Here is a 55,254-nt window from a genome sequence, read left to right as displayed (position 1 = left end):
GGCCTTCTGCGCGAACAGCGCGCCGACTTGCGCACCCGTCACTGATCCGATCAGCAGCAGCACCGCCAGCACGATATCGACCGCACGCGTGGTCAGTGCGTGCATCATCGTGGTCGCCATGGTCACGAACAGGATCTGGAACAGCGATGTGCCGACCACCACGCCCGCCCCCATGCCGAGGATGTAGAGCATCGCGGGCACCAGGATGAAGCCGCCACCGATCCCCATCAGCATCGTCAGGATACCGGTGAAAATGCCCAGCAGCAGCGGCGCCAGCGGCGAGATGTAGAGCCCGGAGCGATAAAACCGCCAGCGCAGCGGCAGGCTGGCGACCAGCGGATGGTGCCTCCGCTTGCGTGCGGGCAGCGGCTTGCCGCTCCGCTCGGCCCGCAGCGCGCTCAGGCTTTCGTGCGCCATCAGCCCGCCAATCCCGCCGAGCAAGAGCACGTAGAGGATGTTGATCACCGTATCGATCTGGCCGAGCGCCTGCAGCAGGCGGAACAGCAGTGCGCCCAGCCCCGTGCCGATCACGCCGCCCGCCACCAGCACGCCGCCCATCTGGTAGTCGATCCCGTTGCGCCGGGCATGGGCAAATGCGCCCGAAACGCTGGCGCCGGTCACCTGGCTTGCGGCCGAAGCGGCTGCCACCGTGGGCGGCACGCCATAGAATATCAGGAGCGGTGTCGTCAGAAACCCGCCGCCCACGCCGAACATGCCCGAAAGCAGCCCCGTCAGCCCGCCCAGCAGGACGATGATGAGGCCATTGACCGATAGATTCGCGATGGGGAGGTAGACATCCATCCTGCCGGGGAGGCTAGCCGCTCCGCTCACGCTTGGGAACGCTTGGTACCGTCTTTTTCCCGATCAGAATCCCGCAGCCACCGTCAGCGCCGGGCCCGATCCCGGTTCGGCCCGGCCAGCGACGCGAAAACGCCAATCGACCCCGACTCTTACCCCGATCCGCCGCGCCGGAGGTCCCACCATGCCCCTGAGCTCGATCCGCGGCCCCACATCGAGCCGGACAGCGCCGCGCTGCCCGCCGCTCCACAAGCCGCCGCCCGCGCTCATTTGCGTGCCGCGTAGCGGACGGGCCACGGGGCGCTGGAACGTTGTGGCCAGGTCATAGAACAGCGTCGCATCGCGCCCGCCGGCCCATCCGCCCTGCGCATATGCATCGGCCTCCACGCCAAACGGCAGCTGCAGCGGCGCCAGTTCGGTCACCGCCATGACGACCGGGCGCGACCGGTTGCTACCACCCTGCTCCTGCAGCCGCCATTCGCCCAGCAGCGCAACCGGCAGGCGCGGCACGGGCCGAACCATCAGGCCCAGCGCCACTTCCTTCTGCTGCACGCTCGCACTCAGCGCGGAGGAGAACCGCATGTAGGCCTGGGGCCGCAGCCGGTTTGCCGGGGCAAACCCGAAGCGCAGAACTGCGCCTGCCTGGCTGCCGCCATAAGCTGCGGCACCAGCCGCCAACGCAGGCGCCTGATCTCCGCGCAGCAGCAGCCAGCCATCGGCAGACCAGCGCGGCACCCGCGGCCGCGCGGTTTCGCTCGGTGCGCCGTCTGCTTGCCTCGGTTCGACACCCGGCAGTGCCGGATAGAACATGCGCGGCCCCTCAAGCTCCTCGCTTGCCTCGGTCAGCGCCTCGGGAACTGCACCGAACCCGTGCGGCGTCCGGGTCAGACGCCTTACGTTCCGGCTCTGCCGCCGCGGGACGAAATCGGCCATGGCCACTGCCTGAGGCTGCAACTCCGCCGGATCCGCGCCAGGGACCAGCGCCGGCAGCGCGCAAAGCGCAGCAAGACCTTCGTCTTGACGGTCCGATCCAGCCGGTTCCTGCCGCTCCGGCGCCCTTGCAGCGCTGCGCTGCGGCGCGGACAGTCGGACCATGCGCACCGGATCGGGGGCAGGAGCGCTCTCCAGCGCAATGAACGTGGCCCGCACGGCGATCCACATGGTCAGGATCATCGCCAGCGCAACCACAGGCTGGCCGCGCCGAGCCTTCGTCCCGCGCACCGCCGTGCTACGGAGCGGCTGCATGCCCGAAGCCCGGCTCAGCGGACCGCAACAAGCGCGGGATGGTTCAGGTGTACCGTGTGATCCCATTTCACGCGGCCGCTGTAGAGCGATGCAAGGTAGGCGAGGATCGCGCGCCGCCCGGCCATGATCGCAATCACATTGGCAAGCGGCATGCGCAGCACCGCCATGATCCCCTCGCCCAGCGAGTATTCATGCGCCGTGAACGCCGCGCGCAGCAGGCAGCGCCAGGCGAGCCCGGCGAAATTGGCTACCAGCAGCGCCTTGAGCAGCGGATCGAGCGGCTGCGGTTGGTAGGCCCCGAACTGCGCGGCAATGAACAGCAACGGCGAGATGATCAGCAGCAGATAGGCCGCCGCCAGCACAATTGCGGTCAGCGGCGCGCGCCGGTCCCGCAGCCGCATCCACAGCTCGAGCGGGCGCGCATTCCAGCCCAGCCGGTCCCACCCCTGAAAGGCGATGCCATGCATCCACCGCGTCTTCTGGCGCACCGACGGGCCGAGCCCCGCCGGAAAGAATTCGCGCGTCGCAACGAGTTCTCCGCTGGCATCGCGCATGCGCAGGAACTTCGTCGCTCCTCCGATCTCGCCGACAAGGAGCCCGCATTCGTAGTCCTCGGTCAGGCATTCGGCGGCAAAGGGTTCGCTTGCCCCGCGCCGGGCCGCGATCGCTTCCAGCGCGGCCCGGCTGAATGCGCAGCCGACCCCCGCCGAGGGCAGGCCGACCCCGAGCCAATCGCGCACGACCATGGCCTTGCCGTGCGATTCGGCAAATTCGTCGCAGTAATGGCCGGCAATCCAGCGCGAACCCTCCTGCGGTTCGGGCCGCACCGGCAGTTGCACGAAGTCCGCGCTGTCGAGCCCGCGATCGAGCAGGGCGAGCGCCGCAGGGTGAACCATATCCTCTGCATCGTGAAGGATCACGCTGCGCGCCCGGAAACCGCCGCGCGCCTCGTCTTCGACCAGCGCGTCATAGAGCCGGTTGAGGCAATCGGCCTTGGTCGTGGGCCCGGCGCAACCGTGCACCACGATGCGCAGCCGGGGATCGCGCGCCGCCGCCACCATTGCCTTCAGCGTCTCGGGATCATTCTGGTAGCACCCCGCGTAGATTCGCAGGTCCGCATGCGGCCACACTTGCAGCGTATGCCTCAGCATCGCGCCGACCACCGAGGATTCCTGCCACGCCGGGACCAGCACCGCGGCGACGCCGCGCAAGGGGGCGTTGCAGTCTGCCGGTGCATTACCCGTATGGACTCTTCCCGTCAGCCGGAGCCACAGCCAGAGTAGGTCGATCCCCAGTTCATCGAGAGAGCCCACCGCGAACCAGATCGCAGCGAAAAGAAGAAGTTCGTGCTCAGCGCGGCCGAGCCACTCCAATGCCGAGTAGAACGGCGTCATTGCCTTGCCCTCGCGCCGAAAGAGGCACTATTCCCCGAGAACGGAATTACGCTCGATTATTTAGCGTGGCAACGACACCAGACTGAAGGATTGGTTCGAAAATGGCGGGAAACCAAGGGACTGGCGGCCTCCTGAGCAAGCTTGCGGCAAGCGAGGCCGCGCCCGGCCTGGTGCTGATGGCCTGTGCCGCCGCGGCGCTGGCGCTGGCCAATTCACCGCTTGCCCACACCTGGCACGATCTCTTCCTCCACGCTCTCCCGTGGAGCCCCGTCCCGCGCCTCGTGAACCTCCACGAATGGATCAACGACGGCTTGATGGCCGTTTTCTTCCTGGTTGTCGGGCTTGAAATCAAACGTGAATTCGTGATGGGCGCGCTGGCCGATGCGGCACGCAGGCGCCTCCCCGTCATCGCCGCGGTGGCGGGCATGGCGGTGCCCGCGCTCGTCTATCTCGGCGTCACGAACGCCAACCCGGAGCTGCACGGCGGCTGGGCCATTCCCGCCGCGACCGATATTGCATTTGCGCTGGGCGTGCTTGCCCTGCTCGGCAGCCGCGTGCCCCCTTCGGTGCGCTTGTTCCTGCTGACTGTGGCAGTGGTCGATGACATCGGGGCGATCGCAGTCATTGCACTTTTCTATACAGCGTCGCTCGAACTGGGCTGGCTGGCGCTGGCAATCGCCCTGTTCGCGGCCATGGCCGCGCTTAACCGATTCGGTGTACGGGCGCTGCCACCCTATCTGCTTCTCGCGGCGGCCTTGTGGTTCGCGGTATTGCATTCCGGCATCCATGCGACGGTCGCCGGGGTGCTCGCCGCGTTCACCATCCCGGTCGCTCTGGATCGGCACGGGAACAGCCCGCTGCTCCGGCTCGAACATGCCCTCGTCGGCTTGAGCGGCTTCGTCATCGTGCCGTTGTTCGGGCTCGCCAACGCGGGGGTGGAGTTCGGCTCGGGCGATCTGCTCGCGCCGCTGCCACTGGGGATCGCGCTGGGGCTGTTCGCTGGCAAGCAGATCGGCGTGCTGCTCGCTGTGCTGGGCTGCGAACGCCTCGGCATCGCCAGCCGCCCGGCGGGCGCAGGCATCCTGCATCTGTGGGGCATGGCGCTGCTCTGCGGCATCGGCTTCACCATGAGCCTGTTCATCGGCGGGCTCGCCTTCGCCAGTGCGCCGCATCTCGTCGAGGAAGCCAAGCTCGGCGTGCTTGGTGGTTCGCTCATATCAGCTCTGGCCGGTGCGGCGCTGCTGCTTCTTGCCCCGCGCGCCCCTGCGGACTGATCGACCGCAGCGATCACCCAGACCCGAAATCTGCGTGAAACTTCAATGCGAAATAGGTGTACTGGTGCAGCAACCCAGACTCGCACCGAAAGGACCAAAGCCATGCCCGGTGACAACGCCTCGAAGGCCCTGATCGATACGCTCAACGGCCTCCTTGCCGATTACTTCGCGCTCTATCTCAAGACCAAGAACTACCACTGGCACGTCAAGGGCCCGCAGTTCCACGATCTGCACCTGCTGTTCGATGCCCAGGCGACAGAGCTCTTTGCGCTCACCGACGTGATCGCCGAACGCGTGCGCAAGAACGGCGGCGCCACGCTCACCTCGATCGGCGCGATTGCCGGCCGCACCGCGATTTCCGACGATGATCGCAGCGGGCTCGATGCCATGGCCATGGTCGCCGCGCTGCGCGACGATAACGCCGCTCTGGTCGAGCGGATCCGCGCCGCCAAGGCCGCCGCCACCGAGGCGGGCGACAACGCCACCGAAGGCATGTCCGACGATTGGACCGACCAGGCCCAGCAGCGCGTGTGGTTCCTCAGTTCGATCCTCGGCTGATCTTGGCCCGCACCCTTCGTGCTATCCCGCCTGCCACCTCCGCTGCACCGCGCCCTGCTGCGGATCGCCCAGCCGATTCGTCTGCGTGTCTGGGGCCTGATGCGGCGGGAGGTGCGCGGCTGCAATGTGCTCGCGTTTGATCGCGCGGGGCGGCTGCTGCTGGTCCGCCACAGCTATCACCAGCGGGACCGCTGGCTGCTCCCGGGCGGCGGCCTTGCGCGCGGCGAGGAGCCCGCCGCCACTGCGGCGCGCGAACTGCTCGAGGAGACCGGCTGCGCGCTGGAAGGCGGTGTGTGGATCGGCGCCGACGTCCGCAAGATGGCGGGAGGCTGGCTCAACCGGGTCGAACTGGTCGCCGGGCAGACCACTGGCCAGCCCCGCGCCGACGGGCGTGAAATCGCCGAAGCCGGCTGGTTCGCGCTCGATGCCCTGCCGCCCGGCACCGGCGCGGTTGTCCATGTCGCGCTTGGCATCTGGCGGCAGTGGCGCGCCTCAGAAGGGTAAGCTGCCTTGCCCCGCCGCGTTGGCGCCCACCGGCTCCGGCGCGCTTCCCTCGCCCTCCAGCGCCGAGAGTGTCAGGCCCATCAGCCGCACCGGCTGCGGCAGCGGCAGGACATTGTCGAGCAGGGCGCGCGCCGCTGCGGCAAATGTCTGCTCGTCTGCCACCGGTCCCGGCAGCGATTTTGCCCGCGTGATCGTGCGAAAGCCGGTGTCCTTGAGCTTCAGCGTCACCGTCCGCCCCTTTGCTCCGCTCCGCTCGATCCGCTCCCACACGATGGTGATGATCCGCTCCAGCGCCTCGCGCAGCGCAGGCCCGCTGCCGATGTCGCGCTCGAAAGTTCGCTCGCCGCCCACCGATTTGCGCGGCCGGTCGGCGCGCACGCGGCGCAAGTCGATGCCGCGCGCGGCCCGGTAGAGATAGTCTGCCTGGCTCCCGAAGTGCTGGCGCAGGAACGCCAGATCGTGGCGCGCAAGATCGGCCCCCGTCTCGATCCCCAGCGCAGCCATCTTCTCCGCCCCGCGCGGCCCAACGCCGTGGAAGCGCTTCACCGGCAGCCTGGCCACGAACGCCGCCCCCTCGCCGGGCCGGATCACGCAGAGCCCGTCGGGCTTGTTCTGGTCGCTCGCGATCTTGGCGAGGAACTTGTTGTAGGAAACGCCCGCGCTCGCCGTCAGCCCGGTCTCGGCGCGGATGCGCGCGCGGATCAGCTCGGCAATCCGCGTCGCCGAACCGATCCCGCGCAAGTCGTCGGTCACGTCGAGGTAGGCCTCGTCCAGCGAAAGCGGCTCCACATGCGGGGTGTGGTGCAGGAAGATCGCGCGGATCTGCCGCGAAACGGCCTTGTAGACTTCGAAGCGCGGCGGGCAGAAAATGAGGTCCGGACAGAGCCGCGCTGCGCGCACCGATGGCATCGCCGAGCGCACGCCGAAAACCCGCGCCTCATAGCTCGCCGCAGCCACGACCCCGCGCGCGGAGGAGCCGCCCACCGCGACGGGCTTGCCGCGCAATGCCGGATTGTCGCGCTGTTCCACGCTTGCGAAGAAGGCATCCATGTCGATATGAATGACCTTGCGCAGACCGGTGCCGGTCTCCTCTTCGTCCAGATCGGGGGGCAACGTGGCGGACATGCCGGGCACCCTACCCCTTTTCGCAGTGCAGCATAAAGCACTGGGAACAATTCCCTGACCTGCCTATAGGCTCCCGGCATGACCAGCCTCTCCTCCGCATCGCCCCGCAGACCCGGCTCCGCCCGGATGGGCCCGCGCGAGTTCGTGGTGCTCATGGCCATGTCGATGGCGCTCCAGGCGCTCGCCATCGATGCCATGCTGCCCGCGCTGGCCGGCATTGCGAAGGAGCTTGCGGTCACCGATCCCAATCGCCGCCAGCTCATCGTGGGCGTATTCCTGATCTCGAGCGGGCTTGGCGCGCTGCTCCCCGGCTCGCTGGCGGACCGCTATGGCCGGCGCCCGGTCCTCCTCGGCAGCCTCGCGATCTATATCGCGCTGTCGCTTGGCTGTGCGCTCGCCACGAATTTCAATGCCCTGCTCGCCTTGCGCGCCGCGCAGGCGGTAGGCAGCGCCGGGCTCACGGTGCTTCCCAGCGCGATCATCCGCGATCGCCATGGCGGCGATGCCATGGCGCGGCAGATGTCGACGATCACCGTGATCTTCATGCTCGTGCCGATGGTCGCGCCCAGCATCGGCCTTGCCGTGCTGATGGTGGCAGGCTGGCGCTGGATCTTCGCGCTGCTTGCCGCGATGGGCGTCATCGTCGGCTTGTGGGTCTGGCTGCGGCTCGAGGAAACGCTCGATCCCGAAAACCGCCAGCCGATCCAGCCCCGGGCGATCGCGACCAACATGGTCACCGCCGCTTCAGACCGCGCCTCGTTCGGCTATGTCATCGGCGGCGGCCTGATCCTCAGCGCGCTGTTCGGCTATGTGAACTGCGCGCAGCAGCTGGTGGGCGAACACTTCGGCGCAGGCTCATGGTTTCCGCTGATCTTCGGCGCAACCGCGCTGTGCATGGCATTCGCCAGCTTCTTCAACTCGCGTATCGTCGAACGCTTCGGCGCGCGCCGCGTCAGCCACGCAGCGGTGCTGATCTCGATCACCCTGAGCGTCGTCCAGGTCTTGCTCGCCAGCCGCGCGCACGAATCGCTGATCGAGTTCATGCCGGTGATCGCGCTCAACATCTGCATGGTGGGCTTCATCGGCGCGAACTTCAGCTCGATTGCGCTCCAGCCTTTCGCGCACATGGCCGGTGCCGCCAGTTCGGTGCAGGCGTTCCTGCGCATGGTGATCGGCTCCGGCCTCGGCATCGTGTTCGGCCTTGCCTATGATGGCACCGCGCGCCCGCTGGCGCTCGCGTTCCTCGCCTGCGGGCTGGGCGCGCTCGTGCTGGTCCTGTGGAGCGAGCACGGCCGCCTGTTCCGCCGCGTCAATCCGCGCGGCACCCTGCGCGAAGTGCCGTTACCCGATACTCACTGCTGAAAGCAGCGAGAGCCCGGCGTATACGCGCAAGGCCTCGGCCGCCGGTTCGGGCCGGCCGAAGTGGTACCCCTGCATCAGATGAATGCCGAGCGCGCGGGCGGCATTCGCCTGCGCCTCGCTTTCAACGCCTTCGATCGAGCAGCCGATGCCCAGCTGCCAGGCCAGCGCGACGATCATGCCGGTGACCGCCCGCGCCCCCGGGTCGCTCGAAAGCGCACCGACCAGCTGGCGATCGAGCTTGATCCGGTCGAGTGGCAGGTCTCGCAATTGCGAGAGGCTTGACCAGCCGGCGCCGAAATCATCGAGCGCGATGCGGAAGCCCTTCTCGCGCAAGGCAATCAGCTGCGCCGCCGCGCGCTTCGGATCGATCTGCAGCGCCCGCTCGGTCACCTCGAGCATGACCGAGGACGGGCTCGCACCCGCATCCGCGACAATCGCGGCAATCGTTTCGGCAAGCCCCTCGCGCACCACGTCGCGCGCGGCGAGGTTGATGGAAACCTCAAGGCCGGTCTCCCACGGGCGGCATTCGGCCAGCGTCCGCGCGAGCACCAGCCGCGTCAGTTCGCCCGTACGGCCCGTCGCATCGGCAATCGCCAGAAACTCACCCGGCGCCTGCCACTCGATCCCGTCCGGCGACCAGCGCGCCAGCGCTTCCATCCCCACCACGCGGCCATCGCGGCAATCGAAGATCGGCTGGTAGAGCAGCCGCAGCCGATCCTCGAGCGCGCAGTCGTTGAACTGGCGCATCACCGCGATGCGCCGCTGGAGCGCCACTTCGTCGTCCGGCCCGAACGCCACGATCGCCCCGTCGCCCAGTTCCTTGGCCTTGTAGAGCGCCGCATCCGCCCGTTCGAGGCAGGTCGATGCCGTGCTGCCCTCCGCGCGGAACAGACCGATCGAACCAAACAGCCGCAAGGTGGCGCCGTTGAACGGAATCGGCTCGCGAATGGCCTGGGACAGGACCTTGGCTGCCACCATCACCTCATCGGCATTGAAGGCCCCGTCGAACAGGATGGCAAATTCGTCACCGCCGAGCCGGCCATGCGCCGTCACTTCCTCGCTCGCGCCGATGCGCTGGTTCACCACGCTCAGCACGTGATCGCCTGCCGCGTGGCCATACGTATCGTTGACGTGCTTGAAACCGTCGAGATCGAACAGCGCGAGCCAGGGCCGGACGGCCTGCGCCGGCGCGGCGAGATAATCTTCGAGGCAGGCGAGAATCGCCCGGCGGTTGCGCCCGCCAGTCAGGTGATCAACGGTCGCCTGCCGGTAGTGCGCGCTCGCCAGCTCCGCGGTCTGCCGCTCCCGGCGCACGAGCAACTGGCGCGATAGCTCCAGCCGCACGAAGTCGCGGTGCTGGATCTGTGTCATCGCAAGCAGGATCACGGTGATGAACACCTGCGCGGCCGCGATGGCCCTCGCATCGGGATGCCCCGTGGCCAGCAGGAACAAGCTCCACGGCAGCGTGAAGGCCACGCCAAAGCGCAGCGCCGTCTGCGGCGAATTGGCCATGCCGAGAATCGCCGAGAACATCGTCACCGCGATCACGAAGTGCAGCAGTTCGCGCTGGCCCGAATCGCCATAGGGATAAAGCCCGAGCGACCACGATACGAAGACCAGTGCCGCCCATCCGCCAAGCCGCTGCATGCCCATCAGATCGGTGCGCAGCTGCTCCACCGGCCGCAGCGCGACCTTGTCCGGCATCCAGTGGAAGGCGCGCTGCGCGGCAACGATGCTCATGACCGGAGCCAGCGCCACAAGCGCCAGCGGCGCGGTGCCGAGGAAACAGCCCGCAACCAGCAGCGTGTTGAAGATCACCACCAGGTAGAGCAGCGGCGCGCGGTGCGAGACGCTCAGCGCATAGGCTTCGGTAAAGGCATCGCCCGGTCTTTGCTGCCAATGACGCCCATAGCGCCGCATACCGCGGACATAGCCACGTAGCCTGCGCCGTGCGCTTGTTTGCGCACTGGGAGTGGGACCACCAATCGTCATCGCGTCGGTTTACGACGGTGACAGTTAACGCCTTCTCAAGCTCCGGCTCCAAATATCAACGATATTGGAGCACTTTAACACCCGGAACGGATCAAACCGGGAAGGCTGCGCCACTAACCTGCCGAGCCCGAAAGCGCGGCAACGAGCGCCTTGACCTTCTTCTGCCGCCACTGCGGCAAGGGCGCCACCAACCAGTACGAGCGGCGGCAGCGATCGGGGGACCCAAGCGGCACGACCCGGCCCGCCGCGATCGCGCTTTCGGCCAGCATCAGCGGCACACGCGCCTTGCCCAGCCCGGCCGCTGCCGCGCTGATCGCAGTACCGCCATCGCCCACCGAAAACTGGGTTTCGCGTGTCGCACCTTCCGAATCGACGCCCTCGGGTGTCGGATCGCCCGGCCAGGCGATCCACGGCGCATCTTCATCGGCCCCCGGTGCAGCCACGACCTGCATCAGCGGCTCGCCCAATGCGATCCCCTCCAGATCGCCGGGCCCTTCCGACCAGCGCACCGCAAGGTTCAGGTTAGCCTCTGTAAAATCGAGATCCCCGTCGCTGCCGACAAGTGCGAAACGCAGGCCCGGATTGGCGAGGCGAAACGCCGCCAGCCGCGGCGAAAGCCACGCCGCGAAGAAATCGCGCGGGCAGGCAACGGTGTAGACATGGCTCGATTGCCCGGCCTGCATCGCCTGCACGCCTTCCTCGAAGCGCAGAAACCCCTCGCGGATCGCATCGAGCCCCGCCGACGCCTCGTCGGTCAAGACCAGGCCCTTGGTGGTGCGGCGAAACAGCACCACGCCGAGCAGATCCTCGAGCGCGCGAATCTGCTGGCCGACCGCTGCGGGCGTGACCGCCAGTTCATCCGCGGCGCGGGTGAAGGAAAGGTGCCGGGCCGCCGCGTCAAGCACGCGCAGGCCGTTGAGCGGCAGATGGGTCCGCTTCATGCTGGGTGCCGCAGTATCAGTTGGCCGTCGCGGGTGCGGCGAGCGGGAAGAACGGAATCGCCACGTCAACCAGCGAGCCATCGGCGCGCTGCATGGTGTAGTGGCCTTCCATGCTGCCGTGCGGCGTGCCGAGCGGGCAGCCCGAGACATAGTCATGCGCACAGCCGGGGGCGAGCAGCGGCTGTTCACCCACCACGCCCTCACCATCGACGAAGTTGATCATCCCCCGTCCATCGGTAATCCGCCAGTGCCGCGTCAGCAGGCGTATCGGTTGGTTTGAGCCGTTTTCGATTCGGATGTGATAGACCCAGAACCATTTGCCGGCATCGATGCGCGACTGTTCGGGCAGGAAATTGACAGCGACACGCACTGTCACTCCCTCCGTCACGGCAGCATGCTGGAAGAGCTGTTTCATGCCCTGCAAGCTAACCCAGATTGCCGACGGTTCCAACGGTGGATTCGTCCATTGACCCGCTTGCCGCAACCTTTGGCAACCTCCACACGGGATATCGCCATGCTGATACGGGCTCCCGCCATTCTCTGCGCATCGCGTGCCCACGGCGAGCATGGCGCGGTGGTGCGCCTGCTCACGGCCGATCACGGCCTCATTGCCGGCTATGTCGCCGGCGCGCGCGGGCGGACGCTGCGGCCCGTGCTCATTCCCGGCAACCTCGTCGCCGCCGAACTCACCGCCCGCACCGCCACCCAGCTCCCTTCGGCAAAGCTCGAACTCATCGCCAGCCGCGGCCCCTGGCTCAGCGAGCCGCTGGCCAGCGCGGGGATCGGCTGGGTCACCACGCTCACCGCGCGGGCCCTGCCCGAAGGCCAGCCCTTCCCCGGCATTCATGGCGCCCTCGAAGCGGTGCTCGATGCGATCTGCCACGCCCCATCGGCGCGCGGCTGGGCCCGCGCGGTGGCCGCCTACGAGGCGCTGCTGCTGCAGGAGATCGGCTACGGTCACACGCAGCCTCCCCCGCCAGACGAACCGTGGGAGAGCCTGCTCGCCCGGCTCGACCGGCTGGGCCTTTCGCTGGCGAAGCACCTGCTTGCCGATCCGCGCCGCGATGGTATGGCGGCCCGCGCTATCCTGATCGAGCGATTCAAGCGGATCGATGGCGCCGCGCTTTAAGTTTTCTTCCGAGGATGACCTGATGAAGATTGCAGTTCTGCCGGGTGACGGCATCGGCCCTGAAGTCACGCGCGAGGCGCTGCGGGTTCTCGATGCACTGGGTCTCGGCATCGAACGCGAAGAGGCCCTCGTCGGCGGCGCGGCCTATCACGCCACCGGTCATCCGCTCCCGCCCGAAACCCTGGCGCTCGCCGAAGCCTCTGACGGCGTGCTGTTCGGCGCGGTCGGCGATCCCACCTGCGATGCGCTGGAGCGCCATCTGCGCCCCGAGCAGGCGATCCTCGGCCTGCGCAAGGCGCTGACCCTGTTCGCCAACTTGCGCCCCGCCAAGGTCTTCGCCGGCCTCGAAGGCCATTCCGCGCTGCGCCCGGAAGTCGCCGGCGCCATCGACCTCCTCATCGTGCGCGAACTCAATGGCGACGTCTATTTCGGCGAAAAAGGCTTCCGCACCACCGCCAGCGGCGAACGCGAAGGGTGGGACATGATGTCCTATTCGGAAAGCGAAGTGCGCCGCATCGCCCATGTCGCCTTCCGCGCGGCGCAAGGGCGCGCCAAGGACGGGCAAAAGGGCCGCCTCTGCTCGGTCGACAAGGCCAACGTCCTCGAAACCTCGCAGCTCTGGCGCGATGTGGTGATCGAAGTCGCCGCCGAATACCCCGACGTCGCGCTCGAACACATGTATGTCGACAACGCCTCGATGCAGCTGGTCAAGAGCCCCGGCCAGTTCGACGTTGTCGTCACCGGCAATCTCTTCGGCGATATTCTCTCCGATCAGGCCAGCATGTGCGTCGGCTCGATTGGCCTGCTTGCTTCGGCCTCGCTCGGTGCGCGCCAGACGCAGTACGGCACGTTCGGCCTCTATGAACCGATCCACGGCTCCGCCCCGGATATCGCCGGCAAGGGCCTGGCCAATCCCATCGCCACGATTCTCTCGCTCGCCATGCTGCTGCGCCATTCGCTGAGCATGGCCGAGGCGGCAGACCGCATCGAAGCCGCCGTTGCGCGCACGCTGGCAGACGGCATTCTCGGCCGCGATCTCGGCGGGACGGCGGGCACGACGGAAATTGGTGACGCGGTCCTCGCAAGACTGTAAGCGCGCCGGTCATGCTGCAACTTGCTGTCATCCTTCCCACGTTCAACGAGCGAAAGAACATCGCACCCATGGTTGAGCGGCTTGATGCCGCGCTGGCGGGTCTGGCCTGGGAAGCCATCTTCGTCGACGACAACAGCCCCGATGGCACTGCGGAGGAAGCCCGCCGCATCGGCCGCGATGATCCGCGCGTGCGCGTGATCGAACGCATCGGCCGCCGCGGCCTTGCCTCTGCCGCGATCGAGGGCATGTGCGCCACCGCCGCGCCGATTGTCGCGGTGATGGATGCTGATCACCAGCACGATCCCGCGCTGCTTCCCGGCATGTATCAGGCGGTCGAGAGCGGCGACTACGACGTCGCCTACGCCTCGCGCTTCGCCGAAGGCGCCAGCACCGAGGCATGGGGCAGGCCTGACCGGGTCAAGGCCTCCGGCCTCGCCAATCGCATCGCCCGCCGCGTCACGGGTGTGCAGCTCTCCGATCCGATGAGCGGCTTCTTCATGCTCCGCGCCGATACGCTGCGCGCCGATGCGCACCGCCTTTCGGGCGTCGGCTTCAAGATCCTGCTCGACATTCTCGCCACCGTCGACGCGCCGCTGCGCGTCAAGGAGTTCCCGTTGAACTTTGCCGCCCGCGCCGAAGGCGAAAGCAAGCTCGATCGCACGGTCGTCTTCGAGTTCCTGATCGGCCTCTATGACAAGTGGCTCGGCCGCATCATCCCGACGCGCTTTGCCCTGTTCGGCACGATCGGCGGCCTCGGCGTGATCGTGCACATGGCCGTGCTGGCCTCGGTGCTCGGCGCTTTCGGGCAGAAGATCCTTTACCACAACTGGTCCGACCAGATCGAATTCATCATCGCACAGACCTCGGCGGCGGTGGTGGCGATGACCTTCAACTTCGTGCTCAACAACGAGCTTACCTATGCCGACAAGCGCCTGCGCGGTATCGTGCCGCTGCTGCGCGGCTGGGCCAAGTTCGCGATGACCTGCTCGGTCGGCCTCCTCGCCAACGTCGGCGCGGGCGCCGCGCTCATGCGCATGGGCTTCCACGCCTATCCCGCCGCGATTGTCGGCATTGTCGTCGGCTCGGTCTGGAACTTCGCGCTTTCCAGCAAGTTCGTCTGGGGCAAGTACTGAGCTGATAGTCCTCCCCATTTTTCCCGCAGGGACAAATGGGGAGTATCGAAGCGCTACCGCCAGCTATCGAGCCACGTGTAATCCCGATAGGAAAGCTTCCCCGGCAGCGCCGCAGCGGACAGGATCGGGTAAAAGCCCATGAACAGCATGCCCGACAGCACCACCGTCAGCGCCCCCGGCCAGCGCCGCCCCTGCTCCCACCACTGCGCCAGCACCAGCGCCAGCGCCGCCATCAGGAACACGCTGGCCAGTGTGTAGTGGTAGTAGAACTGCACCGGCTTGCCATTGATCGCCCAGAAGATCAGGCTCGCAATATAAAGCACCACCACCGCGCCGCGCAGCCGGTCTCCCCGCCGCACGCCTGCCCACAGGCACAGCAGCAGCGCCGGCAAGCCTGCCAGCATCGTGAAGGGATTGCCGACCATCAGCACCCCGCGCTGCGCCCCGTCCCACTGGGCGTAGAAGAACCAGATCGGGCGGATGTTGAATACCCACTGCCACCACCGGCTCTGGTAGAGATGCGGCTTCACCACGCTGTCCTGCAGCTTGAGCATATAGCTCTGCCACGGGATCAGCCCCTGCAGCGTCAGCGGCTGCACCTTGTAGAAGAACGCGGGCGCAAACGTCGCGAAATAGGCGAGCAGCGGCACTACGCCGAGCCACAAGACCGCCTCCAGCAGCGATACCCCCGGCACAGGCCCCGCATCGCGCGCGGTGAGATAGCTGCGCCGCCGCCCTGCCAGCGCCCACCAGCGGTCCCACGCAAACAGCAGCCCCGGCAGGGCAAGGATCGGCGCACCGTTCCACTTGCCGCCAAGCGACAGCCCAAGGAACACTCCGCACAGCACCAGATGGACGCGCGAGCCCTTGCGCCACGCCAGCGCCGCCTGCCAGAACCCCAGCGCCAGCATGCTCGCCATCGCCATGTCGAGCATCGCGATCCGGCTCAGCACGAACCAGAGGAAGTTGGTCGCAAACAGCAGGCCGAACAGCAGCGTCGCCGGGCGCGAGAGGCTTGCCCACCACATCGTGCGCATCGCGGCAAACAGCCCCAGCGTGCCGAGCAGCGCATTGGGCAGCCGCCAGCCGAACGGATTGTCGCCGAACAGCAGCATGCCCAGCGCGATGAATTCCTTGCCCAGCAGCGGATGCTCGGGATTGAGCCGACTCGTCAGATCAATCAGCCGACGGGCCGCAGGCAGGTAGTGCACCTCATCGAACATGATCTTCGAAGGCGTACCCAGCCGGTGCAGCACCAGCACGAGGAACGCGAGCGTGATCATCGCGCACCATGCCAACGGATCGCCATCGGCACGGCGCGGCGCTGTCAGGGGAGCGGTGATGCGGGACAGGAGGGACATGGGCCGGGCGCGCATACGCCAGTCAGGCCCCCAAGGGCAATGGCGGTGCTTGCACCACTTGCCCCACAAATCTAAGGGCATACCCCATGAAACGCACCACCGGACAGGACCGCTCGATCACCGCCAACTGGCGCCCCGCAACGCAGGCCGTGCGCGGAGGCACGTGGCGTTCGGAAATGGGCGAGACGTCCGAGGCCCTGTTCCTCACCTCGGGCTATTCCTACGATGATGCCGCCACCGTCGCCGCGCGCTTTGCGGGCGAGGACGATGGCATGACCTACTCGCGCCTGCAGAACCCCACGGTGCAGATGCTGGAAGAGCGCATCGCCCTTCTCGAGGGCGCCGAAGCCTGCCGCGCGCAGGCCAGCGGCATGGCGGCGATGACCACCGCCCTCCTCTGCCAGCTCTCTGCCGGGGACCACATCGTGGCAGCCAAGGCCGCGTTCGGCTCGTGCCGCTGGCTGGTCGACAATCTGCTCCCGCGCTTCGGCATCAGCGGCACCACGATCGACGCCGGCGATAACGCCGCGTGGGAAGCCGCGATCCGCCCCGAGACCAAGGTGTTCTTCTTCGAAAGCCCCGCGAATCCGACCATGGATCTCATCGATCTCGAGTTTGTCTGCACCCTGGCGCGCAAGCACGGCATCACCACCGTGGTCGACAACGCCTTTGCCACCAGCGCGCTCCAGCGTCCGCTCGATTTCGGCGCGGACGTCGTCGCCTATTCGGCCACCAAGATGATGGACGGACAGGGCCGCGTGCTGGCAGGCGCGGTCGCGGGTTCGAAGGAGTTCATCGACGGCAAGCTCCTGCCCTTCCAGCGCAACACCGGGCCCAACATCGCGCCGTTCAACGCCTGGGTCGTTCTCAAGGGCCTTGAAACGCTGGACCTCAGGATCCGCCGCCAAAGCGAAAACGCGCTGATGGTCGCGAGCTTCATCGAAGGCCGCCTGCCCACGGTGCGCTATCCGTTCCTGCCCAGCCACCCGCAACACGCGCTGGCGCTGAAGCAGATGCTGGCCGGCGGTTCGATCATGAGCCTCGAAGTGCCCGGCGGCCGGCCGCAGGCCCATGCCCTGCTCGATGCGCTGAAGCTCATCGATATCTCCAACAACATCGGCGATTCGCGTTCGCTGATGTGCCACCCGGCCTCGACCACCCACCACGGCGTCGGCCCCGAAACCCGCGCCGACATGGGCGTGACCGAGGGGATGCTGCGGCTCAACGTCGGGCTAGAAGACCCCCATGACGTGATCGAGGATCTGGATCAGGCGCTGAAGGCGGCGGGGCTCTAAGGCGCCCGCGGCTCAGCCCGGGTCCACCCCCGGGCGCGGCCACTCGCGGACCTTTTCCTTCGCGGGCTTGTTCTGCGCCGCCCTGTCCTGCGCCATCTTGGCCTGCGCCACCTTGTGCGCCTGCGCGGCGTTGGCGGCGTTCTGCCGGGCCTCGCTCACGCGCTTTGCCGTATCGATCTGGCTCTGGCGCTGGATGGCCGCGCGCTGCTGCCCGGCCGCCTGCTTAAGTGCCACCTGCTTGAGTGCTTCCTGCTTGAGGCCCGCCTGCGTCAGGGCCGCCTGCCGTTCGCGCAAGATACGCTGCTGCTGCAATTGCTCGGTGGCCTTGGCGGCCTGTTGCTGCCTGATCTGCACCAACTTCGCCGCCGCCACCGCATCCCTCTGCTGAACCAGCCGGGCTTGCTGCGCCGCTTCCTGCTGACGCACCGCGACCTGCTGCCGGGCGGCAGCTTGCTGCTGAACTACGACCTGCTGCTGCGCTGCGGCTTGGCGCTGAGCCGCAACCTGCCGCTGAGCGACGATCTGCTGCTGGGCCGCAATATCGTGCTGCCGCACCTGCTCTTGCTGAACCGCTCGCTGCTGAACCGCCTGCTGCTGAACCGCCTGCTGCTGTTGAACCGCCTGCTGCTGCAGCGCTCGCTGCCGGGCAACCTGCTGCTGGGCGACTTGCTGCTGGGCGACTTGCTGCTGGCGCTGCTGCTCCACGAGCTGCGCCTGCCGCTGGTCCACCTGCCGCTGGTCATAGCCGGAGCCATCGCGATTCTCGCGCTGCGGCTGGCCATACATCGCCGGCGTCTGGCCGCGAAAGCCCCGCGCCTGCCATGTCGAGAACTGCTGCGCGGCCTGCATGCGCGCGTTGCGTTCCTCGATCAGCCGCTGATCCTGGACCGCGTGTTCGCTGCGATAGTCGCGCCATTCCGGCGTGCTCTGCTGCGTGCGGCTCCATTCGGCGCGCTGGTTCCTGATCACGTCGCGCTGGTCGGCCCAGCGCGCAGCCGTGACGCCGCGCCGCTGGCGGCTCTCGGCCGCCGCATACATCGTTCGTCCGCGGTCGTAGTAGCGCTCGGCATAATCAGACCGCTGCTGCGCCTGCCACTCATCAAGCGCGCGCCCGCCGCGATCATAGACCGTGACCAGCCGGCCATCCGAATAGCCGTAGCTGTAGTTCGGATCGCGCACGAGGTAGGGTTCGTTGGCGCCCGGATCGTAGTAATAAGTGCGGTATCCGCCATCGACAGGCTCGGCATACGTGCGATAGCCGCCCGCGCTTTCCCAGCCATAGGGCTGCACGCCGTCCTGATAATCGAAGCCGTAGTCGGGCGGTGCGTCGCCGATCGTCTCGTTGATACGGTTGGCGCGGTCGATCCACGCATAGCGGTCGTTGCCCAAGGCACGGGCTTGACCAAGCGTGCGCCCCCGCGGCAGCGCCGAGGGCGCCGGGGCCATGCGCAAGGGTGCGGCTGGTCCGGCCAGCATCGGCTGCACAGCGGGGAGCGGCGGCAAGGCGCTCTCGCTGCTGTCCAGCGCCGCCAGTGTGGGCGATGCCTCGGTACCGGCCTTAGGGCTACAGGCGGTCAGCGCCACGGTCAGCGAGAGCAGGCTGAGCCCAAGGATGCGGCATGTTGAATGGGAACGATCATACATCGCGTTGTACTCCAATGGAGCCACAACGCGCGGGCATGGTGTGTGGGCCCATCGGGCCCTGCGATGAAGCGGGGCGCTCAGCCCTTGGCAGCAGCTTCCAGCGCTTCGATCCGGGCCTTCAGAGCTTCGGCCTCCTCGCGCGCGGCCGTGGCCATGTCCTTCACCACCTCGAATTCCTCGCGGCTGACGAAGTCCATGCCGCCGAACGTCTCGCGCAGTTTCTCGCGCGCGGTTTCGCCCGCTTCGCGGCCCATGCCGGCCAGCGTACCGGCGGCGCTGTTGAGCAGCTTGACGAAATCGGCGATCATCGGGTTCTCGGACTGCATGACGTGGGCCTTCTGCACGAATTCACTGCACCGCAGATGGCGCTTCACGCCGCGCGGCGCAAGGCGTGATCCCGGGCAATCTGCTATCCGGCGTTATCAGATCTGAACGCGCACAGTGGCGCCCGAACCTTCCACGCCATCGGCAAGCGGATTGAGCGCAAGGAACTGGTAATTCAGCACCGAGGCAAAGCAGATCCACGCGAGATAGGGGAGCAGCAGCGCGCCCGCTGTGGGCCGCACGCGCCAGAACAGCGCGATCATGGCCAGCGTCAGCACGATCATCACGCCGATGATCGCCAGCGCCGCGGTCATCCGGTGCATCGCAAAGAACACCGGGCTCCACGCGAGATTAAGCACCAGCTGCAGCGCGAATACGACAACCGCGATGCCCCGCCCCGGTGCGCCGCGCGCGGAGGCCACCATCGCCAGCGCCACCCCGATCAGGACATAGAGCACCGACCAGACAATCCCGAAGGTTGCCGGCGGCGGATAGAGTGCAGGCTTCATCAGCGCCGCGAACCAGGGATTGTGCGGCCCCGCATCCGCCACGATGCTGGACAGAAATCCGAGCCCGAGCACGGCTGGCACGGTAAACAGCGACCAGCGCAGCAGGCTGGCGCGCAGCTGGGCAGGTGAAGCGAGATAACGCATGTGCTCGAAAAGTCCCCAGACAGGCCCGGTAAATGGCGATTCGTTGCCAAGCTTGACCGGGCGATATTGGCCGGGTGGTGGCGACTAGGCAATCTCCGCAGGGTCCACCTGCTCCAATGCGGGACAATCTCCGGTTCAGCCCTCGCCCTGAGCTCCCGGATGAAGTGCCGAAATGAGAAACTCGACGTTGCCTTCGGGGCCGGTAATCGGGCTTGTCGTGATGCCCTGCACGTCCCAGCCTTCGCCTTCCAGCCAGTCCTGCACCTCGCGGCAGACGCGTTCGTGCAAGGCAGGTTCGCGCACCACGCCGCCCTTGCCGACTTCGCCGCGCCCCACCTCGAACTGCGGCTTGATCAGCGCCACCAGCCGCGTCGGCCGCGTGGCCAGCGCGAGCGGCACTTCGAGCACTTTTCTGAGCGATATGAAGCTTGCATCGCACACCACCCAGGTCGCTGGCCGATCGATCTGCGCGCCCGTCAGCACGCGCGCGCTGGTCTGCTCCAGCACGGTTACGCGGCTGTCCTGCCGCAGCTTCCACGCCAGCTGGTTTGTCCCCGAATCGACCGCAAAGACATGCACCGCGCCGCCCGTCAGCAGCACATCGGTAAAACCGCCGGTTGAACTGCCGATGTCCATCGCGGTCACGCCCGCCGGATCCAGCCCGAAGTGCTCCAGCGCGTGCGCCAGCTTGATCCCCCCGCGTGAGACCCAGGGGTGATCGCGCCCCCGCACTTCCAGCGGCGCATCGCCCGCCAGCGTGTGGCCCGCTTTGGTCAGCTTGGTCTCGCCCGTATAGACATGCCCCGCCAGGATCAGCGCCTGCGCGCGGGCGCGGCTTTCGGCCAGACCCCGCTCGACCAGCAACTGGTCGATCCGGATCTTCGCTTTGCCCGATGAGTTTGCAGTGCTTCTTGAGGTCACCGACACTCTCTTCCATACCCGGGGCATGAAGATCAACCGCCGACCCCCGCCAGCCCCCCTGCTGATCGCCCCGGTTCTGGCATCGGCGCTAGCCCTCGCCGGCTGTTCGGGCTCGCCGCCGCGGCTCATCCCGGTCCCGCGTGGTGGCACTGCGGCGCCCGCGCCTCAACCCCAGCCGCAACCCGCGCCGCAGCCGCGCCCGGCACCGCCCCCGCCCTCCCCGCGTGCCGACGCGGCAAGCTGGCGCGATCTGCCGCAGACCGCCGGTAGCTGGACCTACAGCGCCGAAAGCACCGGCAGCGCCGCGCGCTTCGGCCAGGAGGGCGCAGCGCCGCTGCTGGTCGTGCGCTGCGATCGCAGCCGTCCGGCGATTATCTTCCAGCGGCCCGGCGTCGGCAGCGGCGATGTGCCAGCCGCGATCACCACCAGCACCGCCAGCCGCCACATGACCGCAGCGCCCGCCCGGAATGCTGGCGGGACCTTCGAAATTGCCTTCGCGGTGCGTGATCCGCTGCTCGATGCGATGGCCTTCAGCCGGGGCCGGTTCCTGTTCGAAATGGGCGGCGCGCAGACGCTCGTGCTCCCCGCGTGGTCCGAACTCGGCCGCGTGATCGAGGATTGTCGCTGAAGAAAATTCGCCCCGGCGGACTTATCCACCAAACCAGCACGAAGCCCCAATTCTGACCGCAAAAAAAATCAATGCAAGTCTTGTTCTTGCGCGTTTGATGAATCACATTCGAAGCAAGGCCGGCACAGGGCTGCAATCCTCCGGTCGAGCCGTCCACCGATTTCCATGAGATTGGGGAGGCGGCACTTTGGCTCAACAGCGCGAAAGGAGGTGATCCGATGTCTCATGGTTCAGCAGAGGGGTCGGCATTGCGCATCGCGGAGCATTATCGCTAGTTTGATCAAGCGATAAAGGCACCGTGGGCGGCACTTCCGGCCGCTGACCATGCGAAGGGCCGCTTCCGATTGCCGGAAGCGGCCCTTCACATTTGTTACAAACCGCTTGCCTTGCGCGCAATAATAGTTCACGCACCGCGGCGTTTGTTCCCTGACTGAAGGACCGCCCGATGGCGACGCCCGAGACTGCCACTGCCCCGATCGCATTCGAGCACCTGCCGCACCCCGCCCCCGTGGCCGCTGACGTGCGCGCTCAAATCCTTGCGAACCCGGGCTTCGGCACCGCGTTTTCCGATCACATGGTCCAGATCACCTATGACGAGGGCAAGGGCTGGCACAGTGCCACGGTGATGCCTTACGGGCCGATCCCGCTCGATCCCGCTGCCGCCGTGCTCCACTATGCGCAGGAAATCTTCGAAGGACTGAAGGCCTACCGCCTCGCTGATGGCGGCATCGCCCTGTTCCGCCCCGAAGCCAACGCCGCGCGCTTCAACGCCTCGGCTCAGCGGCTCGCCATGCCGACGATGCCCGAAAGCCTCTTTGTCCAGGCGGTCGAGGAACTGGTGAAGGCGGACAAGGACTGGTTCCCCACCGTCGAGGGCGGCTCGCTCTATCTGCGCCCCTTCATGTTCGCGAGCGAGGCGTTCCTCGGCGTGCGCCCCTCGAAGCAGTACCGCTTCCTCGTGATCGCGAGCCCCGCGGGCAACTACTTCAAGTCGGGCGCCCCTGCGGTCTCGCTGTGGGTCAGCGATTATAGCCGCGCCGCGCCCGGCGGTACGGGCGCTGCCAAGTGCGGCGGCAACTATGCCGCCAGCCTCGTCCCCACTGCCGAAGCTTTCGCGCGCGGGCACGATCAGGTGCTGTTCCTCGATGCGGTGGAGCGCCAGTGGATCGAGGAACTGGGCGGCATGAACCTGTTCTTCGTGTTCGACGATGGCTCGCTCGTCACGCCCCCCTTGGGCGGCACGATCCTCCCCGGCATCACCCGCGCCAGCCTGATCAAGCTCGCGCAGGAAGAAGGCCTCACCGTGCGTGAGGAGCGCTATTCGCTCGCACAGTGGCAGGCGGACGCAACCTCGGGCAAGCTCACTGAAACCTTCGCTTGCGGCACCGCGGCGGTGGTCACGCCGGTGGGCAAGGTCACGAGCACGCACGACAGCTTCACCATCGGCAGCGGCGGCCCCGGCCAGCTGACCCAGAAGCTGCGCCAGCGCCTCGTCTCGATCCAGCGCGGCGAGGCTGCCGACACGCACGGCTGGGTGCACCGCATCGGCTGACCAATAGCCCTCTTCCTTTCAGGGGAGAGGGTTGGGAGAGGGGCAAGCCGCTGCCGGTGCAGTGTTGCCAAGGCCATTGCGCCATGGCATCGCGCTCCCGTTAGTCGCCCGGTCAGGGTGCCAGGGAGAGTCCTCAAATGAGCATTTCCTTCAAGGACAAGGTTGCCATCGTCACTGGCGCAGGCGGCGGCATCGGCCGTGAATATGCGCTCGAGCTCGGTCGGCGCGGCGCCAAGGTCGTCGTCAACGATCTCGGCGGCGCGCGCGATGGCACTGGCCATTCCGATGCGGCGCTCAAGGTGGTCGAGGAAATCCAGGCCGCAGGCGGCGAAGCGATGTCCAACGGCGGCTCGGTCACCGAATTCGAGCAGATGGCCGAAATGGTCGCCAAGGCGAAGGAAAAGTGGGGCGGCATCCACGTCCTCATCAACAACGCCGGCATCCTGCGCGACAAGAGCTTCACCAAGATGGACCCGGCCGATTTCGAGATGGTCGTGAAGGTCCACCTGATCGGCTCGGCCTTCGCCACCAAGGCTTGCTGGGATACGATGCGCGAACAGAACTACGGCCGCATCCTGATGACCGCTTCCTCGACCGGCCTGTTCGGCAACTTCGGCCAGGCCAACTACGGCGCCGCCAAGCTCGGCCTCGCCGGCCTCACCAAGACGCTCTACCTAGAGGGCGCCAAGAACAACATCAAGGTCAACACCCTCGCCCCCGTCGCCGCCACGCGCATGACGGAAGACATCTTCCCCGAGGAAGCCTTCAAGCTGTTCGGCCCTGAAAACGTCGTGCCCGCCGCGCTGTTCCTCGTCTCCGACGATGCGCCCAGCAACGCCATCGTCGGCGCGGGCGCAGGCGCCTATCACTCGGCGTGGGTCACGATGAACAAGCCCGTCCTGCTCCCGCTGAACGCGCGCACCGTCGAAGACTTCGCCGCCCACTGGGACCAGATCTCCGACCGCACCGGCGATTTCGTCCCCCAATCGGGCGCGCAGCAGAGCCAGGCGATCCTCGTCGAGCTTCAGGCCGCGATGAAGCGCTGAGCCCTCACGGTCGGGGGCAGGCGCCGCGCGTTGCCCCCGCCAGTTGCATGGTCTTGAGCCGCGCCTGCACTTCGGCTTCGTCCAGCACGCGCACGCCCCCGGTGCGCGCATCGATCAGCAGCGGCGCGGCGCAATCGCGTCCCAGCGCCTTGGGCAGTGCAGCCCGCCCGCCCTTCTCCGGCATCATCAGCACCATCTCGGCATCGGCATCGCGGTAGACCACGCGCAGCAGCGGGTTGGCATCGTCGGCCTGGTGCCTCGTCGCCGGAGCTGCCTCGCACGCCTCGAGCGCCCAGGGTGTGATGAGAGCGGGACCATACTTCAATGCATGGCCCCCAATCTTCGTCATTGCGAGGAGCGTAGCGACGAAGCAATCCAGAGCGTTCATGCATTGACGCTCTGGATTGCTTCGCTTCGCTCGCAATGACGAGTGGATCGGGGACCGGAAAGGGGGGCTCAAACCGCCTCAATCCTCGACGATCTTCAGCAGCTTGCGTTCCAGCGGCGAAAGCACGCCGGCCAGCTCGTGCCCGCGCTTCAGCACCTGCCCCGCCTCACCATAGAGCGTCCACATACCCTGCTTGCCGCGCAGCGAGGGGCGTTTCTCGATCCGCGCGGTGGGCCGTTCGGCCGTGCGGCGGAACGCGGCGAAGCTGGCCGCATCCTTGCCAAAGCTCATCGCATAGTCGCGCCATTCCCCGGCGGCGACCATGCGGCCATAGAGATCGAGTATCCGCATCAGCTCGGGCCGCTCGAAGCCGACCTGCGGCTCGGCACGGACTTGTGGGAACGGCAGCACAGACGGGCCGAAACCGCCCGCATCGGCTCCGCCCAGCACGCTCAGCTGCGGCTCCTGCGCCGGTTGCCGCCGCCGACCGGCGCGGGTTCATCGGCGCTTTCGTCCTGCCGCTCCAGCAGCGCGGCGACTTGCGCCTTGAGCAGCGCGACTTCGGCCTCCAGTTCGTCGACCCGGCTGCCGCCAGTCGGCTCGCACGGCTCCTTGCAGGGCGTGCCATAGGGGATGAAGTCCTTGAGCCAGGTTTCGACCGGCACCAGCGTCGAGCGCGCCTTGAGGCCGACCATGGTCGCGCCTTCGGGCACGTCCTCGGTCACCACGGCATTCGCGCCCACCCGGGCACGGGGGCCAACGGTGATCGGCCCGAGGATCTGCGCGCCCGATCCGATGATCGCATTGTCGCTCAGCGTCGGGTGCCGCTTGCCCGGCACGCCATTGGCCGGATTGGTTCCGCCCAGCGTCACGCACTGGTAGATCGTCACGTTATCGCCGATCTCTGCGGTCTCTCCGATCACCGTGAAGCCGTGGTCGATGAACAGGTGCCGCCCGATTTTCGCGCCCGGATGGATATCGATCCCGGTCAGGAAACGCGCCAGATGATTGACGAAGCGCGCAAGGAAAAAGAGCTTCCGCACGAACAGCCAGTGCGCCACGCGGTGCAGGCCGACGGCGTGAAGCCCCGGATAAAGCAGGATTTCCCAGCGAGAGCGCGGCGCGGGATCACGGGCGCGGATCGAGTCCAGATAGGCTGTGAGGCTTGCAAACATGGCCGCGCTTTTCCTCCTTTTGCCGCTTCAAAGCAAGCGCGCCTAAAGTAGCCTAGGCTGCCGCTCGGCCTCGGGCACTCCGTGTACCCGCTCGGCCAGCGCATCGCGTGCGAGCGATATGGTGACGGCTGCCTTGCGCTCAAGGGACAAGCGATCAATTGTTTCAACCAACGCTTCGGCTGCGGCATGGCTGCGCTCCAGCCTTGGCAGGATATAGGCGAGCACCGCCTCGCCCAGCGCCAGCCCCCGCCGCGCCGCATGGGTTTCCACCAGCGCGCGCAGCAGATCATCGTCGGGCGCGCCAATCTCGATCATCAGCGCCGACCCCAGCCGCGAGGCCAGATCCGGCAGCGCCACTTGCCACGCCCCGGGCGCGCGGTTTGAGACGATCAGCAGCGGCCGGCCATCGGCCTGCGCGCGGTTCCAGCGGTGGAACACGGCATCTTCGGGCAGGCTGTCGGCATCATCGAGCGCATCGCCCAGTCCGCTCTCGGCAAACCAGCGCGCCAGCAGGCTCTTGCCCGAACGCGGCGGCCCCGCCAGCACGGCGGCGCGATAGGGCCAGTCGGCGGCGCCGTTGAGCAGCGCCAGCACCGGCTCCAGCGAAGGGCCGGTAAGCACGGTCTCGGCGCTGGTCGCCGTGACAAGGGGCAGAGCGATCTGGCTCATGGCCTACTTGCGGAGATTGAGCGCGCCGGCCCCTTGGGTCACGCGCCAGCCCTGCGCGCGCAAGGCCGCGGCAAGCGCGTCGATATCGCCGGCAAAGGTCACGCGCATCACCGAAGTGCCGCCGATGGCAAGGCTGGTCGTCACCGCTTCCTTGACGCCATCGACCCGGCGCACCGCACCCACACCTGCATCCACTGCTGCCGCATCGGGCGTGGGGAACTGCACGGTCACCGCCACCGTCGGCACGGCCGCCGCCGTCGCCGCAGCCAAAGGGCCAGCCGCCGCAGTCGTTGCGGCAGGCACAGGGCCCAGTTTGGCGACGATGCTTTCGACCAGCGCGGGATCGAGATCGGGCCGCATCGAAAGCGAGGGATCGGGCGCAAGCTGCCCTGCCGCAAGCGCGCCCGCATAGATGCCATCGAGCCGGGTAATCGCCTCGTTCAGCATGGCGGGCAGCTTGTCCTCGCTCGGTGCCGTCAGCTCGAAGCTGCCAAGGAACTGGTTGTCCGGCCCGCGCCGCGCGGTGAACGTGCCGTGGATCGGTCCGCCCGGCCATGCCCGCTCAAGCTTGGCAATCGGCATGATCACATCCGACGCGCCAAACGAATCGAGCAGCAACCGCCACCAGTTGCGGCTGCGCCGGCTGATCTGCCCCGCCGTCAGCAGCAGCGAATCCGCGCCCGCGCCTGCCGGACGGACATAGTCGATCACGCTGGAGCCGGTGCGGAACTCGGCCCAGGCCTTCTGCCAGGGCGTGCGCGTCTCGAACACCGAAGTCACCCCGCCCTGGATCAGCACGGGGATCACCAGCAGCGGCGCCGAATGCGCGATCTGGCCCTGCATGCCAAGGTAGCTGCCAGTCCGCGCGCGGTCGAAGATCACGCCGAGAGTCGCGATATAGCGGTGCGGGCCGATCTGCTCCTGCCCGACGACCACGGCCGAAACCATGCCGTCGATCGTGCCATCATCGAGTGCGGGCGCCGCGCCGCCGCCCAGCCCGTTGGACTTCCACAGCTTCTCCCACGCGAGGCGCTGCGCCTGCTTCCAGCCGTTGGCGCGGGCTTCCTCGGCGGTCTTGCCGGTGGTGTTGACCTCGATCCCGCTCACCTCGAAATCGCCGTTGCTGGCAATCGGCGCGATGCCGCGGTCACCCTCGATCTGCGCGTAGATGGCCGCGCCCCCGCCTGCGAGCAGCAGGCCAAGCCCCGCCAGCAACGCAAGGCGCGCCTTGCGTTTCGGTTCCGGCCAGAGGGTCGCAGGGAAAGAGATGGGACGCAGGGCGGCCAAGGGAACTCCGTGATGTGGACGCCGGGAACGCGTGCCGGACTTCGGCTTGCGCCGCTTTTGCCCAAAGGCAAGTGGAAATCCAAGCGGGAAAGCGCTAGGCGCGTGCCCCATGGCTTCCACCGACGAAACTTCGCAGTCCTACTCCTACGCCAAGGCGGGGGTAGATATCGCCGCGGGCAATGCCCTCGTGAAGGCAATCGGCCCCTTGGCGCGCGCCACCGCCCGCCCTGGCGCCGATGCCGAACTGGGCGGCTTCGGCGCATTCTTCGATCTCAAGGCGGCGGGCTACAAGGACCCGCTGCTGGTTGCGGGTAATGACGGTGTCGGCACCAAGGTCAAGCTCGCCATCGATCACGACCGGCATGATGCGATCGGCATCGATCTCGTCGCGATGTGCGTCAACGATCTCATCGTACAGGGCGCGGAGCCCTTGTTCTTTCTCGATTATTTTGCCACCGGCAAGCTCGATACCGGGGTTGCCGAGCGCGTCGTGGCGGGCATCGCCGAAGGCTGCCGCATGGCCGGCTGTGCGCTGATCGGGGGCGAAACCGCCGAAATGCCCGGCATGTACGGCCCCGGTGATTACGACCTCGCGGGCTTCTGCGTCGGCGCGGTCGAGCGCGGCGAGCAGCTGACCGGAAGCCGCGTCGCCGAAGGCGACGTGCTCATCGGCCTCGCTTCCTCGGGCGTCCATTCCAACGGCTATTCGCTGGTCCGCCGCCTCGCTGCCGACAAGGGCTGGAAGCTCGATCGCCCCGCATTGTTCGACAATGAACGCCTGCTGATCGATCACCTGATCGAGCCCACGCGCATCTATGTGAAGAGCCTGCTGCCCTTCATCCGTGCGGGCCGCATCCACGCCCTCGCTCACATCACCGGCGGCGGCCTGCTCGAAAACGTCCCCCGCGTGCTGCCCAAGGGGCTCCACGCCCGCATCGATGCCGATGCCTGGGAACAGCCGCGCCTGATGGCGTTCCTGCAGGCGCAGGGGCAGATCGAGCCCGAGGAAATGGCCCGCACCTTCAACTGCGGCGTCGGCATGGTGCTCGCGGTCGCGCCGGACGAAGCTTCGGGGCTGATCACCGATCTGACTGCCGCGGGCGAAACCGCCTTTCCGGTGGGTGAGATCATCGCGGGCGAAAAAGGCTGCACCGTCTTCGGCAGCGCCGAGGCATGGTCCGCCCGCGCGCCGTGGGAAGCGGTGCATGTCGGCTGAGAACTTCCTCCCCATTTTCGTCGCAGACGCAAATGGGGAGGTGGCCCGCCGGAGGCGGGTCGGAGGGGTAGTGGCGGCAGGGAAGAACCCCTCCGTCAGCCCTGCGGGCTGCCACCTCCCCATTTGCACTTCGTGAAAATGGAGAGGACCTAAATGACCACCCCCGCCAAAGTCGCCGTATTCATCTCTGGCAGCGGCACCAATATGGCTGCGCTGCTCTATGCCAGCCGCCTGCCGACCTGCCCGTTCGAGATCGTCCTCGTCCTCTCCAACAACCCCGAAGCGGGCGGGATGAAACTCGCCGAAGCGGAAGGCATCCCCACTTTCGTCCTCCCGCACAAGGGCATTCCCCGCGCCGAGCATGACGCGGCGATGGAGGCCGAAGTCCGCCGCGCCGGTGCGCAGTGGATCGCGCTGGCCGGCTACATGCGCATCCTCAGCCCCGAATTCGTCGCGCGCTGGGAAGGGCGGATGGTCAATATCCACCCATCGCTTCTCCCGAAGTACACCGGCCTGCACACCCACGAGCGCGCGCTGGCCGCTGGTGACAGCCACGCCGGCTGCACCGTCCACCTCGTCACCGCCGATCTCGATGAAGGCCCGATCCTCGGCCAGATCCCCGTCGCAATTCTGCCCGGCGACACCGCCGATGCGCTCGCCGCGCGCGTCCTCTTCGCCGAGCATCAGCTCTACGCCCGCTGCCTCGCCGAACTCGTCACGCGCGACGCCGATCCTGCCTGGCTCACGGCGCAAGTCCGCGCCCTTGCCATGGCGCTGCCCGAAGCGGAGGAAAGCCTGAGCCACGGCATGGCCTGCTTCGGCATCGTGAAAGGCAAGAAGTTCGCCTGGGTCAGCGCCGACCACCATGGCGATGGAAAAACCGCGCTTCTCGTCAAGATCAGCGGGGCGGACGAACAGGAACAGCTCATCGAAAGCGATCCCGACCGCTTCTACCGCCCGGCCTATTTCGGCGACGCGTGGATAGCTATTCGTCTTGACCTCGGAGGCGTTGACTGGGACGACATTGCCGAATGGCTGCGCCGCTCGTGGCAGGCCGTTGCGCCGCGCAAGCTTGCGGCGATGATGGAATTCTGATCGCAGCCCTGCCCGGCCGCCGGAGCCCCCAATGCCCCGAACCCTGCTTTCCCCGCTGCACCGGCTCTATTTTCACTCCGCCCTGCAATCGTTTGTCGAAGCGGGCGGCGGCATCTTCATTGCGGGCTTTCTCGTCAGCCGCGGCTTTTCCTTTCCGGCGGCGCTCGCCAGCTTCGCGCTGATCGTGCTCTCGCGCCTCGCGCTGCGCGGCCTCGTCCTGCCGCTGGCAGTGCGCTTCGGCGTGCGCAACGTGCTGCTGATAGGCATCGCCGTCCGCGCCATCAGCTTCGCGCTGCTGCCGCTGGTCCACGAAGTCGGCCCACTCCTCGCGCTGTTCCTTGGGGTGAGCGGCCTCGGCAGCGTGCTCTACTGGACGGCGTGGCACGGCTTCCTCCCCGTACTCACCGATACCGGGCGCGGCGGGCAGCAGATCAGCGTCCAGCAGGCAACCAGCGCGCTCGTCGGCATTGCCGCTCCCGCCCTGGGCGGCCTGCTCCTCGCTCACGGCGGGCCGGGCCTCGCCTTTGCCGTGATCACCGTGCTGCAACTTGCCAGCGCCCTGCCGCTGCTCGGCGCGCCAAATCCCGCAATCGACCCTGCGGCCATGCTCGAACCCGGCGTCGCCAGCTACGCGCGCCGCCTCTATTTCAACGAGGGCTTCCATTCGGGCTGCGCAGTGGTGATCTGGAACCTCGCGCTGTTCGCCTCGCTGGGTGAGCATTTCGACCAGTTCGGCGCAGCGATGGCCGCCGCCGGGCTTGCCGCCGCCGCCGGAAGCGTCTTCGTCGGCCGTCTGATCGACGGCGGGCGCCCCCGTCATTCGCTTGTCATCGCTTATGGTGCTGCGGCCGTCGCCCTCGCCGCCAAGGGCACCGCGCTGGGCCACCCCCTGCTCGCCGTCGCCGCGACCGCGCTCGGCGCGCTCGTCGTGCCGATGACCAGCACCGCCATGCTCGCCCCGCTCTATGCCATGGCCCGGCAGGGCCCCTGCGTGCTGCGCTTCTCGATGGCGACCGAGGGCGGCTGGGACCTCGGCTGTTCCGCCGCCTGCCTCACCGCCGCAGCCATGCTGGCGGGCGGCGCGGGCTTCCGCCTGCCGATCCTCCTCGGCCTCGCCGCCATCGCCATGATGGCCTGGATGCTCGACCGCTGGTATGTGCGGCGCGCAGCCTTGGCCTAGGCTTTCAATGGGAAGCCCGGGACTCGACGTGCCCGGAGCAGCAACCTAAGTACTCGGGATGATCCGCGCGCTTTTCTTCAGCCTCGCCGCCATCCTGACTCTGGCCCTGACCGCACCGAGCGCATTTGCAGCTGATCCCGCCCCCGCAAAACCGGCCATCGTCGACCTCACCGGAGACTACACCCGCTTCTACCACGCCAGCATCGGGCAGGAGCGATTTGCGCGGGCCGCCGCGTTCAAGCGGCTGATGGCAGAGAAATTTCCTGGCTTCTACACCGAGACCCGGTTGGGTGCGCCCGCCGCAGCTTACGACGAAATAATCGCTAAGTCGTTTGACGCCTTTCCGGAGATCGAGGCCAGGTTCACCGCCCGGGCTGCCGCACTCGAACCAGCCTTTGCTAATGCGATCAGCGATTTTCACCGCACCTTTCCGGAGGCCAGCGCACTCCCGCCGACCTACCTCGTCCACAGCCTCGGCGAAATGGATGGCGGCACGCGGGAGATCGGCGGCGGCACCGTGCTAGTGTTCGGCGCCGACATGATCGCGCGGCTCCACCGTGCGGGTGCGAACGAGAGGCCCTTCTTAGAACACGAACTGTTCCACACTTATCACGAGCCGCGCTTCGGCGAGTGCAAGCCACTATGGTGCGCGCTGTGGGAGGAAGGGCTCGCGACTTATGTTGCCGATCAGCTCAATCCCGGCGCGACCGAGGACGAACTCCTGCTGCCAATGGCCATGCGCCGTCAGATCGACGCGAACCGCGCCGTTGCCGCCTGCGCCGTGCTGCAACGCGCGATGTCGGAAGACCCGCATGACTATTCGGCGCTGTTCAACAGTGGGCGCAATCTGCCAAGCTTGCCTGACCGCGCAGGATACTATGTCGGTTATCTGGTCGCACAGAGCCTCAGCAAGGGCCGGAACTTGGGCGAACTCGCCCGCTTGGATCAGGCTGCCGCCCGGCCGCTCATCCTTGCCGAACTAGCAGTGCTGGCCCCCGATTGCCCCTCAGCGGCAGCGATCAGATCTCGCTAATCTCCACCACCGGCCGGTCCTCGCGCGTCCCGCGATAGCGCGCATTTGGCTCGCTCTCGCCGGGCGAGATCACCACATGATCCTCGTGCACTTCGAGCAGCGTGCCGACAAACGGCATGCCCTCAAGGCTGCCCGTCACACGGTAGCTCACAACATCACCCACCTTGAACGTGGCGGGATCGAAATTGAATTCGAACGGGCACGACCCGTCCCCCATCCCCATCATCGCCTGCACTCTCCCGAAACGCAAAAGGCCGCCGGATCGCTCCGGCGGCCCCTGCCATAGCAACCTGCGCGCAGCAGATCAGCCGACGATTTCTTCAGGCTTGAAGAAGTAGGCGATTTCGATCGCCGCGTTCTCGTCCGAATCCGAACCGTGCACGGTGTTGGCTTCGATCGATTCGGCCAGTTCCTTGCGGATCGTGCCCGGCTCGGCATTGGCGGGGTTGGTCGCGCCCATGATGTCGCGGTTGCGCTGCATGGCGTTCTCGCCTTCCAGCACCTGCACCACGACCGGGCCCGAGATCATGAACTCGACCAGATCATTGAAGAACGGACGCTCGCGGTGGACGGCGTAGAAGCCCTCGGCCTGCTCGCGGCTCATGTGGATGCGCTTCGAGGCAACGACGCGCAGGCCGGCTTCCTCGAGCATCTTGGTGACAGCGCCAGTCAGGTTGCGGCGCGTGGCATCGGGCTTGATGATCGAAAAGGTGCGGGTAACCGCCATGGGATGTTCCTTGCGTATTGGGGGAGGCTTTTGGTTGGCCGCGCCCCTAGCGGGGTTTGTGCTGCACTGCAAGGTTGTGGGGCAAGGTTACTGGCGCACCGGCCCCTCCAGCCACTTGCCGCCTTCTTGCCGCCAATACTTGCGCTCCACTCCTTCGCGGCTGCCGAGCATGCGCCAGGTCGCCCGCGCATCGTCGATCCGCTCGGGCGGAAACAGCAGGAACACCCGCTCGGCGTTTTCCATGTCCCGCCACGCCCCGTCCGCCAGCGCCAGATAGCGCGCGCCGTTGGCAGGCTGGGGCTCATGCGAAAGCAGGATCGGCTGGCGCGCATCGTGCTCGCCGCCCGCCATGCCGTTGGCGAGGAAGCTTTCAGGAATGCGCGTCCACAGCGCCTCGCTGATCCGCGTAAGCTGCTCCGCGTCTTCCGAAACCACCAGCATCCGCTCGCCCGCGCCCAGCGTACCTTGCGCCAGCCGTGGCAGCACAAGCTCAGCCGGATCGCGCGAAAGCTGATAGAAATCGACCCGCACCGCGCGCCCTCAGATCGGATCGTCGAGCGAACGGGCCAGCGGCGTGAAGCTCTTCGGCCCCGCCTCGGTCATCACCCAGCAGTCCTCCAGTCGCATCCCGAATTCGCCCGGAATGTAGAGCCCCGGCTCATTGGAAAAGCACATGCCCGGCGCCAGCGGCGTCCGATCATTGCCGACGAGATAGGGGCTCTCGTGCCCGTCCATCCCGATGCCATGCCCCGCCCTGTGCGGCAGGCCCGGCAGCGCAAAGCCCGGGCCCCAGCCCTCGCTCTCATAGAAGCCCCGCACAGCCGCATCGAGCGTACCGGCCGGTGCGCCGACCTTTGCCGCCTCGAACACTTTCGCCTGCCCGCGCCGAACTGTGTCCCACACCTTGCGCTGCCGCGCGCTCGGCTCACCGAACACGAACGTGCGCGAAATGTCGGACTGGTAGTCCTCCACGATGCAGCCGCAGTCCATCAGCACGACCGATCCTTCACGCACCGCTTGCGGCGTGTGCGACCCATGCGGATAAGCGCTCGCCTCATTGAGCAGCACCAGCGCGAAATCGCTTTGCGCCCCCATCCGCACCGTCGCCTTCTCGATCAGCGTGCCGATCTCGCCCGCCGTCATCCCCTTCTGCACCGCTGAATGCGCCTCACGGATCGCGGCCAGCGTGATCGTGTTCGCAATCTGCATCAGCGCCAGTTCGGCTGGTGACTTGATCTGGCGGCAGGCATTGACCAGCGCAGCGCCTGAAACGACGGCAAAGCTCCCCTCTCGGGCCAGCCCCTCGGTGATGAACTCCCGCGTCGTCTGCTCGACCGCAACTAGCCCGGCGCGGCCCTTCAGCGCATCGCCGATCAGCGCAAAGGGGCTCGCATCCTCGTGCCAGGTGCGAAGATCCGCCGGCACTGCCAGCGTCTCCTTCACCGAAGGCGCCTCGAAGAACGGTGTGACCACGATCGGCTGACCATGCGCGGGAATAACCGCCGCCGTGATCCGCTCCGAACGCGACCAGTGGATGCCGGTGAAATAGGTCAGGCTGCTCCCGCTTTCGACCAGCAGCGCGGCAATGCCCTGCTCGGCCATCAGCCCCTGCACTTTGGCGATGCGCGCCAGGCGCTCCGCCGGGGTGATCGGCACGGCCGCATCGGCCAGGCGGGCGGGTGCGGCGCGCAGCGGGGCAAGTGGCAGCGCGGCCAGTGCCGCCATGCCGCCAGCCCCCGCCAGCACCCCGCGCCGTGAAATGCCGTAGCTCATGCCGCTTTCCCCTTCCCCGAACGGCAGCGATCCGAACAGAACTTCACGTTCTCCCAATCACGCTCCCACTTCTTGCGCCACGTAAAAGGCAGACCGCAGGCGGCGCAGAGCTTGCTCGGCAAGTCCGCCTTGCGGCGCATCTTCGGCACGTATCAGGCTTCCAGCACGTCGCGCACGTAGCGATCGAGCAGGCGCACGCCGAAGCCGGTCGCGCCCTTGTCATGCGTCGCGCCCGGCTTGTCTACCCACACCGTCCCGGCGATATCGAGGTGCGCCCAGGCCACGCCCTTGTCGACAAAGCGCTGGATGAACTGCGCCGCCGTGATCGAGCCGCCATAGCGCGGACCCACGTTCTTCATGTCGGCAATCGGGCTGTCGATCAGCTTGTCGTAGGCGGGGCCGATGGGCATGCGCCACAGCTTGTCGCCGCTTGCCTTGCCCGCTGCATCGAGTTGCCCGGCCAGCAGATCATCGTTGGCGAACATGCCGGCATGCTCATGCCCCAGGGAAATGATGATCGCGCCGGTCAGCGTCGCAAGGTCGATGATCGTGGCGGGCGCGTATTCCTTCTGCACCCAGGTGACGGCGTCGCACAGCACGAGGCGGCCTTCGGCGTCGGTGTTGATCACCTCGACCGTCTGGCCCGACATCGAGGTGACGACATCGCCCGGGCGCTGCGCATTGCCATCGGGCATGTTCTCGACAAGGCCGCACACGCCGATCACGTCCGCCTGCGCCTTGCGCCGCGCCAGCGCGAGCATGGTGCCCGCCACGGCGCCCGCGCCGCCCATGTCCCACTTCATGTCTTCCATGCCCGCCGCCGGCTTGATCGAGATGCCGCCGGTGTCGAACGTCACGCCCTTGCCCACGAAGGCCGTCGGCCGCGCGCCAGCTTTGCCCTTCCAGCGCATCGCGAGGATCTGCGGCTCGCGCACCGAACCCTGCGCCACACCCAGCAGCGCGCCCATGCCGAGCGCGGTCATCTCGGCAAGGCCGAGCACCACGATCTCGACGCCCGCGCCTTCAAGCCGCGCCTTGCAGCGCTCGACGAAGCTGGCAGGGTAAATCACGTTTGCAGGCTCGGTCACCAGTTCGCGGGTAAACTCCACGCCCTCGGCAATCGCAGCTTCGGTTTCCCAGACGTCTGCGGTGCCATCCGGCGCGCCGAACACCACGATCTTCGCCAGCGAAGGCTTCTGCTCGTCGCTCAGCTTCGTGCGGTACACATCATGGCGCCACGCGCGCAGCCGCGCCGCCAGCAGCACGGCGGTCGCTTCCTCGGCGGTGAGCCCGCTGCCGGCGAAGTCGATGGCGAGTTCGGTTTCGCCCGACGTCAGGTACTTCGCGGTCAGTCCGCCGCCCGCACGCTCCAGCGTCGCGGTGCGCCCGGCCGCGCCTGCCTCACCGATTCCGGCAAAGGCGAGCCGCTGCACGCTTGCGCCTGCCGGCACCATCGCCTCGAAGATCTGGCCGGCCTTGCCGGTAAAGCGGGCTGCAGCCGCAGCACCGCGCACCAGCACATCGGAGTCGGCGGGGAGGCCGTCCTGCGTGACGAGGCTGGCAACCAGGCGGGGACGGGCGGTATCGGCGGCGGCGAATTCGATAATCATTCAAGGCTCCTGCCGGAAAAAGGGCACACCCCAAGGCTTTGCTTTGCCGAAGGTGAAATGTGGGTTTGCAGTTAAGCGGCACCGGTGCGATAGGCAAGGCCATGCGAGCCCCCCCGCGGCCCCTGCCGCAAGCCTTGTCCCGATGCTTGCGGCCATCGTGCGTCGCTTCGATTCGCCCGGCTTTGGCCGCGCTTGGGGCGCTGGCGCTGGCTTCTGGCGCGGCTCATGCCCAGTCGGCAGACCGGGCACCCCCGCACCAAGAGGCAGATGCTTCGCGTGAAATCCGTTTTCAGGCTGATCGCGTTACTTATGCCAGCGATGCCGAAACCGTCACCGCCACCGGCAATGTCGTCCTCAACCGCGCCGAACAGACCGTGCGCGCCGATGTCGTCACGTGGAACCGCAAGACCGGGCTGATCGAGGCGAGCGGCAACATCCGCTTCGTCGATGAAGCCGGCAACGTCCTCTATACCGACAAGGTCGAGCTGACCGATGAGCTCAAGGCCGGCGCGATCGAGGACATGCTGCTTGTCCTGCGCCAGGGCGGCCGCCTTGCGGCCCGCAGCGGGACGCGCGCCGCGAATGGCGACATGGTCCTCCACGATGCCGCCTATTCCGGCTGCGCGGTGGAAGACGAAGACGGCTGCCCCAAGCGCCCAAGCTGGGAAGTGACCGCGGTTGCCGTCACTTACGATGCCAAGGACCAGCGCGTCCGCTACAAGGGCGCGCTGCTGCGCGTGTTCGGTCTGCCGATCCTGCCGCTGCCGGGCCTTTCCCACACTTCCGACTTCCGCGCCGAAAGCGGTCTGCTGATCCCCGATTTCCGCTTCAGCGCGGCCAACGGCGCCGAAATCAGCGACACCTATTACTGGCGCCTCGCCAACAACAAGGATCTGGCGCTCACCGGCTATATCTTCACCGGCGCGCTGCCGATGATTTCCGGCCGCTACCGCCAGCTGACAGACCATGGCGCCTTCCAGGCCAGCGCCTACCTCACCCGCAGCGCGCGCATCAACGTGGGCGGCGGCAATGTCACCGATGCCAATGCGCAGCAGCAGGTGTTCCGCGGCTATTTCGAAGCCAACGGCCGCCTCCAGCTTTCGGAGAACTGGAGCCTCACCGGCTACGGCCGCTACGCCAGCGACCGCACGTTCCTGCGCCGCTACGATATCAGCCGCGACGATCGCCTGCGCTCCACGATCAATCTCGAACGCATCGATGCGAACAGCTATTTCAGCCTCGCCGGATGGGCGGTACAGACGCTGCGCAGCGGTGATCGGCAGGGCCTTGTCCCCATCGCCATTCCCGCGCTCGAATACCGCCGCCGCATCGTTCCGCCCGCTGTCGGCGGCACGCTGGAGCTCCAGCTCAACAGCCTCGCGCTTACCCGCTCCGGCGGACAGGACACCCAGCGCGCCTTCGCCAAGGCGCAGTGGGACTTGCGCACGATCACCAGCCTCGGGCAGGAAATCACCTTCACCGCCCTCGTGCGCGGCGATGCGTATCATTCGCAGCAGAACGAGCTGACCAGCAACCTGTTCTATCGCGGCATTCCTGGCTGGCAGGGCCGCGCCATCGCCACCGCTGCGGTCGATATCAAGTGGCCGCTCATCGGCGCGGCGTTCGGCGGCACGCAAGTGTTCACGCCGCGCGTCCAGTTCGTCGCCATTCCGCACATCCGCAACTTCGCCATCCCCAACGAGGATTCGCGCTCGGTCGAGCTTGAGGATTCCAACCTCTTCTCGCTCAACCGCTTCCCCGGCTACGACCGGATCGAGGACGGCATGCGCGTGACCTACGGGGCAGACTGGCAGCTCACCCGCCCCGGCTGGCGCATCATGTCCACCATCGGCCAGAGCTACCGTCTTTCCACGCAGCAGACCCTGCTGCCCGATGGCACCGGCCTTTCCTCGCGCACCTCGGACATCGTCGGCCGCACCGATCTCCGCTTCCGCGATATCGTCCAGTTCACGCACCGCTACCGGCTCGACAAGGATAGCCTGAAGCTGCGCCGCAACGAGATCGACGCGACGATCGGCAACCACCGTACCTATGCCGAAATCGGCTATCTCAGGCTCAACCGCGATATCCCCGCCACTTTCGAGGACTTGCGCGACCGCGAGGAAGTGCGCTTCTCCGGCCGTATCGCGTTTGCGCGACGCTGGTCGGTGTTCGGCTCGGGCGTCGCCAACCTTACCGGCAAAGTCGACGATCCGACCAAGACCACGGACGGCTTCCAGATGCTGCGCCACCGTCTCGGCTTTGCCTATGCCGACGATTGCCTGGATATCGCGCTCACCTGGCGGCGCGATTACATCACCACGGGCGACGCAACGCGCGGCAACACCATCCAGTTCAATATCTCGTTCAAGGGATTGGGCGTCCGCTGAGGCGCGAACCATCCCTTTTTCCTCCGTTTCGCTTCCATCGCCGTTGCAATCGGGCTATCGCCCCGTCAGCTTCTGGGCCACTCACCTCGGGTTCAGCCGAACCATGCGAATGAGGGGCGGCCGAGGAACCGTTTGGGGAGACCATGCGGCGTGCCAGCCGGATGGGGCCGAAACACAGGCCAGAGAACAGGAATATCGAACTGCCATGAATACCCGGTTTCGCTTGTTTGCTGTCTCAGCGCGCGCCGCGCTCGGCCTTGGCGCCCTCGCAGTTGCCGCCGCCCCCATTGCCGGCTCATTCGCGCAGACCCTGCCCGATCCGGCGGAGGAGAGCTCGACCGATGGCGGTCTCAACCTCCCCGCCAATCCGATCATCTTCGGCAAGGCCGATCCGCACGTCCGCCGCGCCACCGCGATCGTGAACGGCGAAATCATCACCGGCACCGATGTCGACCAGCGCCTCGCGCTCATCGTCAGCGCCAACGGCGGCAAGGTCGCTCCGGAAGAGATGGAGCGCCTGCGCCTGCAGGTCCTGCGCAACCTGATCGACGAGACACTGCAGATCCAGGAAGCCAAGGCTGCCAACATCGAAATCGACGAGGACGAAGTCACCCAGACTTTCGACCGCGTCGCCCAGCAGAACTTCGGCCAGAATCCCGCCGCGCTCGAAAAGTACCTCGCCGGTATCGGTTCGTCCTCGGCCTCGCTCAAGCGCCAGATCAGGGGCGAACTTGCCTGGCAGCGCCTCCTGCGCCGCAACGTCCAGCCCTTCATAAACGTGTCGGACGGCGAAGTCCGCGAAATGATGGACCGCCTCAAGGCCGCCAAGGGCACCGAAGAATACCGCATCGGCGAAATCTACCTCGCCGCCACGCAGGAAACCAAGCCGCAGGTCCTCGCCAACGCGCAGAAGATCCTCGAACAGCTCAAGGGTGGTGGCAGCTTCGTTGCCTATGCGCGCCAGTATTCGCAGTCGTCCAGCGCCTCGGTCGGCGGCGATCTCGGCTGGATCCGCCTGGCCCAGCTCCCGCCCGAACTGGCGACGCCCGCCGCACAGATGACACCGGGCCAGCTCGTCGGCCCGATCGAACTCGCCTCGGGCTACTCGCTGCTCTATCTGATCGACAAGCGCCAGGTCCTCACCGCCGATCCGCGCGATGCGATACTCAGCCTCAAGCAGATCTCGATCGCCTTCCCCAAGGGCACCCCTGAAAAGGACGCCGCCGCCAAGGCCGGCGAATTTGCCAAGGTGGTCAAGGAGATCAAGGGCTGCGGCGGCGCCGATGCGGCTGCCGTCTCGCTCGGTGCCACCGTCGTCGCCAACGACCAGATCCGCGTGCGCGATCTGCCCACCGCGCTGCAGGACACCATCCTCAAGCTCTCGGTCGGCGAGACCACCCCGCCCTTCGGCTCGATCGAAGACGGCGTGCGCGTCCTCATGCTCTGCGGCCGCGATGATCCCAAGGTCGAAAGCGGGCCCAACTTCGAACAGCTGCAGTCGCAAATGGAAGACGACCGCGTGAACAAGCGCGCGCAAACCTACCTGCGCGACCTGCGCCGCGACGCGGTGATCGAGTACAACTGAGCGCCGCCCCTCAATTCATCATTGCGAGCGTAGCGAAGCAATCCAGAGCGTAAGGCGAACCGCTCTGGATCACCTCGCTACGCTCGCAATGACGCGCCAGGGACTCAAACCCCTCACCCTCCCGCCCCCGCTCTGCTAACACGCCCCCATGACCGTCACCCATCCGCTTCTCCCCCTCGCGATCAGCCTCGGCGATCCTGCCGGCATCGGCCCGGAGCTCATCGCCGCTGCGTGGGACCAGCGCGAGGCGCAAGCGCTCCCGCCGTTCTTCGCGGTCGGCAATCGCGATCTGATCGAAGCCGCCGCCCGCAGCCGCGGTCTCGCCATCCCGGTCGTCGCCATCGCCGCGCCGGATGAAGCCGCTGCGGTGTTCCCCCACGCGCTCCCCGTGCTCGATGTTGGCACCTGCACCTACACCCCCGGCCAGCCCGACGATGCCGGCGCCGCGCTCGCGCTCCGCGCGCTCGAGGTTGCGACCAGCCTCGTCAAACAAGGCGCCGCTGCCGCGCTCGTCACCGGCCCCATTGCCAAGAGCCGCCTTGCACGGATCGGGTTCAACCAGCCGGGGCAGACCGAATTCGTCGCCGAGGCTTGCGGCATCACCCCTGAAAACGCCGTGATGATGCTCGCCGGGCCCAACTTGCGCGTCGTTCCCGTCACCGTCCACGTCGCGCTGCGCGATGTGCCGTTCCTGCTCTCCTCCGAGCTGATCCGCTGCCGCTCCGCCATCGCCGCCACTGCGCTGACCCGCGATTTCGGCGTCGCCCACCCCCGCCTCGCCGTCGCCGCGCTCAATCCGCATGCCGGGGAGGATGGCCGCATGGGCACCGAAGACCGCGACGTCATCGCCCCTGCCGTCGCTGCCCTGCAAGCCGCCGGGATCGACGCACGCGGGCCGCTCCCGGCTGACACCATGTTCCACGCCGAAGCCCGCGGGACCTATGACGCCGCGATCTGCATGTACCACGATCAGGCGCTGATCCCGATCAAGGTCCTCGATTTCGACGAGGGCGTGAATGTCACGCTCGGCCTGCCGATCATTCGCACGTCGCCCGATCACGGCACCGCCTTTGGCATTGCCGGCACCGGCACTGCGCGTCCCGGCGCGACGATCGCCGCGATCCGCATGGCCGGGACATGCGCCGCGCGGAGAGCCGCCGCCGGATGACACACTCTGCGAAAACCGCTCAGGCTGAGCTTGTCGAAGCCCCCCGCAGGCCATGAACGACCTCCCCCCCTTGCGCGAGGTCGTTCAGCGCCACGGCCTCATCGCCACCAAGGCGCTTGGCCAGAACTTCCTGTTTGACGAACAGCTCCTCTCGCGCATCGCCCTGGTCCCCGGAGACCTGAAGGGCCAGAACGTCCTCGAAGTTGGCCCCGGCCCCGGCGGCCTCACCCGCGCGCTGCTGCGCCGGGGCGCGCAGGTCACCGCGATCGAGATGGACCGCCGCTGCCTCCCCGCACTGGCAGAACTGGCCGAAGCCTTCCCCGGCCAGCTCCGCGTGATCGAGGGCGATGCGATGAAAATCGCGCCCGCAGAGCTCTTCGACGCGCCCTGGCACATCGTCGCCAACCTGCCCTACAACGTCGGCACCGCGCTGTTCGTCGGCTGGCTCTCTGGCGAAAACTGGCCGCCGCAGTGGCGCAGCCTCACGCTCATGTTCCAGCAGGAAGTGGCGGAGCGCATCATCGCGGCGCCCGGCAGCGATGCCTACGGCCGCCTCGCCGTCCTCGCCCAGTGGCGCGCCAAGCCTCGCATCGCCATGCGCGTCCACCGCAGCGCCTTCACTCCGCCGCCCAAGGTGATGTCGGCGATCATCCACGTCGAACCGGCAGAGATGCCCGAAGGCGTCTCGCCCCGCATGCTCGAACGCGTGACGGAAGCCGCCTTCGGCCAGCGCCGCAAGATGCTGCGCCAGTCCCTCAAGGGCCTCCCCGGCGCGCTTGAAGCCCTCGAAACGCTAGGCATAGACGCACAGCGCCGCGCCGAAACGCTCGCCGTCGCCGATTTCGTGGCAATCGCCCGCATCCTCACCAACTAGATCCTCCCCACTTTTGCGAAGCACAAATGGGGAGGTGGCAGCGCGAAGCGCTGACGGAGGGGTAAAAACCTCTCCCCCAGCCCAAGGCTAGTTAGCCACAGCCTTCTTCTGCTGCGCCGCATATCCCTTGCGCTGCGTATCGATCAGATAGGCGTGGATCGCGTCCACATCATACTTGCTGACCATGTCGCCCATCGGCGCCATGCCATTGCCTGCCAGTGCGCCGCCCAAAACGATCTGATTGAACATGCCGTGGATATCGCGCGGCATGCGCGAAAGGTCGGGTGTGATGCCCGGGCCGAACATGTGGCAGCGAGAGCAGAACTCGGTGAACTTCGCCTCGCCATGCGCGATCTTCGCCGCCGTGGCCCTCAGCGGCGGCGGCGCGGGATAGATCAGCGGATCGGGGCGAAGCTCCGGCTGCGGCACCGGCCCACCGCCCAGCTTGAACACCAGAATGCGGTTGGTGTTGCGGTTCCGATAGGCAATGTCCGCCGGGGTAATCGGATAGCTGATCCCCACCCCGCCATAGCCCGCCTGCACCGCGATATACTGCACCCCGCCGATCCGGTAGGTCATCGGCGCGGCCATGATATGCGATCCGGTCTGGATCGAGGCGATCTGCGCGCCGGTCTTCGCATTGTAGACTCGCAAGGTGCCGTCGCCGCGCCCTTGCACCACGATGTTGCCCGCGGTTGAAAGCACGCCTCCGTCATAGCCGCGATTGCCATCGGACGTGACCTGTTCCCACACCACCTTGCGTGCCACCGGGTCCCACGCCTTCAGCACTTCGCGCACCAGACTGGTCTTGCCGCGCTCCTTCTGCAGTTCGGCCTTGGCCGGGATCGGGCCGAACAGCCGCGTCAGGGTGGCTTCGTCGTAGGTGTCGTCGGGGATAATGCCGTTGGCGTTGAAGAAGCCTTCAAGATGGTCGAGCTTGCCCTTGTTGGCGGGCAGATTGACCATGACATTGGGCTGGTCGACCGCGGGGATATAGACAAGGCCGGTCGACGGGCTGAACGACATCGGGTTCCACGAGTGCGCCCCGGCCCATGAAGGATAGACGTTCTTCGGCTTGGCCGAATAATCGGCAACCTCGGTGAACTGAGGGCGTCCGGTCGCCAAATCCACGCCCTTGGCCCAGTTGACATAGGCAAAGGGATCGGCGGCCAGCAATTTCCCGGTCTTGAGGTCGAGCGAATAGAAGAACCCGTTCTTCGAGGCCTGCATCACCACGCGCCGCGTCTCGCCCCCCTTGCCATCGGCGCCGACGGGCAGATTGGCGAAGGTGAACTTTTGCGTCGCGTCATAGTCCCAGGCATCGCCGGGGGTTTCCTGATAAAACCAGTTCATCCGCCCGGTCTTCGCGTTCACCGCGACGATCGAGGCATTGAACAGGTCATCCCGCCGCTCGGCCGCGCTTTTCACCCGCGAATAGGGCGAGGCATTGGCCGTGCCGAACACGATCTGGTCGGTCTCGGCATCATAGGAAAGCCCGTCCCACACCGTGCCGCCGTTCTGGTAGCGGCCATCGTGATCCGGTCCCCACGATTTCGCCGCCATTTCGAGCTCAGGATGCTCAAAGGGCTGGCCGGGCGGCGGCGGCACCGTGAAGAAGCGCCACTTGAACGCGCCGGTCTTGATATCCCACGCCGAGATATAGCCGCGCGTCGAGCCATCGCCGAGATCCGCGCCCGAATTGCCGATCACCACCGAATCGCTCGTCAGCAGCACCGCGCCGGTCGAGGCATAGGTATAGTTGCTTTTGCCCCGGCCGATGATCGTGTCGGCAGTCCATTTCTCCGCGCCGGTCTTCGCATCGAGGGCATGGAGCCGTCCATCTTCGCTGGCGACGAACACCACCCCGTCCCGCACCGCCACGCCCCGGTTCACCGTGTCGCAGCAGGCATTGCGGGCGGAGGCCGGATCGATGCCCGGATGGAAGGTCCACAACACCTCGCCCGTCGCCGCATTCAGCGCATAGACGATGCCCCACACGCCCGAGGTATACATCACCCCATCCACCACCAGCGGCGTCGCTTCCTGCCCGCGCTCGGTGCCCATGTCATAGGCCCAGGCAAACCCGAGCTTCCCCGCATTGCTGTCGTTGATGTCCGTCAGCGAGGAAAACCACGTCCCCGCCGGATCGCCGCCGACATAATGCCACTCATCGCCTGCGGGCTGATGCGTGGCCGCCGCGAATTCGGGCAGGCCGGCATGAAGGGAAGACGCGGCAAGGCCGCAAGCGCAGAGCAGTCCGAGCAGGGACCTGCGGAGATGAAACTTTCCCATGGCGCAAAGTCTCATGCCCATTGCCTCTGATGGCAAGCGTATTTCGCGCGGAAGGGTCCGTCCGGCAATCAAGGTCATCGCACCGGAAACCATCGAAAATGGCATCACATTCAATTGCGAATTTTAGATGTTTCTGTTTTGTTCTAATTCCGGCAGATAGGAGTCCAATATGCGCGCGAACGACCACACTTTGCGCGAGGCCGCAGAAATGCTGGCCTTCGAGCATTTTCTACGAACAGGGCGTTTGCTTGACGCTAACGAAATGTCGCTCACTTTAGAGCGAAAGTTCAATCCTTATCACGATCCGGCCAACGGGCGGTTTACCACCGGACCGGGCGGACAAGGGAATCCGCACGAAATCGTCGTCTATGGACGACGGCCGGACAAGGCCGGATCAACCGCCCTGAAATGGAAAGCCAAGAGCGACGCTGTCAGGATTCCCGATGCGATCCGGGGCAAGATTGATGCTGTCGCTGCGGATTACCATGCTGTGACCGGTAAGACACTGACTGTCACGGATGGCATGAGAACGCCAATAGATCAGGCCGAACGGATTTATTACAAATTTTCGCATGGCGATTTTAGGACTTACAGGGGTGCCCAAGGCGCTGAATTGGCCAGAATGTATCGCGCCGGAATAGCGAGCGGAAAATCAAAGAGCCAAATTTTGTCTGCTATGGCAGGCGTGATTAATCATCATTTGAGGCAAGGTCTTCCGATCTCGAAGCACCTCTTGGGTATGGGAGTGGACTTCAGAGTCAGTGATCTTAATCAGACAGAGAAGGATGCGCTCAGGAATGCGATCCGCAACAATGGCGGCAAACCGCTTGATGAGGGCATTCCCCCCCATATCCACGCCTCATTCTAAATGGATGGACCGTACATGGCACTCCTCATCGCTGCCGCTGCACTTGCCAGCTCAGGGCCAGTCGTGTCGGCACTGTCCCAGGATTTTTCTGGCCTCTTGGCTAGCAGTCAGAATTCCGTTCGGTCCTGTGAAATTGTAGATCGAAAGGATGGAGAACACCTTGTCATTTCTATGAACAAAGATCGTGATGGTGATTCTATTCATATAGAATACGACACGATAGATGGAGCCTTTGACTATATTTTTGACACAAGCGCGAGGAGAAATCGACGCTATATTGTCGAAAACAGCGCCCTATCCAAACTTGAACAGATCGATATTCCGGTCCGAACTGCAACCGGACTCACCGAGCACGGTGCACGGCGCATATTCACGAAGAGCGGGACTTATGCGATCTACATTGGCTTCAGTTTCCGCAGTTCCGACGAGTCCCAGATCTTTGGCGCATGCCGTGTTTCGGTGGAAGTGCCGCAAACTTGACGATTGTCGCACCACTTCTGGCAATCTGTCCGGTCGGGCTGCACTCCCGCTTGCCCTGCCAAGTTTCTCCCCAGAACCGTGTCAACTGTGTCAACCTGACCTAAATTCGAACCTCATGCGCGGCCTGCCCAGCACTGCCCTCAACCCTCGTCATTGCGAGCGTAGCGAAGCAATCCAGAGCGTAATGCGCGGCGCTCTGGATTGCTTCGCTACGCTCGCAATGACGAGCTGGGAACAGCGGGAAACCTCGTACATTTCACTAGGGGTTCACCCCGGCACGCGGGCAGGCTAGAGCGTCCTCATGGCCACGCTTGCCCCCACAGAAACCGCCCTCATCGAGGGAATCGACGCCGCTGCCATGCTCGCCAACGTCGAGGCATGGTGTGCGATCAACACCGGCACGCGTAATACCGCGGGGCTGGCACAGCAGGCCGCGCTCCTCGCCGATGCCTTTGCCGCGCTGCCCGGCGAAGTACGCCTCGTGCCGCCCACCCCGGTCGAGGCGATTGCCGCCGATGGCCGCGCGGTCCAGATCGAGCACGGCGCGCACATGCTCCTTGCGGTGCGCCCCAACGCCCCGCGCCGCTATCTGCTCACCGGCCATATGGACACGGTCTATCCGGCGGACGATGCGTTCCAGGCGCTCACCTGGCTCGATGCCGAAACCCTCGGCGGCCCCGGTACGGCAGACATGAAAGGCGGCATCGCGGTGATCCTTGCCGCGCTCAAGGCTTTCGAGACCAGCCTTGTCTCGCCCTATGTCGGTTATGACGTGCTCATCAATTCGGACGAGGAAACCGGCAGCCTCGCCTCCGCCCCCCTCATCGCCGAAATGGCGCGCGGCAGGGCGGCAGCGCTGACCTATGAACCCTCCGCCCTCCCCGATGGCACGCTCGCCGGTGCGCGCGGCGGCAGCGGCAACTACAGCGCGATCGTCACCGGCCGCTCCGCCCACGCCGGGCGCAACCCGCAGGATGGCCGCAACGCCCTCGTCGCTGCCGCCGATCTCGCGCTCGGCCTCAAGGCGCTGCAGGGCGACGGCCTTGCGATAAACCCCGCGCGGATCGACGGCGGCTCGGCCAACAATGTGGTGCCTGCCTCCGCCGTGCTGCGCTTTAACATCCGCCCCCGCGGCGAGGAGGACGCCGCCCGCTTCGCCTCCGCCATCGGCCCGCTACTGCGCGAAGTCGAACTGGCGCACGAGGTTAGCATCCACCTCCACGGCGGGATCAGCCGACCGCCCAAGCCGCTTACGCCTGATGCTGAAAAGCTGTTCGAGCTTGTCCGCAGCTGCGGCGCTGCGCTCGGCCAGCCGATCCGCTGGCAGAGCTCGGGCGGTGTCTGCGATGGCAACAATATCGCCGCGCTCGGCGTGCCCGTGGTCGATACCATGGGCGTGCGCGGCGGGGCGATCCACTCGCCGCAGGAGTATATGATCGTGCCGTCGCTGGCCGAGCGGGCCGCCCTGTCGGCGCTCGTGCTGCACCGGCTTTCCGGAGGGGAATAAGAAGCGTGACTCACGTCATCCGCGCGGCCCGCGCCGCGGATCTCGAACATCTGTACGAGATGGCCAAGCTCACCGGCGGCGGCTTCACCAACCTGCCGCCCGACCGACGCGCGCTTGTCGCCAAGCTGGAGCGCGCTGCAGCTGCCTTCGCCAACACCGCGGAAGGCGATCCGGAAGCCCAGCACGACGAGCTGTTCGTGCTGATCCTCGAGGATGTGGCGACCGGCGACGTGCGCGGCACCTGCCAGATCTTCACCCGCGTCGGGCAAACCTGGCCGTTCTATTCCTACCGCATGGCGACGCTCACCCAGCATTCCAAGGAACTCGGCCGCACCTTCCGCGCCGAGATGCTCAATCTCGTCACCGACCTTGAAGGCTCGAGCGAAGTCGGCGGCCTGTTCCTCCATCCTGGCGAGCGGGCCGGCGGGCTCGGCATGTTGCTCGCGCGCAGCCGCTATCTGTTCATCGCGATGCACCGCAAGCGCTTTGCCGATCGCATCCTGGCCGAACTGCGCGGTGTGATCGACGAACGCGGCGGCTCTCCGTTCTGGGACGGCGTGGCCGGCCGCTTCTTCGGGATGAACTTCCAGGAAGCCGACTATTTCAACGCGATCAACGGCAACCAGTTCATCGCCGATCTGATGCCCAAGCATCCGGTCTACATCGCCATGCTGCCGGAAACCGCCCGCTCCGCCATCGGCCTGCCGCACCCAAGCGGCCGCGCGGCGATGCGTATGCTGGAAACCGAAGGCTTCGCCTCCGAAGGCTATTTCGACATCTTCGACGGCGGCCCGACGATGACCGCACGCACCGACCGCGTCCGCTCGATCGCCGATGCCCGGATGGTGCCCGTCACCCAAGTGCGCGCGCCCGACGAGACGGCAGGCCGCGCTCTCGTCGCCACCGGCCGCCTCGCCGATTTCCGCTGCTGCTTTGCCCGGATCATGCCGGACGGAGAAGGCGTCGCGCTCGATCCCGATGCCGCTGGCGCGCTGCGCGTCGGCGCAGGCGATACCGTGTGGCACGTGGCGCGCTGAAGGATAGGCAATTCCATCCTCAAACCCGTCCATGCTGAGCTTGTCGAAGCACTGTTCTTGTTTTTCAGGTGAAGCGCTTCCCGCCGAAAAAAGGACAGCCCTTCGACAAGCTCAGGGTAAACGGGGGTTGGGGGAAACGCATCGTTCGCAAAGAACTGTTTGATGGAGTCACCCGTGAATCTGGTCGAGATCAATTTCGACGGCCTCGTCGGGCCGAGCCACAACTACGCCGGCCTCAGCCTCGGCAATCTCGCTTCGGCAAAGCACGGCGGCGATGCCTCCTACCCTCGCGCCGCCGCGCTCCAGGGCGTGGCCAAGATGCGCCACAACATGAGCCTCGGCCTCGTGCAAGGCCTGCTTTGCCCGCTGCCGCGCCCCAACCATGGCTTCCTCGGCGCGCTGGGCCTTACCGATCCGGCCGACGAAGCCGAACGCCGCCTGCGTGCCGCGGCATGGTCGGCAAGCTCGATGTGGACCGCCAACGCCGCCACCGTCTCCCCCGCGCCGGATACTGCGGACGGCCGCTGCCATCTGACGGCGGCGAACCTCGTCACCATGCCTCACCGCTCGCAGGAATGGCCCGATACTGTGCGCCAGCTGCGCCTTGCGTTCGCGGACAGCGCGCATTTCGTGGTCCACGATGCCGTCCCCGCCTGCTTCGGCGATGAGGGCGCGGCCAACCACATGCGCATGGGTACCACCCACGCCGCGCCGGGCCTCGAGATATTCGTCTACGGCAAGCATACCAAGGATTCAGGGGGCGGCGCCTTCCCCGCCCGCCAGCACGAGCAGGCCAGCCGCGCCGTCGCCCGTCTCCACGGCCTGAACCCCGCCCGCTGCCTCTTCGTCGAGCAGTCCGGCGAAGCCATCGCGGCAGGCGCCTTCCACAACGACGTGGTCGCCGTGGCAAATGAGCGCGTGCTGTTCACCCACGAGCAGGCCTTCGCCGATCCCGAAGGCACTTACGCTGCGATCCGCGCTGCGCTGCCCGAAGCGGAAATCGTCATCGTACCGGCCAGCGCCGTCAGCCTGGCAGACGCCATCGCCAGCTACCTGTTCAACGCGCAACTCCTCACCCTTCCAGGCGGCGAGATGGGCCTCGTCATCCCGCTCGAAGCGTGGGAACACCCCGCAGTCCGCGCCTGGCTCGATGGCATGCTCGCCTCCAATGGCCCGATCCGGCGCGTGCTGCCCGTCGATGTGCGCCAGTCGATGGCCAACGGCGGCGGCCCCGCCTGCCTGCGCCTGCGGGTTGTCGCCGATCCTGCCACTGTCGATCCGCGCTTCCTCCTGACCGAAGCACGGGCTGACATGCTGGAAAAGCTCATTGCCCAGGCCTGGCCCGAACAGATCGATCCCGCCGATATCGGCAGCGACTCGCTCGCTTCCAGCGTGATCGCTGCGCGCGCCGCGCTGCTCGATGCGCTGGGCCTTGAAGCGCTGGCCTGAAACGGCACAGGGCACATTAACCCTGCCTTTACCATGGCCTGTCGCCATGCTTTACATTGCGGAGACTAAGGTATCCACGCGGCCCTGTGATTGCTGAACTGGCACGAAGGTTGCGGAGGAGGAGTGGTGATGCACAAGAAGCCTTCTCTGCTGCGCAAGATCAGCCGCCTGTTCGTGATCAAGAACCGGTTCGAAGCTAGCGCAATCATCTACGCCCTCGCGCTGGGATCAGCGGAGCGCGGGCACATCTATCTGGCGCAGTATCCGGGATTTGGCGGCAAGCTGCTGTTCCTCGCAAGCTGCCTTGCCGTGTTCATGGCCGGCGCCAAGATCATGGACGCGATGAAGTATGAGCGCGAGGCCAAGGCGGTGGCGGTTGAGGTTGAGGGCTGAGGTCAGTCCACCCCGCAGCGACCGAGCTCGAATGGCTGTGCTTCACCCGTCGCCCCGTGCTTGACACGGGGTTCGGCTACCTTCGGGCGCGGCGCCGAAAGGGAAAGCCAAGGCCCGTGTCAAGCACGGGCCGACGAGTTCGCCTTTTGCGATCGAAAGCCAACAAGTCCCCCCACCCGCCTGCGGGAGGCGCCGGGGCTGGGCATTCACAGCGCTGAAATGAAGTGGAGGCGTTTCTGTTGCCCGGTACGCCTCCGAACCGCTGAATTCCCTTCTGTTGCCCGGTGGGTTCAACCGCGCTTTAGCTTTGTAAGATCAGGCCGTTAAGCCGTCAGATTACGCCGCGAGAGCGAGTGCTTCGTTGTCGTTGGCACTTGTGGGTTTTGAGCCTTTAACGGGTTACTCAGCCCGGACGAAAATACCGCTTTTCAACACACGTCGATCCTAGTTCGGCCCCATCAACACCCCTGCGACAACAGAGCCCGGCCTGTTCCAGCCGGTGGTGATGGTGGAGCCGCCGGGTACCGCCCCCGGGTCCGCTGCGCCTATTGTACGGTACAATTTATCGTCATATCCGGCCGAAGCCGACACGAGCGATATAGGCACGGTGCGCGGGGAATGGAAGGGGCAGAGCGCGCAAGCGGGCCCCTTCCGTCCGATCTCAGCCCTTCTTCAGCGCGTCGCGGATCTCGGTGAGCAGATCGACCTCGCTCGGGCCGGCCGGTGCCGCCGGTGCTTCCGGCTGTGCAGGCATCATCCGGTTGGCCATACGCACGATCTGGAAGATCACGAATGCCATCAGCAGGAAGCTGATGATCGCGGTGACGAACGCGCCGTAGCCCAGCATCGGTACGCCAGCCGCCTTAAGGGCCGCATAATCCGCCAGCGAACCCTTGTAGGTATCGGGCACTTTGCCGAGCACGACGAACTTGTTGGTGAAATCGACACCGCCCGTCGCGACACCGATCACCGGCATGATCATGTCCTCGGTCAACGAAGTGACGATCTTGCCGAACGCCGCGCCGATGATCACACCGACCGCCAGATCGAGGACATTGCCGCGCGCGACGAAATCCCGAAACTCTCCCATCATGCCCATGCCGTAATTCTCCTGTCAGGCATCTTCACCCATGCGCTTCGTGCCACCTGCAAACCTTTGTAACAAGTGGTCCGATGCAGGGCAGCGGGCTTGTCCAAGATGCGGGGGCCCTTGAACGGTCATGCGGACCCGCTACATTCTCTGGCGAGCACACCCGCCGCGCCCGCGCCGGAACTCTTGAGGGAACACATCTCGATGGCCGCTTCACTGCTTGCCCGCTTTTCCCGTTTCGCTTTCGTCGCCATGGCTGCCGCAGGCCTTGCCGGGTGCGGGGTGAACTCGATCCCGACCGCCGAGGAAGCCGCCAAGGCCAAGTGGGCCGACGTGCAGAACCAGTACCAGCGCCGCGCCGATCTGATCCCCAATCTGGTCGCGACGGTGAAAGGCTATGCCAAGCAGGAGCAGGACACCCTGACCAAGGTGACCGAGGCCCGCGCCAAGGCAACCTCGATCCAGATTTCGGCGGCGGACGTGACCGACCCGGACAAGATCGCCCAGTATCAGGCTGCGCAGGGCCAGCTTTCGCAGGGCCTTGGCCGCCTGCTCGCTTCGGTCGAGGCCTATCCGGACCTCAAGTCGAACCAGAACTTCCTCGCGCTGCAAAGCCAGCTTGAAGGCACCGAGAACCGCATCGCAGTTGCCCGCCGTGACTACAACGAAGCGGTCCAGGCCTATAACACCACGATCCGCACCTTCCCGGCGATCATCGGCGCCAAGGTCATCTATGGCTCCAAGCCGATGGTCCCCTTCGCCGCAACCACCCCGGGCGCCGATACGGCCCCTGCAGTGAGCTTCGACGGACCGGCCGCGCCGGCTGCAGCTGCGGCCAACGACAACGGTGCGGCAGGCGCGAGCAAGGCGGCGACGAACTGAGCCGGGGCGCAGAGCCCGGCCGATGAAGCGCCTCCTCCTTGTCCTCATCGCCGCGCTGGCCTTCCTTGCCGGGCCCGCCGCTGCGCAGACGTTCCCCAAGCTCACCGGCCGCGTGGTCGATGCAGCGCATCTGCTTTCGCCCGAGCAGATCGCAGCGCTCGATGCCAAGTTGGCGGGGCTCGAAACCCAGTCGCAGCGCCAGATGGTGATCGCGACGATCCCCGATCTCGAGGGCTATGAGATCGAGGACTACGGCTACCGGCTCGGCCGTGCCTGGGGAATCGGCGACAAGCAGCGCAACGATGGCATTCTGCTGATCGTCGCGCCCAAGGAACATAAGGTACGCTTCGAGGTCGGCTACGGCCTCGAAGGCATCATTACCGATGCGCTCTCCAGCGTGATCATCCAGCGCGAGGTGGTGCCCCGGTTCAAGGCAGGCGATTATCCCGGCGGCATCGCGGCGGCGACGGACCAGCTGATTGCGCAGCTGCAATTGCCCGAGGATCAGGCGCGCAAGGTCGCGGCGGATGCCGGGGCCGAGGCCAAGAAAGCCAAGGGCCCCCGCTTCGATGCCGGAACCGTGATCTTCCTGCTGATCTTCTTCTTTTTCTTCGTCCTCCCGTTCCTGCGCGCGATGCGTGGCGGCGGGCGGCGCTATGGCGCGCCCGGTGTTATGATCTTCCCCTCAGGCGGCTGGGGCGGAGGCGGCTCCGACTGGGGCGGCGGCGGCGGTGGTGGCTGGGGCGGCGGCGGCGGCTTTTCGGGTGGCGGCGGCAGCTTCGGCGGCGGCGGCTCTTCGGGGAGCTGGTGAGATGCTGACCGACACAGACCGCACCTGCATTGCCGAGGCCGTCGCGGCAGCCGAGCTCACCAGCGCGGGCGAGATCGTGACGATCGTAACCCCGCAGTCCGACGCATACCGCGACGTCGCGCTCGCGTGGTCGATCTCGATCGCCTTCCTCGCACTCGCCGCGCTGGAGCTCGCGCCAACGTTCTACCTTGGCCTGATCGAACGCATACTGGGCCTCTGGGCACATGAATGGACCCCGCGCCAGGTTCTGGGGATCGCGCTGACGGTTGCCGCGATCAAGTTCCTCGCCATGCTGCTGCTCATGGCGTGGCGCCCCTTGCGCCTCGCGCTCACGCCTGCGCCGATCAAGGCGGCGCGTGTCCATGCACGTGCGCTCACCTGCTTCCGCATCGGCGCGGAGGGGCGCACCACCGGGCGCACCGGTATCCTCATCTACCTCTCGCTCGCCGAACGCCGCGCCGAGATTATCGCGGACGAGGCTATCGCCGGCAAAGTTGCGCCGGAAGTCTGGGGCGATGCCATGCACGCGTTGCTCGGCCCGATCCGCGCCGGGCAGGTCGGCGAAGGCATGGTCGCCGCCATCGGTAAGGTCGGCGAAGTGCTCGCGCAGCATCTGCCGCGCGCAGAGGACGACGAAAACGAACTGCCGGACCGGGTGATCGAAGTATGAGCCTTGAAGAAGAGTACGCCGCCGATCCCGAAATCACGCAGTGGCAGGGCCGCTTCATCACCGCCAAGACGCGGGGCCGCTGGGAATACGTGAGCCGCGCGCGCGGCATCAAGGCGGCGGTGATCCTCGCGATCACGCCCGATGACGAGGTCGTGCTGGTCGAGCAGTTCCGCATCCCGCTTGGGCGTGCCTGCATCGAGCTGCCCGCCGGCCTAATCGGCGACGACGCGGGCGGTGAAGGCGAGGAAGCCGGCACTGCCGCGATCCGGGAGCTGGAGGAAGAAACCGGCTACCGCGCAGGCCGTATCGAAGACCTTGGCGAATACTACTCCAGCCCCGGCATGGTCACCGAAGCCTTTACGCTGTTCCGCGCCTACGAGCTGGAACGCGTTGGCCCGGGCGGCGGGGTTGAGGGCGAGGGGATCACGGTCCACCACGTCCCGCGCAGCCAGATCGCCGATTTCCTCGCCGCGAAACGGACCGAAGGTTACGCCATCGACGTGCGCATGCTCCTGCTGCTAAGCCCACTCTGGTTTAAAGAATAAACGAGAGGATTGCAGCTGATGGGCAGGGTTTCGGGCAAGCTGGCATTGGTGACCGGTGCGGCACAGGGGCTGGGCGCAGCCCATGCGGCACTGCTTGCGCGTGAAGGCGCAAAGGTGCTGCTCACCGATATCAACGGCGAAGGCGCCGCCGCGCAGGCAGAGGCGATCAACGCCGAGCTTGGCGCCGGCACCGCCTTTGCCATGCGCCACGATGTGACAAGCGCCGATGATTGGGACGCGGCCATCGCCATGGCTGCAGAAAAGCTCGGCGGCCTTTCCGTCCTCGTCAACAATGCGGGCGTTGGCGTACGCGGCGATATCGAGACCTGCACGCTGGAAGAATGGCACCGCGGCTTTGCGATCAACGTCGATTCGGTGTTCCTCGGCTGCCAGAAGGCGCTGCCGCTGCTGAAGGACAACCAGCCCGGTTCGATCGTCAACATCAGCTCGATTGCGGGCCTCATCGCTTCGCACACCATGCCCGGCTACAACGCCAGCAAGGCAGCGGTGTGGATGCTGTCCAAGTCGGTCGCGCTCTACTGCGCCAAGCGCGGGTGGGACATCCGCTGCAATTCGGTCCACCCGACATTCGTCGATACGCCGATCCTCGATGGCATCAGCAAGAACGCGGGGATCGAGAAGGACGTCGTCATGGGCAAGCTCGCCCGCCAGATCCCGCTCGGCCGCGTCGGCGTGCCCGAGGATATCGCGCAGGGCGTGCTCTATCTCGCCAGCGACGAGAGCCGCTTCATGACCGGGGCCGAACTCAAGCTGGACGGCGGCATATCGGCAATGTGAACGGCCCTCCGCAGGGCCCGGCCACATGATCGATCTCCCGGTCTTCGCGCTCATCCTGTTCGCAGCCTCGCTGCACGCAAGCTGGAACGCGTTCCTCAAGGGCAGCGGCGATACGCTGCTTTCCACCACGCTAGTGATGGGCGGCGCGGCGCTGATCGCGATTGTGGCTCTGCCGTTCCTGCCCGTGCCCGCGCGCGCAAGCTGGCCCTATCTGGCCGCCTCGGCGCTGCTGCAAGTGGGCTACCTCGGGCTGCTCGTCAGGGTCTATCGCACAATCGACATGAGCCTTG

At 66.4% G+C, this 55,254-nt stretch carries 56 protein-coding genes and 1 other RNA gene (2 of these 57 running past the window's edge); 31 read left to right on the top strand and 26 right to left on the bottom strand.

Annotation, left to right across the window (positions count from 1 at the left end; all coding sequences use genetic code 11):
* The 3 genes from ACO056_RS07765 to ACO056_RS07755 all read right to left on the bottom strand — a co-directional run.
* Window positions 1-801, bottom strand: partial view of a sulfite exporter TauE/SafE family protein gene (locus ACO056_RS07765; RefSeq protein WP_421855373.1) — the 5' portion only. It extends 114 nt beyond the left edge of the window; the window shows 801 of its 915 coding nt (coding positions 1-801); it begins with the start codon at window positions 799-801; its stop codon lies beyond the left edge, outside the window.
* Window positions 802-864: 63 nt separating this feature from the next.
* Complete coding sequence (locus tag ACO056_RS07760) at window positions 865-2,043, bottom strand: hypothetical protein (RefSeq protein ID WP_421854248.1); 1,179 nt, start codon at window positions 2,041-2,043, stop codon at window positions 865-867.
* Window positions 2,044-2,057: 14 nt separating this feature from the next.
* Window positions 2,058-3,437, bottom strand: coding sequence for a glycosyl transferase family protein (locus tag ACO056_RS07755; RefSeq protein ID WP_421854245.1), 1,380 nt, complete (start codon window positions 3,435-3,437; stop codon window positions 2,058-2,060).
* Window positions 3,438-3,538: 101 nt separating this feature from the next.
* Here ACO056_RS07755 and nhaA point away from each other — a divergent pair, with 101 nt between their 5' ends.
* From nhaA to ACO056_RS07740, 3 genes are all read left to right on the top strand, one after another.
* On the top strand, window positions 3,539-4,711 hold the full coding sequence (nhaA, locus tag ACO056_RS07750; RefSeq protein WP_421854242.1) for a Na+/H+ antiporter NhaA: 1,173 nt from the start codon (window positions 3,539-3,541) through the stop codon (window positions 4,709-4,711).
* Window positions 4,712-4,813: 102 nt separating this feature from the next.
* Window positions 4,814-5,269: a Dps family protein gene (locus ACO056_RS07745; RefSeq protein ID WP_421854239.1), complete on the top strand. Its 456-nt coding sequence runs from the start codon at window positions 4,814-4,816 to the stop codon at window positions 5,267-5,269.
* 18 nt (window positions 5,270-5,287) lie between these two features.
* Complete coding sequence (locus ACO056_RS07740; RefSeq protein WP_421854236.1) at window positions 5,288-5,773, top strand: NUDIX domain-containing protein; 486 nt, start codon at window positions 5,288-5,290, stop codon at window positions 5,771-5,773.
* On the opposite strand, the gene dinB is transcribed toward ACO056_RS07740, so the two are convergent.
* The gene (gene dinB, locus ACO056_RS07735; protein ID WP_421854232.1) at window positions 5,762-6,898 is read right to left on the bottom strand and encodes a DNA polymerase IV; all 1,137 of its coding nucleotides are present in this window, start codon (window positions 6,896-6,898) and stop codon (window positions 5,762-5,764) included. The two genes, ACO056_RS07740 and dinB, sit on opposite strands and share 12 nt — an antisense overlap.
* A 78-nt stretch (window positions 6,899-6,976) precedes the next feature.
* Here dinB and ACO056_RS07730 point away from each other — a divergent pair, with 78 nt between their 5' ends.
* Complete coding sequence (locus ACO056_RS07730) at window positions 6,977-8,260, top strand: multidrug effflux MFS transporter (protein WP_421854229.1); 1,284 nt, start codon at window positions 6,977-6,979, stop codon at window positions 8,258-8,260.
* Here the strand turns inward: ACO056_RS07730 and ACO056_RS07725 are convergent.
* The 3 genes from ACO056_RS07725 to apaG form a co-directional block, all read right to left on the bottom strand.
* Entirely contained in the window at window positions 8,240-10,180 is a 1,941-nt protein-coding gene (locus tag ACO056_RS07725) for a putative bifunctional diguanylate cyclase/phosphodiesterase (RefSeq protein WP_421854226.1), read from the bottom strand. The two genes, ACO056_RS07730 and ACO056_RS07725, sit on opposite strands and share 21 nt — an antisense overlap.
* Window positions 10,181-10,365: 185 nt before the next feature.
* A complete protein-coding gene (locus ACO056_RS07720; RefSeq protein ID WP_421854223.1) occupies window positions 10,366-11,193 on the bottom strand; it encodes a LysR family transcriptional regulator in 828 nt (275 codons plus the stop codon).
* A 16-nt stretch (window positions 11,194-11,209) separates the two neighbouring features.
* Complete coding sequence (gene apaG, locus ACO056_RS07715; RefSeq protein ID WP_421854220.1) at window positions 11,210-11,608, bottom strand: Co2+/Mg2+ efflux protein ApaG; 399 nt, start codon at window positions 11,606-11,608, stop codon at window positions 11,210-11,212.
* Window positions 11,609-11,707: 99 nt separating this feature from the next.
* On the opposite strand from apaG, the gene recO reads away from it, so the two are divergent.
* The 3 genes from recO to ACO056_RS07700 are packed head-to-tail and all read left to right on the top strand — an operon-like array spanning window position 11,708 to window position 14,548.
* Window positions 11,708-12,322, top strand: a complete 615-nt coding sequence (recO, locus tag ACO056_RS07710) for a DNA repair protein RecO (RefSeq protein WP_421854217.1) — start codon at window positions 11,708-11,710, stop codon at window positions 12,320-12,322.
* Window positions 12,323-12,344: 22 nt separating this feature from the next.
* On the top strand, window positions 12,345-13,415 hold the full coding sequence (gene leuB / locus ACO056_RS07705) for a 3-isopropylmalate dehydrogenase (RefSeq protein ID WP_421854214.1): 1,071 nt from the start codon (window positions 12,345-12,347) through the stop codon (window positions 13,413-13,415).
* A gap of 11 nt (window positions 13,416-13,426) precedes the next feature.
* A complete protein-coding gene (locus tag ACO056_RS07700) occupies window positions 13,427-14,548 on the top strand; it encodes a glycosyltransferase (RefSeq protein WP_421854211.1) in 1,122 nt (373 codons plus the stop codon).
* 53 nt (window positions 14,549-14,601) lie between these two features.
* Here ACO056_RS07700 and ACO056_RS07695 read toward each other — a convergent pair whose 3' ends face one another.
* The gene (locus tag ACO056_RS07695; protein ID WP_421854208.1) at window positions 14,602-15,909 is read right to left on the bottom strand and encodes a phospholipid carrier-dependent glycosyltransferase; all 1,308 of its coding nucleotides are present in this window, start codon (window positions 15,907-15,909) and stop codon (window positions 14,602-14,604) included.
* An 86-nt stretch (window positions 15,910-15,995) separates the two neighbouring features.
* Between ACO056_RS07695 and ACO056_RS07690 the strand changes: the two genes are divergently transcribed.
* Window positions 15,996-17,204, top strand: coding sequence for a trans-sulfuration enzyme family protein (locus ACO056_RS07690; RefSeq protein ID WP_421854205.1), 1,209 nt, complete (start codon window positions 15,996-15,998; stop codon window positions 17,202-17,204).
* 12 nt (window positions 17,205-17,216) lie between these two features.
* Here the strand turns inward: ACO056_RS07690 and ACO056_RS07685 are convergent, their stop codons facing one another.
* From ACO056_RS07685 to ACO056_RS07670, 4 genes are all read right to left on the bottom strand, one after another.
* Entirely contained in the window at window positions 17,217-18,848 is a 1,632-nt protein-coding gene (locus ACO056_RS07685; protein WP_421854202.1) for a hypothetical protein, read from the bottom strand.
* 77 nt (window positions 18,849-18,925) lie between these two features.
* Window positions 18,926-19,174 carry an accessory factor UbiK family protein gene (locus ACO056_RS07680; RefSeq protein WP_421854199.1) on the bottom strand — a complete coding sequence of 83 codons (249 nt, stop codon included), beginning with the start codon at window positions 19,172-19,174 and terminating at the stop codon, window positions 18,926-18,928.
* 96 nt (window positions 19,175-19,270) lie between these two features.
* Window positions 19,271-19,825 (bottom strand): TspO/MBR family protein, encoded by a 555-nt coding sequence (locus tag ACO056_RS07675; RefSeq protein ID WP_421854196.1) that lies wholly within the window; start codon window positions 19,823-19,825, stop codon window positions 19,271-19,273.
* 135 nt (window positions 19,826-19,960) lie between these two features.
* Window positions 19,961-20,746 (bottom strand): TlyA family RNA methyltransferase, encoded by a 786-nt coding sequence (locus ACO056_RS07670; RefSeq protein ID WP_421854193.1) that lies wholly within the window; start codon window positions 20,744-20,746, stop codon window positions 19,961-19,963.
* Here ACO056_RS07670 and ACO056_RS07665 point away from each other — a divergent pair.
* From ACO056_RS07665 to ACO056_RS07655, 3 genes are all read left to right on the top strand, one after another.
* Window positions 20,730-21,374 (top strand): hypothetical protein, encoded by a 645-nt coding sequence (locus ACO056_RS07665; protein WP_421854190.1) that lies wholly within the window; start codon window positions 20,730-20,732, stop codon window positions 21,372-21,374. The two genes, ACO056_RS07670 and ACO056_RS07665, sit on opposite strands and share 17 nt — an antisense overlap.
* Window positions 21,375-21,819: 445 nt before the next feature.
* Window positions 21,820-22,926 carry a branched-chain amino acid aminotransferase gene (locus ACO056_RS07660; protein WP_421854187.1) on the top strand — a complete coding sequence of 369 codons (1,107 nt, stop codon included), beginning with the start codon at window positions 21,820-21,822 and terminating at the stop codon, window positions 22,924-22,926.
* A gap of 137 nt (window positions 22,927-23,063) precedes the next feature.
* Complete coding sequence (locus tag ACO056_RS07655) at window positions 23,064-23,972, top strand: SDR family NAD(P)-dependent oxidoreductase (RefSeq protein ID WP_421854184.1); 909 nt, start codon at window positions 23,064-23,066, stop codon at window positions 23,970-23,972.
* 4 nt (window positions 23,973-23,976) lie between these two features.
* Here ACO056_RS07655 and ACO056_RS07650 read toward each other — a convergent pair whose 3' ends face one another.
* From ACO056_RS07650 to ACO056_RS07630, 5 genes are all read right to left on the bottom strand, one after another.
* Entirely contained in the window at window positions 23,977-24,360 is a 384-nt protein-coding gene (locus ACO056_RS07650; RefSeq protein WP_421854181.1) for a hypothetical protein, read from the bottom strand.
* 78 nt (window positions 24,361-24,438) lie between these two features.
* Window positions 24,439-24,771 carry a DUF2794 domain-containing protein gene (locus ACO056_RS07645; protein WP_421855370.1) on the bottom strand — a complete coding sequence of 111 codons (333 nt, stop codon included), beginning with the start codon at window positions 24,769-24,771 and terminating at the stop codon, window positions 24,439-24,441.
* Between the two features lie 41 nt (window positions 24,772-24,812).
* Entirely contained in the window at window positions 24,813-25,535 is a 723-nt protein-coding gene (gene epsC / locus ACO056_RS07640; RefSeq protein ID WP_421854178.1) for a serine O-acetyltransferase EpsC, read from the bottom strand.
* 42 nt (window positions 25,536-25,577) lie between these two features.
* Entirely contained in the window at window positions 25,578-26,204 is a 627-nt protein-coding gene (locus tag ACO056_RS07635; RefSeq protein ID WP_421854175.1) for an HdaA/DnaA family protein, read from the bottom strand.
* 3 nt (window positions 26,205-26,207) lie between these two features.
* Window positions 26,208-27,419, bottom strand: coding sequence for a heavy-metal-associated domain-containing protein (locus ACO056_RS07630; RefSeq protein ID WP_421854172.1), 1,212 nt, complete (start codon window positions 27,417-27,419; stop codon window positions 26,208-26,210).
* Window positions 27,420-27,600: 181 nt separating this feature from the next.
* On the opposite strand from ACO056_RS07630, the gene purM reads away from it, so the two are divergent.
* The 4 genes from purM to ACO056_RS07610 all read left to right on the top strand — a co-directional run bounded on the left by purM (window position 27,601) and on the right by ACO056_RS07610 (window position 32,015).
* Window positions 27,601-28,707: a phosphoribosylformylglycinamidine cyclo-ligase gene (purM, locus tag ACO056_RS07625; protein ID WP_421854169.1), complete on the top strand. Its 1,107-nt coding sequence runs from the start codon at window positions 27,601-27,603 to the stop codon at window positions 28,705-28,707.
* A gap of 153 nt (window positions 28,708-28,860) precedes the next feature.
* Window positions 28,861-29,802 (top strand): phosphoribosylglycinamide formyltransferase, encoded by a 942-nt coding sequence (purN, locus tag ACO056_RS07620; RefSeq protein ID WP_421854166.1) that lies wholly within the window; start codon window positions 28,861-28,863, stop codon window positions 29,800-29,802.
* A 31-nt stretch (window positions 29,803-29,833) separates the two neighbouring features.
* The gene (locus ACO056_RS07615) at window positions 29,834-30,982 is read left to right on the top strand and encodes an MFS transporter (RefSeq protein WP_421854163.1); all 1,149 of its coding nucleotides are present in this window, start codon (window positions 29,834-29,836) and stop codon (window positions 30,980-30,982) included.
* Window positions 30,983-31,040: 58 nt separating this feature from the next.
* Window positions 31,041-32,015 (top strand): hypothetical protein, encoded by a 975-nt coding sequence (locus ACO056_RS07610; RefSeq protein WP_421854161.1) that lies wholly within the window; start codon window positions 31,041-31,043, stop codon window positions 32,013-32,015.
* Here ACO056_RS07610 and ACO056_RS07605 read toward each other — a convergent pair.
* The 6 genes from ACO056_RS07605 to ACO056_RS07580 all read right to left on the bottom strand — a co-directional run bounded on the left by ACO056_RS07605 (window position 32,002) and on the right by ACO056_RS07580 (window position 36,125).
* Entirely contained in the window at window positions 32,002-32,241 is a 240-nt protein-coding gene (locus ACO056_RS07605) for a hypothetical protein (protein ID WP_421854158.1), read from the bottom strand. The genes ACO056_RS07610 and ACO056_RS07605 overlap by 14 nt on opposite strands.
* A 78-nt stretch (window positions 32,242-32,319) precedes the next feature.
* The gene (ndk, locus tag ACO056_RS07600; RefSeq protein WP_067908053.1) at window positions 32,320-32,742 is read right to left on the bottom strand and encodes a nucleoside-diphosphate kinase; all 423 of its coding nucleotides are present in this window, start codon (window positions 32,740-32,742) and stop codon (window positions 32,320-32,322) included.
* A gap of 87 nt (window positions 32,743-32,829) precedes the next feature.
* Window positions 32,830-33,273: a DNA polymerase III subunit chi gene (locus ACO056_RS07595; protein ID WP_421854155.1), complete on the bottom strand. Its 444-nt coding sequence runs from the start codon at window positions 33,271-33,273 to the stop codon at window positions 32,830-32,832.
* A gap of 9 nt (window positions 33,274-33,282) precedes the next feature.
* Complete coding sequence (locus tag ACO056_RS07590) at window positions 33,283-34,515, bottom strand: M24 family metallopeptidase (protein ID WP_421854152.1); 1,233 nt, start codon at window positions 34,513-34,515, stop codon at window positions 33,283-33,285.
* Complete coding sequence (locus ACO056_RS07585) at window positions 34,512-34,655, bottom strand: DUF2256 domain-containing protein (RefSeq protein WP_421855367.1); 144 nt, start codon at window positions 34,653-34,655, stop codon at window positions 34,512-34,514. The genes ACO056_RS07590 and ACO056_RS07585 overlap by 4 nt, the downstream gene beginning before the upstream one ends.
* Window positions 34,656-34,667: 12 nt before the next feature.
* Entirely contained in the window at window positions 34,668-36,125 is a 1,458-nt protein-coding gene (locus ACO056_RS07580) for a leucyl aminopeptidase (protein WP_421854149.1), read from the bottom strand.
* A gap of 182 nt (window positions 36,126-36,307) precedes the next feature.
* Between ACO056_RS07580 and ACO056_RS07575 the strand changes: the two genes are divergently transcribed.
* The 4 genes from ACO056_RS07575 (at window position 36,308) to rsmA (ending at window position 42,142) form a co-directional block, all read left to right on the top strand.
* On the top strand, window positions 36,308-38,515 hold the full coding sequence (locus ACO056_RS07575) for an LPS-assembly protein LptD (protein ID WP_421854146.1): 2,208 nt from the start codon (window positions 36,308-36,310) through the stop codon (window positions 38,513-38,515).
* Window positions 38,516-38,720: 205 nt separating this feature from the next.
* Complete coding sequence (locus ACO056_RS07570) at window positions 38,721-40,100, top strand: peptidylprolyl isomerase (protein ID WP_421854143.1); 1,380 nt, start codon at window positions 38,721-38,723, stop codon at window positions 40,098-40,100.
* A 148-nt stretch (window positions 40,101-40,248) separates the two neighbouring features.
* The gene (pdxA, locus tag ACO056_RS07565) at window positions 40,249-41,268 is read left to right on the top strand and encodes a 4-hydroxythreonine-4-phosphate dehydrogenase PdxA (RefSeq protein WP_421854140.1); all 1,020 of its coding nucleotides are present in this window, start codon (window positions 40,249-40,251) and stop codon (window positions 41,266-41,268) included.
* A gap of 52 nt (window positions 41,269-41,320) precedes the next feature.
* Entirely contained in the window at window positions 41,321-42,142 is an 822-nt protein-coding gene (gene rsmA / locus ACO056_RS07560) for a 16S rRNA (adenine(1518)-N(6)/adenine(1519)-N(6))-dimethyltransferase RsmA (RefSeq protein WP_421854137.1), read from the top strand.
* 87 nt (window positions 42,143-42,229) lie between these two features.
* Here rsmA and ACO056_RS07555 read toward each other — a convergent pair whose 3' ends face one another.
* Complete coding sequence (locus ACO056_RS07555) at window positions 42,230-44,434, bottom strand: PQQ-binding-like beta-propeller repeat protein (RefSeq protein ID WP_421854134.1); 2,205 nt, start codon at window positions 44,432-44,434, stop codon at window positions 42,230-42,232.
* Window positions 44,435-44,603: 169 nt separating this feature from the next.
* On the opposite strand from ACO056_RS07555, the gene ACO056_RS07550 reads away from it, so the two are divergent.
* The 6 genes from ACO056_RS07550 (at window position 44,604) to ACO056_RS07525 (ending at window position 50,168) form a co-directional block, all read left to right on the top strand.
* Window positions 44,604-45,302, top strand: a complete 699-nt coding sequence (locus tag ACO056_RS07550) for a hypothetical protein (protein WP_421854131.1) — start codon at window positions 44,604-44,606, stop codon at window positions 45,300-45,302.
* Window positions 45,303-45,317: 15 nt separating this feature from the next.
* A complete protein-coding gene (locus ACO056_RS07545; protein ID WP_421854128.1) occupies window positions 45,318-45,782 on the top strand; it encodes a hypothetical protein in 465 nt (154 codons plus the stop codon).
* Window positions 45,783-46,083: 301 nt separating this feature from the next.
* Window positions 46,084-47,289 carry a hydrolase gene (locus tag ACO056_RS07540; RefSeq protein ID WP_421854125.1) on the top strand — a complete coding sequence of 402 codons (1,206 nt, stop codon included), beginning with the start codon at window positions 46,084-46,086 and terminating at the stop codon, window positions 47,287-47,289.
* 5 nt (window positions 47,290-47,294) lie between these two features.
* Window positions 47,295-48,326, top strand: a complete 1,032-nt coding sequence (locus ACO056_RS07535; protein ID WP_421854122.1) for an arginine N-succinyltransferase — start codon at window positions 47,295-47,297, stop codon at window positions 48,324-48,326.
* Between the two features lie 174 nt (window positions 48,327-48,500).
* Complete coding sequence (locus ACO056_RS07530) at window positions 48,501-49,775, top strand: N-succinylarginine dihydrolase (RefSeq protein WP_421855364.1); 1,275 nt, start codon at window positions 48,501-48,503, stop codon at window positions 49,773-49,775.
* A gap of 147 nt (window positions 49,776-49,922) precedes the next feature.
* Window positions 49,923-50,168 (top strand): hypothetical protein, encoded by a 246-nt coding sequence (locus ACO056_RS07525; RefSeq protein ID WP_421855361.1) that lies wholly within the window; start codon window positions 49,923-49,925, stop codon window positions 50,166-50,168.
* 263 nt (window positions 50,169-50,431) lie between these two features.
* Here ACO056_RS07525 and ssrA read toward each other — a convergent pair.
* Window positions 50,432-50,796: a transfer-messenger RNA gene (ssrA, locus tag ACO056_RS07520) on the bottom strand.
* Window positions 50,797-50,829: 33 nt separating this feature from the next.
* Window positions 50,830-51,261, bottom strand: a complete 432-nt coding sequence (mscL, locus tag ACO056_RS07515; RefSeq protein WP_421855358.1) for a large conductance mechanosensitive channel protein MscL — start codon at window positions 51,259-51,261, stop codon at window positions 50,830-50,832.
* 249 nt (window positions 51,262-51,510) lie between these two features.
* Here mscL and ACO056_RS07510 point away from each other — a divergent pair, with 249 nt between their 5' ends.
* The 6 genes in view from ACO056_RS07510 to ACO056_RS07485 are tightly spaced (at most 25 nt apart) and all read left to right on the top strand, a layout consistent with a single transcriptional unit that may run on beyond the window.
* On the top strand, window positions 51,511-52,140 hold the full coding sequence (locus ACO056_RS07510) for a LemA family protein (protein WP_421855355.1): 630 nt from the start codon (window positions 51,511-51,513) through the stop codon (window positions 52,138-52,140).
* A 22-nt stretch (window positions 52,141-52,162) separates the two neighbouring features.
* On the top strand, window positions 52,163-52,951 hold the full coding sequence (locus tag ACO056_RS07505) for a TPM domain-containing protein (protein WP_421854119.1): 789 nt from the start codon (window positions 52,163-52,165) through the stop codon (window positions 52,949-52,951).
* A gap of 1 nt (window position 52,952) precedes the next feature.
* On the top strand, window positions 52,953-53,621 hold the full coding sequence (locus ACO056_RS07500) for a TPM domain-containing protein (protein ID WP_421854116.1): 669 nt from the start codon (window positions 52,953-52,955) through the stop codon (window positions 53,619-53,621).
* A complete protein-coding gene (locus tag ACO056_RS07495) occupies window positions 53,618-54,166 on the top strand; it encodes an NUDIX hydrolase (protein WP_421854113.1) in 549 nt (182 codons plus the stop codon). Before ACO056_RS07500 ends, ACO056_RS07495 begins: the two co-directional genes overlap by 4 nt.
* Before the next feature lie 18 nt (window positions 54,167-54,184).
* A complete protein-coding gene (locus tag ACO056_RS07490) occupies window positions 54,185-54,964 on the top strand; it encodes an SDR family oxidoreductase (RefSeq protein WP_421854110.1) in 780 nt (259 codons plus the stop codon).
* Window positions 54,965-54,989: 25 nt separating this feature from the next.
* Window positions 54,990-55,254, top strand: partial view of an EamA family transporter gene (locus tag ACO056_RS07485; protein ID WP_421854107.1) — the start only. It continues 575 nt past the right edge of the window; 265 of the gene's 840 nt are visible here — the first part of the coding sequence; the start codon lies at window positions 54,990-54,992; its stop codon lies off the right edge, out of view.

It is taken from the genome of Novosphingobium sp., assembly GCF_965228995.1.
In the GTDB taxonomy this organism is placed as follows: domain Bacteria; phylum Pseudomonadota; class Alphaproteobacteria; order Sphingomonadales; family Sphingomonadaceae; genus Novosphingobium.
Note: the sequence above shows the minus strand (reverse complement) of the source record. Positions and strands in the feature narration are given on the sequence as shown.

Coding starts and splice junctions, on each gene's coding strand:
- ACO056_RS07760 (WP_421854248.1), bottom strand. CDS start 2,043: ATGCAGCCGCTCCGTAGCACGGCGGTGCGCGGGACGAAGGCTCGGCGC.
- ACO056_RS07755 (WP_421854245.1), bottom strand. CDS start 3,437: ATGACGCCGTTCTACTCGGCATTGGAGTGGCTCGGCCGCGCTGAGCAC.
- nhaA (WP_421854242.1), top strand. CDS start 3,539: ATGGCGGGAAACCAAGGGACTGGCGGCCTCCTGAGCAAGCTTGCGGCA.
- ACO056_RS07745 (WP_421854239.1), top strand. CDS start 4,814: ATGCCCGGTGACAACGCCTCGAAGGCCCTGATCGATACGCTCAACGGC.
- dinB (WP_421854232.1), bottom strand. CDS start 6,898: ATGTCCGCCACGTTGCCCCCCGATCTGGACGAAGAGGAGACCGGCACC.
- ACO056_RS07730 (WP_421854229.1), top strand. CDS start 6,977: ATGACCAGCCTCTCCTCCGCATCGCCCCGCAGACCCGGCTCCGCCCGG.
- ACO056_RS07725 (WP_421854226.1), bottom strand. CDS start 10,180: ATGCGGCGCTATGGGCGTCATTGGCAGCAAAGACCGGGCGATGCCTTT.
- ACO056_RS07720 (WP_421854223.1), bottom strand. CDS start 11,193: ATGAAGCGGACCCATCTGCCGCTCAACGGCCTGCGCGTGCTTGACGCG.
- apaG (WP_421854220.1), bottom strand. CDS start 11,608: ATGAAACAGCTCTTCCAGCATGCTGCCGTGACGGAGGGAGTGACAGTG.
- recO (WP_421854217.1), top strand. CDS start 11,708: ATGCTGATACGGGCTCCCGCCATTCTCTGCGCATCGCGTGCCCACGGC.
- leuB (WP_421854214.1), top strand. CDS start 12,345: ATGAAGATTGCAGTTCTGCCGGGTGACGGCATCGGCCCTGAAGTCACG.
- ACO056_RS07700 (WP_421854211.1), top strand. CDS start 13,427: ATGCTGCAACTTGCTGTCATCCTTCCCACGTTCAACGAGCGAAAGAAC.
- ACO056_RS07695 (WP_421854208.1), bottom strand. CDS start 15,909: ATGTCCCTCCTGTCCCGCATCACCGCTCCCCTGACAGCGCCGCGCCGT.
- ACO056_RS07690 (WP_421854205.1), top strand. CDS start 15,996: ATGAAACGCACCACCGGACAGGACCGCTCGATCACCGCCAACTGGCGC.
- ACO056_RS07685 (WP_421854202.1), bottom strand. CDS start 18,848: ATGTATGATCGTTCCCATTCAACATGCCGCATCCTTGGGCTCAGCCTG.
- ACO056_RS07680 (WP_421854199.1), bottom strand. CDS start 19,174: ATGCAGTCCGAGAACCCGATGATCGCCGATTTCGTCAAGCTGCTCAAC.
- ACO056_RS07675 (WP_421854196.1), bottom strand. CDS start 19,825: ATGCGTTATCTCGCTTCACCTGCCCAGCTGCGCGCCAGCCTGCTGCGC.
- ACO056_RS07660 (WP_421854187.1), top strand. CDS start 21,820: ATGGCGACGCCCGAGACTGCCACTGCCCCGATCGCATTCGAGCACCTG.
- ACO056_RS07655 (WP_421854184.1), top strand. CDS start 23,064: ATGAGCATTTCCTTCAAGGACAAGGTTGCCATCGTCACTGGCGCAGGC.
- ACO056_RS07650 (WP_421854181.1), bottom strand. CDS start 24,360: ATGAACGCTCTGGATTGCTTCGTCGCTACGCTCCTCGCAATGACGAAG.
- epsC (WP_421854178.1), bottom strand. CDS start 25,535: ATGTTTGCAAGCCTCACAGCCTATCTGGACTCGATCCGCGCCCGTGAT.
- ACO056_RS07635 (WP_421854175.1), bottom strand. CDS start 26,204: ATGAGCCAGATCGCTCTGCCCCTTGTCACGGCGACCAGCGCCGAGACC.
- purM (WP_421854169.1), top strand. CDS start 27,601: ATGGCTTCCACCGACGAAACTTCGCAGTCCTACTCCTACGCCAAGGCG.
- purN (WP_421854166.1), top strand. CDS start 28,861: ATGACCACCCCCGCCAAAGTCGCCGTATTCATCTCTGGCAGCGGCACC.
- ACO056_RS07615 (WP_421854163.1), top strand. CDS start 29,834: ATGCCCCGAACCCTGCTTTCCCCGCTGCACCGGCTCTATTTTCACTCC.
- ACO056_RS07610 (WP_421854161.1), top strand. CDS start 31,041: ATGATCCGCGCGCTTTTCTTCAGCCTCGCCGCCATCCTGACTCTGGCC.
- ACO056_RS07605 (WP_421854158.1), bottom strand. CDS start 32,241: ATGATGGGGATGGGGGACGGGTCGTGCCCGTTCGAATTCAATTTCGAT.
- ndk (WP_067908053.1), bottom strand. CDS start 32,742: ATGGCGGTTACCCGCACCTTTTCGATCATCAAGCCCGATGCCACGCGC.
- ACO056_RS07590 (WP_421854152.1), bottom strand. CDS start 34,515: ATGAGCTACGGCATTTCACGGCGCGGGGTGCTGGCGGGGGCTGGCGGC.
- ACO056_RS07585 (WP_421855367.1), bottom strand. CDS start 34,655: ATGCGCCGCAAGGCGGACTTGCCGAGCAAGCTCTGCGCCGCCTGCGGT.
- ACO056_RS07580 (WP_421854149.1), bottom strand. CDS start 36,125: ATGATTATCGAATTCGCCGCCGCCGATACCGCCCGTCCCCGCCTGGTT.
- ACO056_RS07570 (WP_421854143.1), top strand. CDS start 38,721: ATGAATACCCGGTTTCGCTTGTTTGCTGTCTCAGCGCGCGCCGCGCTC.
- pdxA (WP_421854140.1), top strand. CDS start 40,249: ATGACCGTCACCCATCCGCTTCTCCCCCTCGCGATCAGCCTCGGCGAT.
- rsmA (WP_421854137.1), top strand. CDS start 41,321: ATGAACGACCTCCCCCCCTTGCGCGAGGTCGTTCAGCGCCACGGCCTC.
- ACO056_RS07555 (WP_421854134.1), bottom strand. CDS start 44,434: ATGGGAAAGTTTCATCTCCGCAGGTCCCTGCTCGGACTGCTCTGCGCT.
- ACO056_RS07550 (WP_421854131.1), top strand. CDS start 44,604: ATGCGCGCGAACGACCACACTTTGCGCGAGGCCGCAGAAATGCTGGCC.
- ACO056_RS07545 (WP_421854128.1), top strand. CDS start 45,318: ATGGCACTCCTCATCGCTGCCGCTGCACTTGCCAGCTCAGGGCCAGTC.
- ACO056_RS07540 (WP_421854125.1), top strand. CDS start 46,084: ATGGCCACGCTTGCCCCCACAGAAACCGCCCTCATCGAGGGAATCGAC.
- mscL (WP_421855358.1), bottom strand. CDS start 51,261: ATGATGGGAGAGTTTCGGGATTTCGTCGCGCGCGGCAATGTCCTCGAT.
- ACO056_RS07510 (WP_421855355.1), top strand. CDS start 51,511: ATGGCTGCCGCAGGCCTTGCCGGGTGCGGGGTGAACTCGATCCCGACC.
- ACO056_RS07505 (WP_421854119.1), top strand. CDS start 52,163: ATGAAGCGCCTCCTCCTTGTCCTCATCGCCGCGCTGGCCTTCCTTGCC.
- ACO056_RS07500 (WP_421854116.1), top strand. CDS start 52,953: ATGCTGACCGACACAGACCGCACCTGCATTGCCGAGGCCGTCGCGGCA.
- ACO056_RS07495 (WP_421854113.1), top strand. CDS start 53,618: ATGAGCCTTGAAGAAGAGTACGCCGCCGATCCCGAAATCACGCAGTGG.
- ACO056_RS07490 (WP_421854110.1), top strand. CDS start 54,185: ATGGGCAGGGTTTCGGGCAAGCTGGCATTGGTGACCGGTGCGGCACAG.